Below are 57671 nucleotides of genomic sequence, written 5' to 3'. Positions count from 1 at the left end.
TCTCGGCGTGGCGGCTCTCGTGGGGGTGCTCCTCGTTGCGGTCCTCGTCGGGCCCGCGCACCTCACTGCCGGAGAAGTGTGGTCGTCCGTCCGCCACCACGTCTTTGGCGTCGAGGGTGCGCTCTCACCGCTTCGTGACGCGATCGTCTGGGAGGGGCGCCTTCCCCGCGCGCTCACTGCGGCTGCGGTGGGCGCCGGCCTCGCAGTGTGCGGTGTCGTCATGCAAGCCCTCACGCGCAACCCTCTGGCCGACCCCTATCTCCTGGGCCTGTCGTCGGGCGCCAGCCTCGGGGCCGTGAGCGTCCTTCTGCTCGGGGTGAGCCTGCTGCTCCCGGTCGCAGCCTTTGCCGGCGCAGCACTCGCCCTGGTCGCGTCGCTCACCCTTGCGGGGGCACTCGGCGCCCTCACTCCCACCCGCACCGTCCTCGCAGGCCTCGCCGTGAGCCAGCTGTGTGCCGCGGGAACGAGCCTCGTCATCTTCTGGTCGGCCGAAGGCGACTCGTATCGTGAAGTCCTCACGTGGCTCATGGGTTCGGTCGCGGGTGCGGGATGGTCGGCGGTCGCCATCGCTGGCGTCGCGCTGGTCGTCCTGGGGTTGCCCCTCGCCGCGGCGGGGAACGTCCTCGACGCCATGACCTTCGGTGATCACGCCGCGACCGCACTGGGCATCCCGGTCACGCAGATCCGGTGGGTCCTCCTCGGCGGCGTTGCGCTCCTCACGGGTGCGCTCGTGTCGGTCTCGGGCGCGATCGGCTTCGTCGGGCTCGTCCTGCCGCATGCCGTTCGCGCCGTGGTGGGTTCACGCCACCGGTCAGTTCTTCCCGTGTCAGCGGTTCTCGGCGCCATCGTCCTCGTCCTTGCTGACACGCTCGCGCGGACTGCGTTCGAGCCACGCGAGCTCCCTGTCGGTGTCGTCACCGCCGCGCTCGGTGCGCCCGCGTTTGCCTGGCTGCTTCACCGCACACGAAAGACGCTGTCGTGACCGGAGCAGCGCCCCGCACCACGGGCAGCACCCGTGACGACTCGTACGCTCAGCTGAGCGACGCAGCGGGGCTGGTCGGGCATGACCTTGCGTGGTCGGTGGGCTCCCGTCGCATCGTCGACGACGTGTCCTTCCGCGCGCCAGCAGGGTGCGTGACAGGTCTGCTCGGACCTAACGGCTCAGGGAAGTCCTCCGTCCTGCGACTCGTTGCGGGCGTCACGCGTCCCTCATCCGGAACGGTGACATTCAACGGCCAGGATCTCGCTGGCCTCGGTCGGCGCGCGCGCGCTCGCATCGCGGCGTTCGTCGAGCAAGAGGCGAGCGCCGACCGGAGTCTCACCGTCGCGGACGCGGCCGAGCTCGGCAGAGTCCCGCACCGCGGCTGGTGTGCACCGCCTTCGGCCGACGATCACGACGCCGTCGCCCGCGCTCTCGCGCGAGCGGGCGCAACCGGTCTGGCCCACCGCGATCTCACGACACTCTCGGGCGGTGAGCGGCAGCGCGCGCACGTCGCCCGGGCTCTCGCCCAGGAGGCCGATCTCCTCGTGCTCGACGAGCCGACCAACCACCTCGACATCGCTGCCCAACGCGAGCTCCTCACGCTGCTCACGAGCCTGGCGGGCGAGGGCGCGACCGTTCTCACAGCGCTTCATGACCTCACCCTCGCGGCTGCCTGGTGCGACCACGTCGTCGTCCTCGCTCACGGCCGAGTCGTCGTCGAGGGACGAGTCGAGGACGTCCTCACGCCCGACGTCGTCGCGGAGGTCTGGGGAGTCCGCCCCGACGTCCTCGTCCACCCGCGCACAGGACGGCCGTTGCTCGTCCTGTAACCGGACGTGCGAGGAGGCGGCGCGCCCGTCCTCCGCGGCGCTCCTGCCCCGCAGCGCTCGGCAGGCGGACCCATCCCCGCCCTGCTAGCGTCCCGATGTGCCCACCTCTTCACCATCTCGGACGTTCCGCCTGCTCGTGCCCGTCGTGACGCTCACGCTCCTTGCGGGGTGCACAGGAGGTGGGCAGACCCCCGCGCCCCCGCAGCCGAGCCCGTCAGAGACAACGTCGGGCTCGACGAGTGGTCCGACCTCGGCCGCACCTCGTGAGACATCGCCGTCCACCGAGGCTGCGGTCGCGACGCTCCCCGTCGCTGTGGGCGGTGCGCAGGCGACTGCGACCGTCCGCCCGCTCGTCCGTACGGGCAACCTTGTTGTGGCGACGATCGACTACACGGGCCTGAGCGACGACGGGGGCCTGCCCTCGAAGCTCCTCGGCGGCGGTTATCTCAAGGCCCCGCAGTACTCGGGTGTGCGGCTCGTCGACCTCCGTGCCAACACCGTGCGCCAGGTCGCGACCGATGCGGCGGGCAAGCCCGTCGCCACGTATGCCGACGGGCGCGCAGGGCAAGGCACCTCGCCGCGCATCCAGATCGCCTTCGCCGCACCTGAGGCCGGAGTCACGTCGCTCGGCCTCTTCCTTCCCGGAGCGCCCTACGTCCCGGCGGTTCCGATCATCGAGGGTGACGTCCCTCCCCCCATGCCTGCCGAGGCTCGCGTCCGGCCCTTCGACCTCACGTCGGTTGCTGCGGCTCCCGTCTTTGAGCTCCAGTCGATGACGTCCGAGCTCGAGGACGCGATCGTCACCGAGACGTCGGTCGAGAAGGTCGTCATCAACCTCGGTTCCGACGTCCTGTTCGCCGTCAATGAAGCAACGCTGACGGGCGCCGCCAAGAAGGCGATCGAGCGTGCGGCCGCGACCATCCGGACGCGCGAGCCCGGAACGGTCGCCGTTGTTGGGCACACGGACGACAACGGGTCGACCGCGGACAACCAGCGCCTGTCCGAACGTCGCGCGGCCGCCGTCGCGAAGGCCTTGCGCGCCGCTCTCGCGAGCGACGACTATGCGATCGAGGACTCGGGGCGCGGCGAGTCCGAGCCGCTCGTCCCGAACGACAGCGCCGCCAACCGCACCAAGAACCGACGTGTCGGCCTCACGCTTGAGTCGACCGTGACGACCGAGCGCGAGGTTGCCACAGGAGAGCTGCCCCCGCTTGAGGACGGCCAGACGGCCAGCGGTGCCGACGGGGTGACGTTCGACGGCGCCCGGCAGTTCCGCCTTCGGGCACCTCGCGCCCGCCTCATCGACGGCAACATCGTCGTGGACCTCGAGGTCACAGCAACCGACGACGCAGTGAACTCGTCGTTCATGCTGGGTGGGCTTGGCCCGCGCGTCAATGCGCGCGGAGGCGACTCGACGTTGATCAGCCGCACGGCCGGGGCCGTGCGGCTGCTCGTCGGCGCCGAGCAGGTCCACCCGGCCGACTACCTCGTTGACGGCGCCGCCCCCAAGGACGAGGTGTGGCTCCCGCTCGCGGAGCTCTCGATCCAGAACCGGCTCGACGGTGGCCAGTCACGCACGTTCTCGGTCGTGTACCCCGACTTTGGCGGGGCTTCGAGCCTCACCGAGGTGACGGTGCAGGCCCGGCCGCTGGGGCTTGATCCATTCCGCCTCACGGCCATTCCCGTCGAGAAGGGCTGACCTCCGCCTTTGACGTGCGAGCGCGCGCGCTCCCGTCGGCGAGGCCGCGTGCATATGCCTCCGCTGTGCCTTCGCTGAAGAGGTCGTCCTCCCCCAGCCGCGGCAGGACGCGCGCGCCAGGCCCGTCGTCGTCGGTCGTGAGGTGCGCGAGCCCGCGCACGACCGCGACCGGGCGTCCCGCAACCTTGCCCTTGGCGAGGTCGGCAGCCGCCGCGATCTCGTCGGCGACCGCGCGCACGGTCATGCCCAGCTCTCGTCCTGCCGAGTCACGACGCCCGCGCTCGTCCTCGACGACGCGCACACCGGCCGCACCGATCGCGAGATCGACGAGGCCGTCGCGCCACACGCGCCCCGTCGTGTCGGTGACGAGAACGCCCACGGTGACGCCGAGAAGCGAACGCAGTCCCGCGCGCAGGCGCCGCGCCGAGGCGTCGGGGTCGCGCGGAAGCAGCAGCACAGTGCCCTCGGGAGTGTTCGACGCGTCGACTCCGGCGGCTGCCATGACGAGGCCCAGGTGGTTCTCGACGATGCGCAGCGGGGGCCCGGCTGACCTGGCTCGCTCGGCAACGACGCGCACCGTCTCGGCGGTGATCGCGTCCTCACGGTCGGCAGCGACGACGAAACGCCCCTCCGACTTCGAGACAATCTTGCTCGCGACGACGACGATGTCACCGTCCGCGAGGTCGGGGCACGCGGCCGCGACGAGCGCTGGGAGGTCGTCGCCCGAGCTCACCTCACCGATGCCGTCGGGGGCCGTGACCGAGAAGCCGCTCACCGCACGAGCTTCGGGAGGACGTCACGGGAGAAGACGTCGATCCACTCGCGCTGGTTGCGACCGACGTTGTGGAGGTAGATGCGGTCAAAGCCGAGGTCGACGTACTTCTGGATGTTGGCGCGGTGGACGTCAGGGTCGGACGAGATGACCATGCGGCCCTCGAAGTCTTCGGGGCGCACGAGCTTGGCGATCTGCTCGAACTCGAAGGGCGAGCGGATGTCGGCCTTGGGGAACTTCATGCCCCCGTTGGGCCACTCGGTCATGGCGTTCGTCATGGCCTCGGCGTCGGTCGGAGCCCACGACAGGTGGATCTGGAGGACCTTCGGGAGGGACTCAGGGTCGCGTCCCGACTCGCGCACGCCGTCGTCGAACTTGCCGAAGAGCATCGAGATCTTCTCGAGGGGCGCCCCCACGGTGATGAGGCCGTCGGCGTGCCGTCCCGCGCGCTTCGCGGTGACGGGGCCGGCCGTCGCGACGAGGATCTCAGGGGCGACCTCGGGCATCGTCCACAGGCGCGTCGACTCGAGCTTATAGAACTGGCCCGCGTGCTTCGTGTCCTTGCCCGCGAGCGAGGCGGTGAAGAGCTTCTTGATCATCTCGATCGCCTCGAACATGCGGTTGATGCGCTCGGGTGCCTCAGGCCAGTACTGGCCCGTGATGTGCTCGTTGAGGGCCTCGCCCGAGCCCAGGCCGAGCCAGTGGCGTCCCGGGTACATCGCGGCGAGCGTCGCGCTCGCCTGCGCGACCATCGCCGGGTGCCAGCGGAAGGTCGGCGCCGTGACCCCGGGACCGATGTCGCCGCGTGTGCGCTCGCCGAGCGCCGCGAGCACGTTCCAGACGAACGCGCTGTGGCCCTGCTGAGGAACCCACGGCTGGAAGTGGTCCGCCGCCATGACGCCCGAGAAGCCGTGCTCCTCGGCGTAGGCCGAGAGCTCGACGATCTCGGTCGGGTGGAACTGCTCGAGCATCGCGGCGTAGCCGATCGTGAGGTCCATGTGTCCAGCGTAGGACGCCTGGGGGCACACGTGCCGGACACGTGCGCAGACCACCTCCAAGATCTGGGAGAATCGCTGACCATGAGTGCACCCTCACCTTCCGAACCGACCACCTCCGCCACGACCGCGAACGCCGACGGCGTCATCACCGCCGTCGTGCGCGAGGTACCGGACAAGGTGAGCCTTGACGGTCTCGAAGATCGCTACAATGCCCGCTGGACCGCCGAGGAGACCTACGCGTTCGACCGCACGGCTGAGCGCGCCGACGTCTACTCGATCGACACGCCCCCACCGACCGTCTCGGGGTCGCTCCACGTCGGGCACGTCTTCAGCTACACCCACACCGACGTCATCGCGCGCTTCCAGCGCATGCGCGGCAAGAGCGTCTTCTACCCGATGGGCTGGGACGACAACGGTCTGCCCACCGAGCGTCGCGTCCAGAACTACTACGGTGTGCGCTGCGACCCGTCGCTTCCTTACGTCGAGGGCTACGAGCCTCCGTTCGAGGGCGCCGAGGGCAAGAGCGTCAAGGCGGCCGACCAGCAGCCCATCAGCCGCAAGAACTTCGTCGAGCTGTGCGAGCGGCTCACGGCGGAGGACGAGAAGCAGTTCGAGGCCCTGTGGCGTCATCTCGGCCTCTCGGTCGACTGGACGCGCACGTACCAGACGATCGGCAAGGACGCCCAGGCGGTTGCCCAGACTGCCTTCCTGCGCAACCTTGCGCGGGGCGAGGCCTACACGGCCGAAGCCCCGGGGCTGTGGGACGTCACCTTCCAGACCGCGGTCGCGCAGGCCGAGCTCGAGGCGCGTGACTACCCGGGCCACTTCCACAAGGTGAACTTCCACGCCCCCGACGGCACTCCCGTCCAGATCGAGACGACGCGTCCTGAGCTCCTGCCCGCGTGCGTCGCCCTCATCGCCCACCCCGACGACGAGCGCTACCAGCATCTGTTCGGCACGACCGTGTCGTCGCCGCTGTTCGGCGTCGACGTCCCCGTGCTGCCGCACCCGGCGGCCGAGCCTGACAAGGGCGCGGGCATCGCGATGTGCTGCACGTTCGGCGATCTCACCGATGTCCAGTGGTGGCGCGAGCTGCAGCTTCCGACGCGTTCGGTTCTCGGCCGCGACGGTCGCATCATCCGCGACACCCCCGACTGGCTCGCCACCGACGCGGGTCGCACGATGTTCGCGGAGATGGCGGGCAAGACGACGTTCTCGGCGCGCACCGCGGTCGTCGACGCCCTGCGCGCCTCGGGCGACCTCGATGGCGAACCCACGGCGACGCAGCGCAAGACGAACTTCTTCGAGAAGGGCGACAAGCCCCTCGAGATCGTCACGAGCCGCCAGTGGTACATCCGCAATGGCGGCCGCGACGCCGAGCTCAACGCCGCGCTCCTCGCGCGCGGCAGCGAGCTGGGCTTCCACCCTGACTTCATGCGTGTGCGCTACGAGAACTGGGTGGGTGGCCTCAACGGCGACTGGCTCGTCTCGCGCCAGCGCTTCTTCGGCGTCCCGATCCCGGTCTGGTACCCCGTCGACGAGCACGGCGAGCCCGTGTGGGACTCCCCGATCGTGCCCGACGCGGCCTCGCTCCCGATCGACCCCTCCTCGGACGTTCCCGCAGGCTTCACCGCGGAGCAGCGAGGCGTCGCGGGCGGCTTCGTCGGCGACCCCGACATCATGGACACGTGGGCGACGAGCTCGCTCACCCCGCAGATCGCGGGCGGCTGGCTCTCCGACCCCGACCTCTTCTCGCGGGTGTTCCCCATGAACCTGCGCCCGCAGGGTCAGGACATCATCCGCACCTGGCTCTTCTCGACCGTCGTGCGCTCCCACCTCGAGCACGGCTCGCTGCCGTGGGCCGACGCCGCGATCTCCGGCTGGATCCTCGACCCGGACCGTAAGAAGATGTCGAAGTCCAAGGGCAACGTCGTCACGCCCATGGGCCTGCTCGAGGAGCACGGCTCGGACGCGGTGCGCTACTGGGCGGCGTCGGCTCGCCTCGGCACGGACGCGGCGTTCGAGGTCGGGCAGATGAAGATCGGGCGCCGCCTCGCGATCAAGGTCCTCAACGCGTCGAAGTTCGCGCTGTCGTTCGCGGGCGAGGGCGAGATCCGCCTCGACCCCGCGGCCGTCACGGTCGCGATCGACCGCGCGATGCTCGCGGGGCTCGCCGACGTCGTCGACGCCGCGACCGACGCACTGGCCGCGTACGACCACACGCGCGCTCTCGAGCAGTCCGAGACGTTCTTCTGGACGTTCTGCGACGACTACCTCGAGCTCGTCAAGGATCGCGCCTACGGCGGCGGCGAGGACGAGGTCTCGGCCGAGACCCTCTCGGCGCGCACCGCGCTCGCGCTCGCGCTCGACACGATGCTGCGGCTCTTCGCTCCCGTCCTGCCCTTCGCGACCGACGAGGTGTGGTCGTGGTGGCGCGAGGGTTCGGTTCACACCGCACCGTGGCCCGTCTCGGCGCCGTTGCGTGCGGCCGCGGGGCCCGACGCACACCTCGCTGAGCTCACCGCTGCCGGGAACGCGCTCGCGGCGCTCCGCAAGGTGAAGTCGGAGGCCAAGGTCTCGATGCGGACGCCGATCCTCCGCGCAGAGGTCGCCGTGCCCGAAGCCTCGCTCGCGGCGGTCGAGCAGGCTGTCGGCGACGTGCGCGGCGCCGGACGAGTGACGGGCGAGCTCATCCTCGTGGCCGCGGCCGAGGGGCAGGGTTCCGCAGACGTTCAGGGCGGCATCGTCGTCGTGAGCTCCGAGCTCGGTGAACCCGAGGCCCGGAAGCCGAAGGCCTGACGATGTCCCTCACCGAGTCGGTCTCCCCCGACCTCAGCGACGTCTCGCGAGACGCCTCGATTCCCGACCTGCTCGCCAAACGCGTCACCGAGTCGGGCGACGGGACTCTCATCGAGGTGAAGTCTCACGTCGCCGGGACGTGGCGGCCGGTCACGGCACGTGCGTTCGCGGACGACGTCGCAGCTGTCGCCAAGGGCTTCATCGCCCTCGGCCTCACCGCGGGCGACCGCATCGGCATCATGTCGCGCACGCGGTTCGAGTGGACGCTGCTCGACTTCGCGGCGTGGCAGGCGGGACTCGTGCCCGTGCCGATCTATGAGACGAGCTCGGTCGAACAGGTCCGGTGGATCCTCACGAACGCTGGCGTGCGCGCCATCGTCGTCGAGTCGACGGCGCACGCCTCGGTCATCGAGGACGCGCGCTCCGAGGCACCCGCGCTCGAGCGTGTGCTCGTGCTCGACGATGACGCGGTCGATGAGCTGCGCGCTGCGGGCACGGGCATCGACGACGACGTCCTCGCGGCGCGGACCGACGCGGTCACGGGCGACTCGCTCGCGACGATCATCTTCACCTCCGGGACGACCGGTCGTCCCAAGGGCGTCGAGCTCACGCACCGCAACTTCGTGCACCTGGCACGCAACGGCGTGCGGTCGCTCAGCGAGATCTGCGCCGTTCCCGGTGCCAGGACGCTGCTCTTCCTGCCGCTCGCGCACGTCTTTGCGCGCTACATCCAGGTGATGGCGGTGACGTCCGGGTCCGTCCTCGCGCACGCGCCCGACATCAAGAACCTGCTGCCTGACCTCGGCTCGTTCCGGCCCACGTACCTGCTCGCAGTTCCGCGCGTCTTCGAGAAGGTCTACAACTCGGCCGAGCAGAAGGCGGGCAGCGGCACCAAGCTGAGGATCTTCCGCTGGGCCGCCAAGGTCGCGATCGAGACGTCGCGCGCATGGGACACGTCGGCGGGTCCGTCGGCCGTGCTCAAGGCGCAGCACGCCGCTGCGAACGCACTCGTCTACACGAACCTGCGCGCCGCCCTCGGCGGCCAGTGCACCTTCGCGATCTCGGGCGGTGCTCCGCTCGGGGAACGCCTCACGCACTTCTACCGGGGTGTCGGGCTGACGATCCTCGAGGGCTACGGCCTCACCGAGACGACTGCTCCGAGCGCCGTCAACCGTCCGGACTCGGTATCACCCGGCACGGTGGGCCTGCCCTTCGCGGGGACGCGTGTGCGCATCGCCGACGACGGCGAGGTGCTCGTCGCTGGCGACCACGTCTTCCGCGGCTACCACGACAACCCCGAGGCGACCGCCGAGGCATTCGTGGACGGGTGGTTCCGAACTGGCGACCTCGGTTCGCTCGACGACGCCGGCCGACTCCGCATCACGGGCCGCAAGAAGGAGATCATCGTGACGGCCGGGGGCAAGAATGTTGCCCCTGCCGTTCTCGAGGATCGATTCCGCGGGCACCCGCTCGTGAGCCAGTGCGTCGTCGTGGGCGACCAGCGCCCGTTCATCGCGGCGCTCGTCACGCTCGATCCTGAGATGCTCCCCGGCTGGCTCGCTGCACGCGGCCTTCCTGCGATGGGTGTCACCGAGGCGGGTGCTCACCCCGAGGTTCTTGCGGCCCTGCACCGTGCGGCTGAGCGCGCTAATGAGGCAGTCTCACGCGCCGAGTCGATCCGGAAGATCCACGTCCTTCCGACCGACTTCACCGAGGCGAACGGCTATCTCACGCCGTCGCTCAAGGTGAAGCGCGCCCTTGTCCTCGCGGACTTCTCGGACGAGGTTGACGCGATCTACGCGTGAGGCTCGCCTCGTTCGACGGCCGGTTCGCTCAATGCGGACCGGCCGTCGTCGTCTCCCGATGGCAAGATGGCCCGTAGCACGTGTGGAACCCCTCACAAAGGGCGACGCCAGTTGTCTCACACCCTGATTGCATATGTATGATCGCTGCGGAATAAACATTCACTCTGGACGGACGGACCTCATGCACTCCTCCCTCACGCGCCTCCTGCCGGTCCTCGCGGCCGGAGCCCTCGTCCTCGCGGGCTGCTCCTCCGACGACACCGCCAAGGACGTCGCGCTGCCCGGGGGCGTGAACCTCGTCAAGGGCAACGTCCTCACGGTCTGCACCAACCCCCCGTTCGAGCCGTTCGAGTTCGAGGAAGACGGCAAGATCGTCGGCCTCGACATGGACCTCACGGGTGAGGTCGCCAAGGACCTCGGTGTCACGCAGAACGTCATCAACGTGGGCTTCGACGCGATGGAGTCCGGCTCGGCGCTCAACACCGGCCAGTGCGACATCGTGGCAACGGGCCTCTCGATCAACGACGCGCGCAAGAAGAACGTCGACTTCTCCGCGCCCTACTTCGCCGCCGACCTCGGCGTCCTCGTCAAGGCAGGCTCCGACATCACGTCCGTGGCCGACCTTGAGGGCAAGAAGATCTCGGTCCAGAAGGCCACCGTCGGCGACGAGTGGGTCACCGCACAGAAGCTCACGGGCGTCCAGTTCGACGACCTGGGCCTCCAGGTCCAGGCCGTCAAGACCGGCCAGGTCGATGCGACGATCAACGACTATGCCGTGCTCGGCACGTACGTGGGCGACGGGCTCGAGCTCGTCGCCACGATCCCGACCGACGACACCTACGGCCTCGCCGTGAAGAAGGGCAACAGCGCCCTCCTCGCTGAGGTCAACGCGACCCTCGAGCGCATCAAGACCGACGGCACGTGGACGAAGATCCACACCGACCGCATCGGCGTCGCGCCGGCCGAGGGCTGAGCCACCGATGTCAACGCAGACTCCAGCCGTGCCCGGGACGGCACCGGCCCGGGCACGGCTGAGTCCGCGCCGTCGGCGCCTCGTCGCCCAGATCATCCAGTACGCGATCCTCGTAGTCGTCGTCGTGTTCGTCGCGCTCGCCCTCGACTGGGAGAGCATCCGCACGAACGTCTTCAACCTCGAGGCCGCGAAGAACCTCCTGCCCAAGCTCCCGCGCGCCTTCGCCAACACGCTCCTCTACACGGTCGCCGCATTCGCGGTCGGTATCGCGCTCGGCACGACGCTCGCGCTCATGCGACTGTCATCCGTCGCGCTCTACCGTGTCATCGCAACCGTCTACGTCGAGTTCTTCCGCGGCATCCCCGCCCTGCTCTACGTCCTCACCGTTGCGTACGCACTCCCCTTCGCCCTTGGCTTCCAGATCCCGTCGACGACCGCCAAGGTCGCGATCGCGCTCGGCATGGTCTCGGCTGCCTACATCGCTGAGACCCTTCGCGCCGGCTTGCAGGCCGTCCCGAAGGGCCAGGTCGAGGCCGCCCGGTCGCTCGGCATGAGCCACGCACGCACGATGGTGACGGTCGTCATCCCCCAGGCGTTCCGCATCGTCCTGCCGCCCATGACGAACGAGGTCATCCTCCTCACGAAGGACACGGCGCTCGTGTACGCGATGGGCCTGATGATCGAGGAGTTCGAGCTGACGAAGATCGGCCAGAACTCCCTCTCGAACCCTGACGGAGGCGGTCTGACGGCGCTCTTCGTCGTCGGCGCCTGCTACCTCATCATCACGATTCCGCTCGGCATCTTTGCGCGGCGGCTCGAGGCCAACGGCGCAAGGAGCCGCTCATGACCACGCAACCGACTCCCGGGCCCGTCGTGGCGATCACGGACCTGCACAAGGCGTACGGCGCGCGTGACGTGCTCAAGGGCGTCAGCCTGCAGGTCGCCCAGGGCGAGGTCGTCTGCGTGATCGGCCCGTCCGGCTCCGGCAAGTCGACGCTGCTGCGCTGCGTCAACCAGCTCGAGACGGCGACCGCCGGTCGCATCGACGTTCTCGGCACCGACATCACCGACCCCGACGTCGACATCGACTCCGTGCGCACGCAGGTGGGCATGGTGTTCCAGAGCTTCAACCTCTTCGCGCACCTCACCGTGCTGGAGAACTGCACGGTCGCACAGCGCAAGGTGCTCAAACGCTCCAAGGACGAGGCTGAGCGCATCGCGCTCGCCAACCTCGAGCGTGTCGGTCTCGGCGAGCGCGGGAGCGCCCACCCTCACCAGCTCTCAGGCGGCCAGCAGCAGCGCGTCGCGATCGCGCGCGCACTGTCGATGGACCCGCAGCTCATGCTGTTCGACGAGCCCACCTCGGCACTCGACCCCGAGCTCGTCGGCGACGTGCTCGCCGTCATGCGCGAGCTCGCCGAGGCAGGTATGACGATGATGGTCGTCACTCACGAGATGGCCTTCGCACGCGAGGTCGCCGACCGCGTCGTCTTCATCGACGGTGGCGTCATCGTCGAAGAGGGCACGCCCGACGACGTCATCGGCAACCCGCAGCACCCGCGGACCCGCACCTTCCTCGAGCGAGTCCTCGACCCGACGCGCTCCCACCCAGACGCCGACTAACCTCAGCCCTCACACCGCCACCCGCGGGGACGGTCGCCGCACCGTGCCCGCGGTGGCTGGCTCGAGGCACGCGCTCGCTCAGATGTGCGCTGTCGCCCACGGCCTTCCGCGCCGTCCCCCGGTTCCGGTGTGCCCCGGCGTGCTCGGGTCCCAGCGGAGGATCGCGCCCATGTGATCGACGAGGCTCGCGGTCCCGGGCTCGACGAACGACACGCCCGCGTCCTGCCCGATCGCGGCACGCAGCACGGCGATGACCGCGTCCATCTCGCGCAGGTGCGGCTCCCCCTGCTCGACGAGGACGTCGGGGGTGAGCGAGAGCGCTGACCACGCGTCGCCCGCCCAGAGGACCGGTCCTGATCCGACGGTGCGCTGGACAGTCGTCTCGAGGACGAGCTCGGCGAGGCGGCCGGCACGTGCCGCTGCGACGACCGCGTCGAGCCCGGTGACCGCGCCACGTCCCCGCGCGAGTCCCTCGGTCAGCCGAGCCACCAGGTGCCCACGTCGACGCACCCGGTGCGACTCGAGTGCACCGCGCAGCCGCGCCTCGAAGACGTCGTGGGGTGCGGAGATCTCGCGCGCCCCTCCGGGGACCTCGACGACGAGCGACCGCGCGACCGTTCCGAGTGCGCGCTCGACGAGCCCCACTGCCCGAACGTCTCCCGTGAGCACGACGATCTCTGGACCGTCGGAGGCGACGAGTCGGTCGACGACCGAGGCGACGGCCTGCGCATTGCGTGCCCAGGCGTCATGGGTGCGCCGGTCGTGGTGACCGCCCGAGGCGCCTCCGGGGCGCGTCTGGTCGACGTCGACCCGTTCGCCATCGACTGTGGCACGCCACGCAACATCGCTGCTGCCCCAGCCCGTGCGGGTGAGATCGGCTCCCGTGCGATCCACCGTAACGACGACGTGGTCGACGGCCTCGTCCGAGTAGACGGCGGCGGGGAGAAGGTCTGGCGTCGCCCCACGTGCGACGCGGGAGATCGGAGGCGCGGCGACAAGTGGTCGGTCAACGAGGATTCCGTCGACATCGGTTCCCACGATGAGGCGTCCTTCGACGAGGTCACCGCGCACGGGGACCGCGATGGCCTCATCGAACTGGACGAGAAGCTCTGCAGGTGTTCCAGCGATCTCGAGCGTTCGGCGCAGCGGACGCCAGCGCTCAGCGATATCTCGTTCGCTGCGGCCGCTCACTCGGCGGACATCGAGGTGAACGCTCGTAAAGGGGCTCGGGCGACCAAGCAGTGGGCGGATCCAGTCAACAAGCATGGCAGCCTCGCTTCACGCACGGTGGGCAGGACTGGCAGGTCCTGGCACTTCAAGGGTGAAGCACATTGCCCCAGGAGGCCAGAGGAAGCGACAAGTCCGCGCCGCGCTCGGTCGTTGCGCTGACCGGATGGTGCAGGGCGCGGCAGGTCGTTCAGGAGTAGATGTCGAGTGGCGGGACGTCGCCCTCGCCGCGCGCCGCGATGAGCGCGTGGTGGTGCTTGACCTGCGTGACGATGAAGCTGCGGAAGTCTTCGGCGAGAGCCGGGTCGAGACCTGCGTCGGCCGCGATCTGGCCGAGGCGCGCGATCTGCTCGCGTTCCCGCACGAGGTCCTCGGGAGGTAGTCCGCCGGCGGCCTTGAGCTCACCGACTCGTCGCGTGCACTTGAAACGCTCGGCGAGCAGGTACATGAGGGCGCCGTCGATGTTGTCGATCGAGTGACGCAGCCGGAGCATCTCGGCGGGCACAGCGGGACCTGGCGCGTCGGGCGCGCCGGGAGCTGCGGGCATCACGCGGTCTTCTCGCGTCGGCCCTGCGCGTCGCGGAGCGCGTACGCGGGCGCGCCCGTGCCCAGGACGGCGTCGCCGTCGATGACGACGCGCTCGACGTCCTCGCGGCTGGGGATCTCGAACATCACGGGCTGCAGGACCTCTTCGAGGATTGCGCGCAACCCTCGGGCACCGGTCTTGCGCTCGAGCGCCTTCTCTGCGATCGCGTTGAGCGCCTCGGTCGTGAACTCGAGCTCGACGTCGTCGAGCTCGAACATCTTCTGGTACTGCTTGACGAGCGCGTTGCGCGGCTCGGTGAGGATCGAGACGAGCGCCGACTCGTCGAGCCGGTTGGCCGCGGTGACGACGGGAAGGCGGCCGATGAACTCGGGAATGAGTCCGAACTTCACCAGGTCCTCGGGGCGCACCTCGGCGAAGAGGTCGCCGGGGTCGCCCGACTCCATGGGGGCACCGAATCCGACGCCGCGCTTGCGCGTACGATCCGCGATGATCTCTTCGAGCCCGGCGAACGCGCCCGCGACGATGAAGAGGACGTTGGCGGTGTCGATCTGGATGAACTCCTGGTGCGGGTGCTTGCGGCCACCCTGGGGCGGCACCGAGGCTACCGTGCCTTCGATGATCTTGAGGAGCGCCTGCTGCACGCCTTCGCCGGAGACGTCGCGGGTGATCGAGGCGTTCTCGCCCTTGCGGGCGATCTTGTCGACCTCATCGATGTAGATGATGCCGGTCTCAGCCTTCTTCACGTCGAAGTCGGCGGCCTGAATGAGCTTGAGGAGGATGTTCTCGACGTCCTCACCGACGTAGCCGGCTTCGGTGAGTGCGGTCGCGTCAGCGATTGCGAACGGCACGTTAAGAAGCTTCGCAAGCGTCTGCGCGAGGTACGTCTTGCCGGTTCCGGTCGGACCGATGAGGAGGATGTTCGACTTAGCGATCTCGACCTGGTCGGCGTCGTCCGCGGTCGGCTTGCCCGTCGCGCCCGCCTGGATGCGCTTGTAGTGGTTGTAGACGGCGACGGCGAGGGAGCGCTTGGCGTGGTCCTGGCCGACGACGTACTGGCCGAGGAAGTCAAAGATCGCGGCTGGCTTGGGGAGTTCGACGAGTCCGAGCTCGGCCGCTTCGCCGAGCTCCTCTTCGATGATCTCGTTGCAGAGCTCGATGCACTCGTCGCAAATGTAGACGCTCGGTCCTGCGATGAGCTTCTTGACCTGCTTCTGCGTCTTGCCGCAGAAGGAGCACTTGAGCAGGTCGGCACCGTCTCCGATTCGAGCCACAACCACTCCCCTTCCTCAGTCCGCCACCGCTGGCAGGCTACCTCACCATGGAACACCACCGGAGCGTCGAAGTCTCGCCCGACGCTCCGGCGGCTGCTAGGTCACTGCTCTTCGGTCCCGTACCCTGCGGTCACTGCGCGGGCAGGACGGGCGTCTTGCGGCTCTCCATCACCTGGTCGACGATGCCGTACTCGACGGCCTGCGCCGCGGAGAGGATCTTGTCGCGCTCAATGTCCTTGCGCACCTGGTCGAGGGGCGTGCCGGTGTGCGCGGCGAGCGTCGACTCGAGCCACTCGCGCATGCGAATGAGCTCGTTCGCGTGGATCTCGATGTCGGAGGCCTGCGCGTAGCCGCCGCCCTCCATCGCGGGCTGGTGGATGAGAACGCGTGCGTTCGGAAGGGCGAGGCGCTTGCCGGGCTGCCCTGCCGCCAGCAGAACCGCCGCAGCCGAGGCCGCCTGGCCGAGGCACACGGTCTGGACCTGCGACTTGATGTACTGCATCGTGTCGTAGATGGCGGTCATTGCGGTGAATGAGCCGCCGGGCGAGTTGATGTAGACCGAGATGTCGCGGTCCGGGTCCTGGCTCTCGAGGACGAGAAGCTGGGCCATGACGTCGTCAGCGGACGCGTCGTCAACCTGCACGCCGAGGAAGATGATGCGGTCCTCGAAGAGCTTCGTATACGGGTCCTGGCGCTTGAAGCCGTAGGGCGTGCGCTCCTCGAAGTTCGGCAGGATGTAGCGGCTCTGCGGACCCTGTGGGGCGCGTCCGCCGAAGATGGCGCCCGCGTAGGGTCCAGCGAGGCGCTGGGCGGTTGAGATGTACTGGGACTCGGTGCTCATCGAGGTCTCCTGGTGTCGTGGGGTCCGGTGGGGGCGGGCGGCGCTCAGGCGCCTGTGCCGCCGCCGCCCGGAACGGAGCCGGCGTGCGTGACGACGTGGTCGATGAAGCCGTACTCGAGGGCCTCAGGGGCGGTGAACCAGCGGTCGCGGTCGGCGTCCGAGCTGATCTGCTCGACCGTCTTGCCGGTCTGCTGCGCGGTGAGGTCGGCGAGGACGCGCTTCATGTGGAGGATGAGCTCTGCGTTGATGCGCACGTCGGTTGCGGTGCCTCCGATGCCGCCCGAGGGCTGGTGCATCATGACGCGCGCGTGGGGCGTCGCGAAGCGCTTGCCGGGAGCGCCGGACGAGAGCAGGAACTGTCCCATCGAGGCCGCGAGTCCCATCGCGACGGTTGCGACGTCCGGCTGGATGTACTGCATGGTGTCGTAGATCGCCATGCCCGCCGTGATCGAACCGCCCGGGGAGTTGATGTAGAGGTAGATGTCCTTCTCAGGGTCCTCGGCTGCGAGGAGCATGAGCTGCGCACAGATCGCGTTGGCGTTCTCGTCGCGCACCTCGGATCCGAGCCAGATGATCCGCTCCTTGAGGAGGCGGTTGTAGATGCTGTCGTTGAGGCCGAGTCCGGCTCCCTCACCGCGTGCTGCCACGGGCGTCTGCTCGATCACGTGGGTCTCCCTCGATGGTCCCGTTGATGTATCCGTGTCGACCCTAACGCTCGCGGTCCCCGGTTCCTGCCCGGGTAGGCCCCTGTTTCGCTGACGGCGCACGCGCGGGGGTGACACGAGAGCCGTGCCCCCGCATCTGCGGGGGCACGGCTCTCGTCACACGTGGGTGTGGACTCAGTCCTCGACGGAGTCCGCAGCGGCGGTGGCTGCCTCTTCGAGAACCTCGGCCGCGGCGTCCTCCTCGTCCGAGCCGATGAACTCGGTGAGGTCGACGACGTTGCCGGACGCGTCCTTGACCTCGATGGCGCGCAGCGCGACCGCGAGGGACTTGGAGCGGGCGACCTCGGCGACGATCGAGGGGATCTGACCGTTCGAGTCGATCTGCTTGATGAACTCGTTGGGGTCCATGCCGTACTGGCGAGCCGACTGCAGGAGGAACTCGAGGAGCTCGCCCTGGCCGACCTTGATCTCAAGCTTCTCGGCGAGAGTGTCGAGCAGGATCTGGTTGCGCAGAGCGACCGTGGCCTCCTCGCGCACCTCTTCGCGGTGCTCGTCGTCCTCGAGGCGACCCTCGGACTCGAGGTGGCGGTGGATCTCTGCCTCGACGACGCCCGCGGGTGCGGGGATCTCAACGGCACCGAGGAGGGCCTCGAGCAGGTTGTCACGAGCCTGGACGGCCTGCTGGGAGACCTTGGCCTTGCCAGCCTGCTCGCGCAGGTCGTCGGTGAGCTCACCGATCGTGTCGAACTCGGAGGCCATCTGAGCGAAGTCGTCGTCGGCGTCGGGAAGCTCGCGCTCCTTGACCGAGGTGACCTTGACCGTGATGGTCGCGTCCTGGCCTGCGTGCTCGCCACCGGCGAGCGGCGACGTGAAGATCGCGTCCTCGCCTGCGGACAGGCCGATGAGCGCCTCGTCGAGGCCGTCGAGCATCGTGCCCGACCCGATCTGATAGGACGTGCCCGAGACGTTGTCGATCTCGTTGCCGTCGACGGTCGCACCCATGTCGATGACGACGAAGTCCTTGTCCTGGGCGGGACGGTCGACGCCGACGAGCGAACCGAAACGCTCACGCAGCGCGTCGAGGCGCGCCGTGACGTCCTCGTCCGTGACGGCGACGTCGTCGACCGAGACGGTGAGCGAGGAAAGCTCGGGGAGCTCGATCTCGGGACGGACCTCGACCTCGGCCGTGAAGTGGAGCTCACCCTCGGTCTCGGACGGGTCCGGGACCTTCGTGACCTCGACCGACGGCTGGGCGAGCGGGCGGAGCTTGAGCTCGCGGACTGCCTCGCCGTAGAAGCCGGGCAGGCCATCGTTGATCGCGTGCTCGAGGACTGCGCCACGGCCGACACGCTGGTCGATGATGCGCGGCGGAACCTTGCCCTTGCGGAAGCCCGGGATCGTGACCTCCTTGGCGATGTGCTCGTACGCGTGGTCGATGCTCGGCTTGAGCTCGTCGTACGACACCTCCACCGTGAGCTTGACCTTCGTGGGCTCGAGGGTTTCGACGGCGCTCTTCACTTCGATGAACTCCAGCAAGTCGGGGGGCGAACCGGAAGACCGGAATCGACCAGGTGGGTGCCAGCGCAGCCGACACGGCTGGCGGACGGTCGTGCGCTGAGACGCGCGGGTAACCCTGGAATCCTACTCCACGGGACGCGTGGCGGTGGCCGGAACCCTCAGGCCTGTGGATCATCCCACTCCCCCGTCGGCCCCCAGCAGCGCTGCCGCGCTAGGCTGCCTCATGGCCTCACCGAAGCGGCTCCTTGACGCAACCGCCCGCGAGCTGGCGCAGTACACGCGCTCCGACAAGCTTGCCGCGATCCGCGCGAACGAGGGACGCACCCTCGCCTCCGAGATGATTGCCCCGGCCATGCCGCTCGTCTTCGACGTGAGCAATCCCGAGCTCGCGACGAGCCAAGGAGCCGACCTCCTCATCCTCAACGTGCTCGACGTGCTCGCTCCCGCAGTCCACGCGATCGACGTCGACTCCCCCGACGACGTCATCCGGGCCATCAAGCAACTCACCGGGCGCCTCGTCGCGGTCAACCTTGAACCAGTTGACCCCGAGGCCGATCTCGGTGCGTCAGCGGACTTCGCCGGACCCGCCACGTCTGGACGCCTCGCGACGCCTGCCAACGCACGCCGTGCCGCGGCACTCGGCGTCGACGCGATCGTCCTCACAGGCAATCCGGGGATGGGCGTGACGAACGCGGCGCTCGCCCGCGCCACCGCCGCAACCCGCGAGGCAGTGGGCGCGGACGTCATTCTCATCGTCGGCAAGATGCATGCCTCGGGGAGCGTCGGGGAGGCGGGCTCCGCGATCGTCGACGACGCGGCGATCGAAGCCTTCGTCAATGCGGGAGCCGATGTCGTCCTCCTGCCCGCGCCGGGCACGGTCCCGGGCTGCCACGAAGCGCAGGTCCGCGCCTGGGTCGAGACCGCGCATCGCGCGGGCGCCCTCACCATGACGGCGATCGGCACGTCGCAAGAGGGCGCCGACGTCGACACGATCCGCGCGCTCGCCCTCATGGCGAAGATGACCGGGACGGACATCCACCACCTTGGCGACTGCGGCTTCTACGGGATCACGTTGCCCGAGAACCTCGTCGCCTACTCCATCGCGATTCGCGGTCGCCGCCACACATACCGGCGCATGGCCATGTCGCTGCTTCGGTAGCGCGCGTCATTGTCCGACGAGGGCGCCGAGGCCCTCTCAATGCCGAGAAGTGTCCGCCGACTCGCCCCGCCGCGACCCCCGCGAGCCGAGTCAACCCCCGAAACGGACAGAGCTCCGCTCAGACCCCGGGGGGCTCGACAAGGAGCAGTCTCGCGGGCCCGTCGTCGACGCGGGAAGAGCCACGTCGCACCCAGCCCCTTCTGCCCTCAAGGTTCGAATTGGTCCGAGTGCGATAGACTGGAAGCGCCTGGTCAACCTGCCGGTAAGGCCGTACACGGGTTGTCCCCTCTGGGGTTCAAGAAGGGCAGGAAGTAGACCCCGGTATGCACCAGGCGTTAACGGCGCCCGCCTGTAGGCGGGCGCCGTTACTGCGGAGCCCGAGGCGTTGCTGGCGGGTGTGAATGCGGCTCTGGAGCACAACGACTACCGGGCCGCGAACATTCGTGCCGACTACGGGTACGTCATCTCCAGTCGCAGCACGATGGCCCGGGCGCGGTCAAGATTGGTGGCTCTTCACAATCGAGGGTGTAGCGCGGGTCTGAAGCCGCCGAGGCTTCGTGCGATGTAGTGGGTCAGGTTCCGGAAGCGAAGAACGGTGCCACGCAGGTGCTCGAGCGGTCAAGTCCCCACGGGCGGCTTCGGGGTCCTTTCTGGCGTCCATCGCCATCCGCGTCGCCCGATGCTGGAGCTCAACGCTGTACTTCCTCGGTGCTGCCATGACTCTCATCATCCTTCCCAGTAATGAGAGCCTCCATCAGACCCGGGGCGATTCACCCGCCCCACCCGCTACACCATCGCCCCGCTCGCACCACACGCCTCCGCTCGCGTCCGCCGACGCCACGCACGAAGCGCCGCCAAGGTCGAGCGGTTCAACGCGCAGATCGCAGCACTGGCTCCCTACGCGCTCGTCCCCAACGGACGCCGTCACGCCAAGGGTCACCAGCGGTTCTTCACCCGCACCCACGGCCGCCAGAACGCCACCGCCGCCCAGCGCCGCACCAAGGCCTTCACCCAGGAAACCCTCTCCGTCTCCGGCGCCGTCCTCGGCAAGCACTACCAGCCCCACCGCTGGGGCACCCCCGAATGGAACGCCGCCTACTCCCGGCGCACCGCCGTCGAAGGCGCCTTCGGCGTCCTCAAGGCCCGCGACGGACACGCCATGACCCGCGGCTGGACCCGCGTCATCGGCATCACCGCCAACACGCTCATGGTCGCCGCAGCGATCGTCCAGTACAACATCCAGGTCATCCGCCGCTGGGCCACCACCCACGACCTCGACGACGCCGACCTCTACGACACCCCCGCCGACGTCGATGACGCGCCGCACGGCCCGCGCGTTGCCGCCAACCCCCAGCGACCCGGCGCGCCGCCAGTCGCCTGACACCCGCCGCCCACGGCACCGAACTCCACAGCACCACGCACGCAGCCCGCTGGCCCCTGAGCCTGACGGGCTACCAGTGATTCTCCGCGCGCCCTCGAACTACCCCGAGCGAGCGTCACTGCTCGCCGTCGGCGGCCGGCGCACAGCGCTGCGCCCGCCGACAGCAGTCCGAAACGGACAGAACCCCTCGCCCAGAGCCCCGCAGGGCTCTCGACGAGAGGTTCTGTCACTACAGGCGGTGACGTTGTGTCACCACCCCACTGTGGGGTGGTGACAGAACTATCTGACCTGCAGCGTTGCGGGGCCTCACGACCGGGTCTCACACCGATTCGGCGAAACGTTCACACATCCCGAGCTGGAACACGCCCGCGGTCGAGCATTCCTGCAGGTCAAACCAGGTTGAAGCGCCGTCACCTTGGTCCTGCCGCTCGACGCCCAACCGGACCCCGGCCTACCGCTTCGCCTGCTGCTACTTGAGCCGCTCGGCGTGCTTCGGACAGAGCAGCTCGACCGACGTACGGATGAACTTCACCGCAGTCTCCTTGGGCATCAGGTCGAAGTAGCCCAACGTCACCTCGAGGGAGTCTCCACGCGTGAAGCCATCGCACACGGTAGTTCCGAGCATGAGAACAGCTTCGTCCGTGACTTCTGCGAAGAAGGGGTCGGTTCGCGCAGCGGCGAGGAACTGATCCTTCGGCTCGCCCGTCGGCTTCTCCTGGCGGTCCGCGATGCCACCGAGCGCTACGTCGATGATCGAGTCGTGCTTGTCGCAGAACTCGAACACGGCGTTTGACGCGAGCACCATAGCTGCCTCATCGGAGATCCCGTCGTCGAGCAACGGTGCGACTGCCTCGTCGTATGTTGCGCCGGTGTCGAGGCTGCTACAGACTTGCGCGGCTGACGCGAGCAGCTGCGAGTCGAGTCGCTGGTTCAGCGACTCGCTGGAGCTCCGGACACTGGTCAGAAAGCCCTCTTCCGCATTCGTGTACGACGCCTCGGTGGGGCTCGAAGTTGTTGTAGGCGAGCTGGCAGTCGGGGACGGCGAGCTTGCTGACGGCGCCGGAGCAGTCGTCACCGGTGCCGAAGACGCGCTGTCCACGGCTTCCGTATCGCATCCGGCGAGCACGAGACATACCAAGACAGCAGCGGCACCAACGATCGAACGCATGCGACAAGCGTCCCATGCCGAGGGCTCGCCGAGCCCTGGGGTCCTCCCTTGGCGCGCCGATGCTCCGGCCATGGAACGGCTGGAGACACGCACCCGAAGCGGGTCTCACAGCGGCAAGGGCGGCCATGCGGCCACCGCTGCTCGCGGCGTCGTCGGCGCTACAGACCAGGTGTCACCTATCCGTGCAGCAGTCCAGAGCACTGCAAAGACCTGCGACTTGCCCAGGACGTTTGGAGCGAGGTACGGGCTGACGCCACGCCATGCCGCGCCGGGGCTACGTAACGGCAACGGTCAGCCACGACGTCTGAAGCGCGAGGCCATCATCCGATTGGTCGGGGCCGTGCTTGCCGAGCAGAAGGACGAGTGGGCAGAGGGGCGCCGTTGCCTCGGGCTGGAGGTCCTCGCCCGGCGCCGGCGCACAGTCGCGCCCGACACCAGCGTCGAGGCGGTGCCCGAACCCCGAACCCGGCTCAAGCGGCACGAGTCAGGTCAAGCGCCGGCAACGATCCGGCCGGTCAGTCACTTCTCGGCGAGGTGGGGCCAGCCTTCGGACAGGGCGCGTTCGACAGTCGACGGCTCGACGAGTTGCTCGCCGCTGGGCAGCGTGAGAGGCGACACCGCCGACATGTCCGCAGAAAATCACGGAGGCACCTCGCCTTTGCGCCACGAAGGACCGTGACGTTCGACGAGCAGGCTCTATGGACAGCGCTCATATCGATCACCTCCCACGACTCCAAGAATCGGTTTCTCCCACCAACCTGTGAGCGTTGAGCAGAGTTCACCCGTAAGAGAAGCCGCCTCAACTCGTCGCAGTACGCGACCGTCAGCCATGAGCACCGTCGCGCTATCCCCCTCCTTCGCAAACACGAACGCCGTCCGTTCTACGCCGGAGAATCTGACCGTCTCTGGGGGCACCCAGGGCGTCGGAAGCGACGCAAAAATGAGAAAGATGAGCCCGCCAACAGCCACGCTCACCGTCTCGAACTTCGACGCACCTTCCGCACTCGCCGCCGGCGCAAAGCCTCCCTCGCGTCTTGATTTCTCCGTACGCCTGATCGAGAGTCGTCGCACTACGACGCCGACGATCACCAGTAGCGCAAGGGCAATAATCAGCATTGTCGGCACGATTAATACAAGGAGAAGCGCTGGCCAACTCTCCATAGTCCGCGCAGCCGCACGCTCCACCGGGCTGCGGGTATTCAGTTTGCGCTCGACGACCGGCACGAACTTAATCGCCACTACGCCATAAAGAACAGGCAGTATGCCCAGGAGCGTTCCAGTGAGCACGTCGACAGTCCCACTTGCAGCAAGAATGCCAAAGGCCGTGGTAATGTCCCAGCCCGCCACCGCCAGAAGTTTCAGGCAAATAGCAATCGACGTTAAGGCGCCGACGATCAACCCAACATGCTGCTGCCAGGCTAAACCGAACCACTGGATGGAGTCCGACTTCTCGCTGTTCATGATCCGATGCTCCCACACTCGGCACGAGTCCCCGCCGCCTCGACCGAGATCGGGTCTGCTGCACGAGTGGAGTCCCTCAATTTGGCTCGTCGCCGACGCGGTGGAGGTCAGTCGATGAGGCCGCCAGCGGCGAGCAGGATCCGTAGCCGATAGTTGCCGCGGTTGCGATAGTCGCGGACCTGGCGCCTGAGGAGCTCGATGATGCCGCCGACGGCCTCGGTGCCGCCATTGTTTGCCCTGTTGGCGCCGGAGCAGGCCCCGGACGCCTTGCACCAGCGCCGCGGGGCCCGTCCGCGAAGGGCAACCTCGGGAATCGGGGGCCGAGTCCCTCGACAAGACTTCGATGCGCACAAGTGGAGTTGGTCAGCGCGCGTAGTCAAGAGGTAAGAAGGCGTTCTCACGCTGCCACGCCTCGATCTCGGCGGCTGTCGGCGCGCGCCGGTCGTTCATCCACGCGTCCTTGTAGTCGTCAGTCTGCGTCGTGCCCTCTACGCGAAGGTTCGACGGCGGATTGGTCCGCTCATCGTCACGTCGGGCGACGGGCTCCGGCGACAGGCGTGAGGTCACGACGGCTCGACAGCAGGGCGACGTCCTTGGGACTGTTGCTCCGCCGGAGGCTCTTGAGCACCGCCTGCTGAGTCTCCGGCGTCCAGAAGACCTTCAGGCTCTCCCGCGCCCGGGTCACCGCCGTGTAAAAGATGCTGTGGGTGATGTCATCCTCATTGGCGTCGGTGATGACGACCTTGACGGAGTCGTACTCCAGGCCCTGGGCCTTGTGGATCGAGACAGCGTAGGCGACCTGGAACGGGACCGCGGTGTTGACCGAGTCGTCGTCCTCGTCGCTGGTGTCGTAGTCGTAGACAGTGAAGCGCACGGTCGTGCCCTCTACCCATTCGAGCTCACCACCGACAACGTCGAACTCAGTAAGCGGCCTGTCGAGTTCGACGTCGAACTGGATCTGGCCCAGGTCAACGCCGATGTCCACGATCTTGCCCTTGAGGTTGTTGTAGATGACCGGCCAGAAGCGCTCGGTGTCGTTGAACAACACCGGGTCGCCGACCTTGTAGGTCGAGACGCGCCAGGTGACCGCCGGGTTGGGGTTGCTGCTCTGGAGGAAGCGGTTGACGTTGTTGATCCCGTAGAGGCCGTCGTAGTTGAGGCACAGGATGATCTCGTCGTCGCGCTGCGCCTCGAACAGTGACTTGTCGAGCACCGTCGAGTAGCCGTTGCGGGCGATGACTTCGGCGATGTCCTCCTCGAGGTTGCGCACCTTGTCCCAGAAGCTCAGGAGCGACGCGTTCGTGGTCCGGTAGGGCGTGGTCAGCTCAAAGACCGAGGTGCTCGGAACGAACGAGGGAATGATGCTGAACCAGTTGCCGAACTTGATCGACTCGATCTGGTAGATGTCGCCGACCAGCACCAGCAGTTTGAACGACGTCTTCTCCAGCACCCTGAGCAGGTCGGCATTGCTGACGATGCTGCACTCGTCGATGACCAGGAGGTCGTACTCCAGATCCAGCCCCGTGCGGTAGATCTGGCTGGCGATCGTCCGGAAGGTCGAGTTCTGGGCGGTCACCTTGCGCTCAAGGTTGCCCTTCGCCGGGTTGGTGTGGGCGAGGAACAACTTCGTCTTGTCGTTGAAGTACTGGGCGATGTGGTCGACCATCGTGGACTTGCCCGTGCCGGCGGCACCGTAGATCAAGGCGACCTTCGACTGGCAGAAGAGGCGCTTGAGGGCGTCCCTCTTGACGTCGTCGTCAATGCCACGAGGAGCCCCGTCCAGCCAGCGCTCGACCGCCGCGGTGTAGCCGTCGATCCCGGACGACGCCCTCTCCTGGAGCTTCTCCAGGATAGCGACGGCGTCGTCCTCGTATCCCCGGATGAAGACGTGGCCCTTGTCCTGCACCAGCTGGCGCTCAGCGTGCTTGTAGTAGAGCTTGCCGTTGTAGGTGGCGATCAGGCTGGTGACGTCTCCCAATGCTTCGAGTTCAGCGACGGGCGTGTAGAGCATTCCGTAGCTCTCGACGTTGATCCGCACCCGCCGAGCGAGCAGCTCATGCTCCCGTCCGGTCGAGTCGAGGCTCTCAACGAGGTCCCAGTAGCGGGCGTTGTGGCCGACCGGGGAGCTGCAGAAGGGCATAGTGTCGAACGGGATGCAGCCATACTGCAGGTTGAGGTCGGACAGACGGCCGCACTGCTCCCAGTAGTACTGCGACTTGAGCGCTTCGTTGCGCATCCGAAGCATGAGGTAGCGGAGCATGTTGTGACCCGGGGCGCCGGACCGGATGATCCGGCGAGCCTCGTCGAGCACCGGGAAGATCTGCGGCTTGGTCGCGGTCGCCGTGCCCGCAGCCCGCATCGCTGCGTACTGGGCCCCGGACATGTCCATGAGCTCGAGCAGGCTCCCCGAGCCCACCGTGAGGCCGTTCATGAGGTAGCGGTACTCGGCCATGCCGACGCTGACCTCGAGCGAGACACCCAGGAGCCGCGCGAGGTTGTTGAACTCGCAGGGACGGATCGAGACCTCCCAGGCGGTGATGATCGTGATCGGCATCGTCTGGTCGAGGACGTGGATTGAGTCGTGCTGGAGGGTCAACATGGCCGAGTACTTATCAGTCATGTCAATGTCGGTGAAGGCGATGATGCGGTCGAATTTGCTGACCTTGTTGACGGCCCGGTAGAAGGTCACTTCGTAGTAGATGCGTCCTCCGACGAAGAACGGACGCGTCTTGTGGATGTAGTAGCGATCCCGCGCTCCACTCCCCGACCCCGTCGGACGAAGTGCCTCGATCCGGGAGGCGATCTTCTCGTGGTACTCGTGCAGGGACGGGTCGAGGTCGACGGGGAACGACTCCAGGTTGGTGAGCACCTCGATCCCACAGCGGTCCTTGAGCAGCATGCGGATGCGCAGCAGGTACTCGTAGTACTTGAGCATCAGGCGCTCGGACGCATCCCCGTCCATGGTGTAGTGCGAGGCGCTCGCTTCGAGAAACTTGTGGAACCGGCTCAGGAAGCTGTACTGGCCCTTGCCCTTGATGAAGGCCAGCCCCTGCCCGATCGCGGGGTAGTTGTACTCGGCGTCGGACGAGCCCAACTGGAGACGGACAGCAACGCCCTCGACAAGGTTCCGGAGCTGCGCGAGAACGTTCTGGGACAGAAGATCACGCTGGCTTGTCAGCGAGGCAATGTTCTGGCAGATCGCCTCGTCGGTGCTCCTAATGTGCTCCCCGACAGTGGTCACGACTTTTCCCCTACTCCGCCTGTCGTTCCGTCTCGCACTTGCTACCCTGCTCGCGCTCGCGCTGGCGCCAACCCCGCACGAGGCTGCCATCATGCCCATGAACCGCCGTTCGCAGCGCTCAAGGTGCAGGAACATGTGAAAAAATGCGTAGGGCCCTAAGCGCCGGATCTTTGACACGGGTGTGATTACGCAGCCGTCGGTAGTGTAGCGGTACCGCCGGTCTCGTGGGCGATCGACGATGTGTAGCGGCACCACGGTTAGCGTCACTTGGTGTTGTCGCGGACGAGCCACCTGAAGATCCCCTCCGGCGCGTAAACTCGTCGGTCCAACAGACTGCGTCTCGGAGGCCTCGCGCTTCATCGAGTCGTTGAACGACTCCGCCAGGGCGTTGTCGGCCGGGGAGCCCACGGCACCCATCGGCTGAGTGACGTCGATCTTCTTGCACTACCGGCATAGGCCTTCGAGCAGCCCCGCACGAAGCGCCGCCCCGCACCCAGCGATTATGGCGCCGTCACTATGAACACAGCATTGATGGTGTCGTTGGCCAGAGTCCCGGAGTAGCTTTGCAAGACGCTCACTCGGGACCGCTGCACGGATTACTCAGAACGCGCTCAGCTCACCCTCGACATCGGCACGATAGCGTTCTTCGCGGATCCGATATCGCGCTGCCGACGACCAACGAATGAGAACACGAACGGACCGCTCCTCCAGCACCTCCCAAAGGACACCGATCTGTCACGTTGGAGCGCGGACGATCTCGCCGCCGTCTCCAACGCGGCAACAGCAAGGCAAGACACCTGATCGGCTGGAAGACGCCCGCGGAGGCGTTCGCGGAGGATTTCGCCGAACTTCGTCCGTCGATCGAACTACCCAGTGTTGCGACGACAGGTTGAATCCGCCCCACGTCGCGACCCCCGCGACGCTCGGCGAGCTGGACCTTCGTGCTGCCCGACCGCCCCGGGACCTTTCTCACAAACACCATTCAAGGGCCCTACCGTGAAACCGCGGTGTGTCACTTGATGCCGACGTGGCACCCTCACATGCGTAAACGCGATGCCGAACCCAGATCCTGGCTCAAGTGGCACGAGTCAGGTCAGAGGGCACCTCGAGGAATCCGACCAGCTCCACCGCATCTGGCCTCCGCGAGGCGAACGTCGCGAACTGAGCGAAGGTGAATCGTAGGAATGGAAGCAGCGGAGTCCGCGGCGCAAGTGGTGGCGCGAGCTGGCGACAGCTCCGGACACCACCAGTTGGAAGCGGAACGTACCGCAATCGTCACGCTCTATTAGGCTGGCACGTCACCGCGGCAGCAGTCGTTGAAGTCCAGGGTCAACGACAAAATGATCCGTCGCCCTACTTGTGTCTCTTGCTGATGCGAAGCGACGCGCCTTCAGCATCAGCCTTAGTGACGATTCCGCGCTGTTCGAGCGACTTAAGAAGCGCGCGGTTCGCGGCTGTATCCGGGATGGTCGGTCGGTCACGTCCCACGTGCGTTAACTGGGCGTATGCGCCGCCAATCGCGTGCAGCATCGTGAACAGCCGGGAGTCATCGACTACCCCCAAATGTGGCTCGAGTAGTGCGAGCGCGGTTGCGGCGACGACACGATCCGCGGGCAGTTGCACGACGACATCGAGCGGGAGTCCACGCCCATTCGCAACTGCGAACCGGGCGAGCTGACCTCGGCCAGACGCATCACTGGCACTCGCGTAGTCGGCGGCTTCATCCAACGTCTTGAGCTTGACCGCCTTGCCAATGCTCGTGCTCGCGAGCAATGATGCAAGATCTTCCCCGACGAGCTCTGGGGTCATGAACGACTTGAACTGGCGTGAGACACGAATCAGCTCCTCGCGCCACTTCCAGTCGACCCGGCCAAGGTGTACGTATGTCCCCGCATCGTCAGCAATTAGATGGCTCTCAAGAAGTAGAGGAAACAACATGCTGTTGGAGGGGGCAATCGCAGTGGCGTCGAGCGCCTCACTCAACTTGAGGCTAACGACAAGCGGCACGCGGATCGTGGAGTGAATGTGTGTGCTTGCGGCGAGGATCGCCAGCGCAACGCGATCCTTGTCCGCATCCGCGGCGTCGTCAACGGCGCTAATCGCGCGAGCTTCTATGAGGAGTTCGGCCAAGTCGGCATCGATCGAATCGCTCGCACCGAGGTACGTGATGACGTTTCCGAACGTCGCCGGGAAGCGGCCACATCTTGCGAGCACTGGCCACGATGCTTCGGCCACGTCCGCCAGATTGAGGACGCGAGTCTCCGCGTTCGCTCCCACGATGATGCCCTCAAGGCGATCTGCGTCGTGTTCGAGGACGTCCTCGATGATCGCGGCAAAGCCATCCGATGACTCGACCGTGGTGGAATTCCCCTCGACCACCTTGAGGTAGTCCTCGAGATTGTCGAGCAGATACTCGTAGACCTTCTCATCAAGAGCGCGGATCGAATCGAGCGCGAGGTCAGCATCCTTGCCGAGCGCGGCGAGGAGGTTCGACTTCGAGATGACGTAGCCATTCCGGGAAACGAACGCCCTGCGAACGGCCTCGGTGAGGGCGTTGAGATCAACTATCTTGATCCCCGCCATGAGGAAGAGAATCGAGATGCTCGCGGCCGTCTTGGGGTCTACGGCATCCTTGGTCAACGCAGGAAGGGATCTGTAGTGCTCCGCGAGGTAGTGGGCGGTCGCGTCGTCGGTTGAATATTTTGTGCCGTGCGCGAGACTCGCGAGAGCGTCGCTCACGAGTTGGAGACGCGTGGCATCATCGAGCTCCGCCTCCGATACGAGGTACGGCAGGACTCCGGTCGACTTGCGCAAGAGACGCCCCAGGAAGCGGGCTCTCTCCTGCCCTGCGTTGAGGTACGCCTGGAGAAAATCGCGAGCCGAGTCTCCGAGCCGCGCGACCGATGTAACCATGATGTCGGCGGTCTCGACATCGGTCTGGAGCAGCCGATCAAGAATGGCGATGTTGTAGAGCGCAGGATCACCGAGCGCACCCGTTCCACACTCGCGCACCACCGAATCGACATCCTCGCCTGACAGCTGGAAATCGACATCGATCAGGCCCTGTTCGACGTGGTGGATGATGAAGTTCGTTGCTGCCGGCCCCACTCGGTCGCCGTGGAACGTCGATGTGTAGAGAGTGAAGTTCTTGTTGATGTAGCCCTCGCGGATCAGTTCGTACGCGAGGCCGCGAGTCAGAAGCTTCTCAGCGACCGCCGCGAGCGACTGCTCCTCCTCCTCGTACTTCACGAGAAACTCCGGCCGCTTCATGACGCCACCCATGTCGGCGCTCCGCAGGAACGTGAGCTGCTCAACCAGGGTAGCCAGCGTGTCGTTGAGGGCGTCTTCGTCGGCCTGCTCCCACGCCGCCGCATCGATCGAATCCCCGAGCGCCTCAGCCAGGTCCTCCCGCGTGAAGCTCATCGTCTGGTTGTAGTAGCCGTTTCGCCAGGTGAGGGCCGCGCCCTCTGAACTTGCGAGTTCCAGCCAGAACGCCGGCTGCTTTAGATCCGAGGCAGATCGTGTAGTTGACCCGAGTGCATACTGCGGGCTGTGCTCCGGGTACCCGGCTGCACGTGCGGTTCGAGCTATGTGCGCCAGGAGCGACAACCCGAGCCGTTCGCTCCGTTCTGCGGACTTGCCGTCGCGAGTGAGCGCAGAACGCGTGGCGCGGATCTCGCGCTCAACTCGTCGAATGTTCGCGCTCACGAGCTTGCGATGTGCGGCGTACAGCTTGTCCAGCTTGCTGCTTCCGAGGCGGATGTTCTCGAAGTCGCTGAGGTGGGTGCTCTTGTAGAGCATCATCGCAAAGAGGTCAGTCTCACTGAGGTCAAGCTCCTTTCCGTCACCGGAGAAGATCCTGTCGCGAAACACGACGAACTCATTGCGGACGTTCTTTAGCAGCCGCATGTCTGGCACGAAGCGTCCCGCACGGTCCACGAGGTCGGGGGAAACTGTGTGCTCAAGCCCGTCAAGCAGCTTGCTGGCGAGGTTGCGAGCACTCCGATGGGTGATGAACGGCACGACCGGGATGACGAGATCGAAGAACTTCGTGCGATTGGCGCGAACCGACTCAGCCTCAGCGGGATCGGTGATGTCCTCGAGCGCGACGTCGTTCCTGCCCTCGGACTCCAGCCCTATGCGGTCGAAGATGCTGTCCTTGATTGCGTAGACGAAGCGAATGGTCCGACGCGACCGATCAATCTCAGGCGCTGCGTTAAGGAGGGTATTCAGCGAGCGGAGCGTCTCAAAAATATGTGAGTCGTTGAAGCGATCAATGTCTTCGAAGACGACCACGTCGTAGGTCGAGGTCTCGAAGAAGTACACGATCTCGTCCAGGTATTGATCGAAGTACGACACTGACTTCTCGTCCAGAGTGACGGCGGCAGGGCCCGCAGAGAAGGTCTTGATATGCACACGACCGTGCAGCAGGAACTTAACTCCGAAGGCGGCTCCGGTCGCCAGGACAAGGATCAGAGGATAGACCCAGAGTGCGAGATCAACGAGTGGTTTGAGCGTCGCCGTGATGATCACGCCCCATCCCGCAAGCAGAAAGATGACTGTCATCGCGAGGCCGACAATTCCAGCGAGCGCGAGGTCGCGCTTCCACTCGAACCGCTCGATGCGGCGAAACCTCGATCCCGGTGTGCGGTTGGGATCCTCGCGGTAGAGAAGTTGCTTGACAATCTCTTGCTGAATGCGGTTCGTCGGAGTCGTTGCTTGCACGGGCACCGATCCATCGAGGGCCGAGGCCTCGATTGGTGCGAGGGTCGACAGCGACAGTTCGACAACTCGCCCGTTCTCAAGTTCCGAAAGGCGCTTCAGGATGCTACTCTTGCCGACTCCGTAGTTGCCAGAGAGCGCGATGTTCTTGATCTCAGCGTTCGCCAGCGCCTTCGTGAGCGCCGCAACATACGGCCCGTGCTCGGGCGCCAGGTAGCCCGGAGTGAGCGCCAACAGGTTCCACGTCGACGATGATTCCTGGAACTCGACGGCGCCGGATGCGGCAGCGGGATTCGTCATCGCAAGTCCTCCTGAGCCTCGCCAATCAACAAGCCAGCCTTGTCGGTCGTGTAGATGTAGTCGACCGGCCCGACCGGTGCGGCTTCGAAGTGGTGCTCGGCGAAGCGGATGCGCAACGCCTCGTCCCAGTCGGTGTTGTCGAGGTTGCAGGTGACCTTGGTCTCGCAGACGAGGTACAGCCACCGAGTGCCGTTCTCGTCGTAGACGATAGCCGAGCCCGGCGAGCACTCACCGACAGATGCGCGGACGCGGAAGCGGCGCGGCCGCTTGGTGAAGAGCTTGATGTGATCACGGTTGGTCTCAACCTGCGCGACGAGAGCGGGCTCGACGTGGCTGTGGTGTTCGACGTGGTCGTAGAGGTTGACGCCGCCCTCGGGCGCGGCGATGGCGCCATTCTTGGGGTCCGGGTTACCAGGTAGCGGCTGTGGCGGGTTCTTGGACACACCTTCGAAGAAGACGACCCCAGCATCCCCCAGCCGGGTTCGTCGATGGGCTCGTAGCTGATGCCGCGCACCATCTGCTCGATGGTCACGATACGGACGGCGTTCGCCATGATGCGTGCCCAGCGGTCAGGATCATCAAGGACGTGCCGGGCGTAGTCACGTTCGGGGTACTTTACGATGTCGCGCAAGACCCCAGCCAGGGTCGGGCGGGTGGGTTGGAGCGGGAACTTGCCGTACTGGAGCTGATCCTCGATAGGCTGCGTGACGTCAGGCAGCCGCTGTCTCACGATGACGATGCGCTCACTACGCGGCTCGGCCACCGCAGAGTCCGCCGTGATGACGTGCACCTCGTAGCCGTAGACGAGATCAGCGGGCTGCACAACGTTGGCGCGGCGCTCGATGAACTCGAGGTCGGCCAGGCGCTCGGATGCGGCGACCACGATACGGAGTGCGCCCGGTTCCACCGTGACTCGGCAACGCGCCTTGAAGCGCATCCGCCCCCAAAGCTCGGCGACCTCGGGGCTCTCGAACAAGGCTGGGCGCCTGCGGCCGATGACCACCTTGTCGGCGTTGTCAATCTCGGGGCCAGCCTCGCGGGAGCAACCACCAGAGGTGATGTACGCCACGTTCAGGCCTTCGCGGAACTCGGTGAACGACTCGTCCACGATGAGAGTCAGCCGGTGGACCGCCGAGTCCATTACGCGGTGGGCGTTCTGGTCAAGGGGCAGACGCAGGCCGCCCGATCTGCTGGACGGGACTGCTGCACGGATAGGTGACACCTGGCCTGTGGTGCCTGCGGGCGCTGCTGGAAGGATGCGTCCCGTGCCCAGACCTCACCCCAAGGAGTTCCGCGACGACGTCGTGGCCATCGCCCGCCAGGGCGAGACCCCGATCAAGCAGGTCGCGAAGGACTTCGGCATCAGCGAGTCGTGCCTGCGCAACTGGCTGCACCAGGCCGATGTCGAGGACGGCGCCAAGCCCGGCGTGACGAAGAGCGAGTCGACCGAGCTGCGCGAAGCCCGCAAGCGTGTGCGGCTGCTGGAGCGGGAGAACGAGGTCCTGCGCCGCGCGGCGGCCTACTTCGCGCAGGCGCACCTGCCGGGAAAATGAGCTACCCGCTCGTCCGAGAGCTCGCCGATGACGGGATCCCCGTCGCGGTGACGTGCCGGGTGCTCAACCTCGCCACAGCGCCGTACTACGGGTGGCTCGCCAACCCTGTGAGCCACCGTGAGTTGGAGCAGGCCTACCGCGCGAACGCCCTGTTCAACGCCCACCGAGATGACCCGGAGTTCGGCTACCGGCTGCTCGGGGACGAAGCCCGCGCGGCCGGCCATCACGCGTGCGACCGCACGATGTGGCGACTCGTGCGCGACGGGCGCTGGTGGTCCGTGTTCGGCAAGAAGCGCGGCAAGAACAGCAAGAAGCCCGGCCCGCCCGCGCACGACGACCTCGTGAATCGGGAGTTCACCGCCTCGGCGCCGAACGAACTGTGGCTGACCGACATCACCGAGCACCCCACGAGCGAGGGCAAGGTCTACCTCTGCGCGATCAAGGACGTCTACTCCAACCGGATCGTGGGCTACTCCATCAGCGACCGCATGAAGTCCTCCCTGGCCGTCGACGCCCTGAATTCCGCGGTCGCCAGACGCGCCGTCGAGGGCCGCGAGGTAGCCGGCTGCATCGTGCACAGCGACAGAGGCAGCCAGTTTCGAAGCCGCAGATTCCTGGCAGCGCTGCGGCGCCACGATCTGCGCGGATCCATGGGCCAGGTCGCCTCCGCGGGCGACAACGTGGCCATGGAGTCGTTCTTCGCGCTGCTGCAGAAGAACGTCCTGGGCCGGCGCCGCTGGACCACCCGCGAGCAGCTGCGCATCCGGATCATCACTTGGATCGAACGGACCTACCACCGCCGCCGCCGCCGCCAGGCCCGTCTCGGACGCTTGACCCCCATCGAATACGAAGCCATCATCATCACTCAGGTCGCACTCGCCGCCTGAGAACCGCTGTCACCTATCCGTGCAGCAGACCCGTCTGCGTCTGACCGTGTAAGCCGCAGGCCCCGCACTCGTGTGCGGGGCTCTGCGGTGCGTGAAGCGTCAGTCTGCGACGAGGATGAGCCAGGACTCAGGGCCGCCAATGGCGTTCTTGACGTAGGACTTGGCGTCCTTGAGGGCCTGCTCCTTGTCGGAGTAGACCGGGCAGTTGTCGGCGAAGCCCTTCGTGAGCTCCCAGACGTCGTAGACATCGGGCGCGTACGCGCAGCGGTCGATGCCTCGGTTCCGGTGGAGGACGATTGCGTACTTGCCCGTGCGCTTCGTGATCTCGGCGGAGAGCTCTGAGGCGGCCGCGAGACCAGCCATGCTGCTCTCCAGCGTGGCCTTCGGCTTGAAGATCGTCGTGTCCTTGAGGCGCTCGACGTCCTTGGCGACGGCCTTCGGGAGAGGCTCCTTGGCCTTGACAGCCACGATCGTGCCGTCGGGCAGCTCGTAGCCCTTCGTGCCGATCGGTAGCGTCTCAGCCTCAGCCTTGGTGAGCTTGTCACCGGCCTTGACCTCGACGGGAGCCGAGGTGGTGGCCGTGTCCGTCGGAGCGGCCGAGCCGGTGGCGTTGGGGGTCGGGGCGTTGTCGCCGGGCTGGGTCGTGGTGTTGACGCCAGTGGCGTCCGGGGTCTGGGGTGTGGCGGTGTCCGTGGTGCAGCCGGCGAGGACGCTGGCGGCGGTCAGGAGGGTCACCATGCCCACCGTGATCTTGCTGTGCTTCATGGGGGTGTTCCTCCGTGTTTCGTTGCGGGCCCGACCATCGGGTACCGCTGATGGTCGCGAGCCGTGAGCGCGCTGGGTCACACCGTGCTCGCTGGGGAGCGTGGTGCAACGTTCTCCCTTGCCCTATCGGGTGACCGGGTGAAGAAGTGAAGGCGACGGCTCGAGCTGCGACTCGCTCGGCCCCTGGACACGCGCGCTCGACTGCTGACAGTCCGCCGCGTGATTCCCTCCTTCTCGACGAGCGACGAGCTCGACCTCTCCCCTGGCCTCCCCGTGCTCAAGTGGGTGGGAGGCAAGCGCCGACTGCTGCCTCGCATCACACCGCACTTCGCGGGACGGTCGAACGTGGTTGAGCCGTTCCTCGGCGGTGGGGCGCTCGCGTTCCACCTCTCGGGGACACACCCAGGGCTTCGTGTCCTCGGCAACGACTTCCTCGCCCCTGTCGTGGAGATCTACGAAGCCGTCCGCACCGACGTCCAGGCGTTCATCGCCGAGGTGGACTCATACGCGGTGCCGTACCTGGCGCTGGAGGGCAAGGCAGCGCGCAGGGCGTTCTACTGCGAGGTCCGCGAGAAGTACGTGGGCCAGGCGATCGACGGGCCGGCACCGCTGTTCTTCATGCTGTGGTGTGCCTACTCGGGGCTGTACCGGACGGGGAAGAACTCTGGCGGGCGGTTCAACACGTCGCATGGGTTCGGTACGGAGAAGCCGGGCTTCTACCATCCTGAGCGGGTCAGGCGTGCTGGGGAGTTGATGCGGGCGTGGGAGTTGATGAGCGGTGACTTGGGACTGCTGCACGAATAGGTGACGTTCATCCGGCTCGATCGCCATCAAGAATGGCGCTGGTATGATCGCGCGAGGTTCAAAATGAGGGGCCTGATCAGAGGAGCGGTGGCCGTGGTTGACGAAGTGAAGTATGAGAAGACATCCGTCTCGAAGTTTCGCCACAACAGGAACGCCGCCGTCGCGGAGATGGAAGGGCGCGGCTGGGAACTCATCGACGAGGACGAGGGTCGACTAAAGGTAACATTGCACTTCCAACGACAGAAGAAGCCCGTCAACAGGCTTCTCGTGGGTGGCCTTGCGGCGGTCATGGTGACGCTGTTTGCAATGATTGGCATTCTTGCCACGCTGGAAGACGACGATGAGAAGCCTGCGGCGAGTCCAACCACCACTGCGGCGAGTCCAACCACCGCCGCGGCAGATGATGCAACTGACGCGGTCAGTAGCGAACCGTCAACCGAAGCATCAGACGAGGCTGTGACAAAGCCCGCTGAGCCTGAGGCCACTGAGCCTTCAGCAACCGAGATTCTAACGCTGGAAAACGACAAGACCTTCGCGGCGATTCTTGCAGAACCCGAGAACTGTAGTAGCGCGATCGCGGGCTGGGTTGAGGAGCACGAAGGAGCGGTCATTCAGTTCGATGGCAGCATCGGTGCAATGGGTAAACACGGGGACTATGACACCCGGTACGACATCTTGGTGCTTCCTGGCGACGACGGATCCCAGACTGGCATTGGGCCGTCGTTCCAGTTCCGGGACGTCAACATGTCCGACCTGCACCTCGCCGGTGACGTACCGGAGGCAATAGGTGTCGATGACAAGCTCGCCGTCACCGCTGAGGTTGTCGGCGAGATCTACCCGAGCCGGGACAACTGGAACTGCCTCGTCTACCTCGACCCAATCTCCACTGAGGTTCGCTGACGCTCGGAGCCGTCTTGTGCGGTTGACCCCGATCGTGTTCGAGACCATCATGACCACTCAGGTCGCACTCGCAGCCTGAACCTGACTGTTTCGCCCCGGGTCTGATGGAGGCTCTCATTACTGGGAAGGATGATGAGAGTCATGGCAGCACCGAGGAAGTACAGCGTTGAGCTCCAGCATCGGGCGACGCGGATGGCGATGGACGCCAGGAAGGACCCCGCAGCCGCTCGTGGGGCGATCAAGCGGGTCGCCGATCAGCTGGGGGTTCACCCCGAAGCGTTGCGGACCTGGGTCCGGCAGGCCGAGATCGACGGCGGCGTCCGACCGGGCACCACGACCGATGACGCGATCCGGCTGGCCGAGCTCGAGCGTGAGGTCCGCGAACTGCGCCGGGCGAACGAGATCTTGAAGACGAGCGCAGCTTTTTTCGCGGCCGCGGAGCTCGACCGCAAGATCAAGTAGAGGTGCCCACCGCGGTGCTGGTCGACTACATCAACCGGCACCGCGACCGGTTCGGGGTCGAGCCGATCTGCACCGTCCTCAAGGACGCCGGCGTGCAGATCGCCCCGAGCACCTACTACGCCGCCAAGAAGCGCCCGCCCTCGGCACGTGCCCTGCGGGACGCCGAGTTGATCGTCGACATCAAGACTGCGCACAAGGCCAACCTCGGGGTCTACGGCGCCCGCAAGATCCACGCTGAGCTCAACCGTGAGGGGCTCACGGTTGCCAGGTGCACCGTCGAGCGGCTGATGCGGGCCGAGGGCCTGCGCGGCATCGGTCGGGAGAAGACCCGCAAAACCACCATCGGCGACGACACCGAGACCGAGCGACCCGAGGATCTCGTAGACCGTAAGTTCGTCGCGACCGCGCCGAACCAGCTGTGGGTGGCCGATCTGACGTATGTCAGAACGCACGCGGGGTGGACCTATGTCGCGTTCGTCCTGGACGTCTTCAGCCGGATGATCGTCGGCTGGCAGGTGTCCACGTCGCTGCGCACCGATCTGGCGCTCGACGCCCTCGACATGGGCCTGTGGGCACGGCAACGCGCCGGCCAAGACGTCACCGGCCTGATCCACCACAGCGACAGAGGAGTCCAATATCGAGCGGTTCGCTATACCGAGCGGCTCGCCGAGGCCGAGGCCGTCGCGTCCGTCGGGTCGAAGGGCGACAGCTACGACAACGCCATGGCTGAGGCGCTGAACTCGCTGTTCAAGGCCGAGTGCATCCGCAACCCGGTCATGCGGCCCCAAGGCGGCTGGAAGAACGTCGGTGACGTCGAGATCGCCGTTGCCGAATACGTCGACTGGTTCAACCATCGACGGCTTCACGGCGAGATCGGACTCGTCCCACCAGCCGAGTTCGAGACCCACCACTGGGCATCCCAGCCCACGAAGCACTACCGTCAGAACCCGGTCCTCTCCGAGGTCGGATCCAACTAACCGAGCCTCTACGAAACCCGGGGCGAAACAGACTGTCACCTGTTCGTGCAGCAGTCCCCGTCCGCTGTTTCCCGGACCGGCCTGTTTCCCGTCATAGGAAACAGGCCGATCCGGGAAACACTCTTCGCGTACTGCGACTGCTCGGTCGCGACCTGCCGCTGCAAACCGCAGGTGCGTCGCCGGCGCGCGGGCCCGACGAGAACACGACAGGACACCCGAAGAGCACGGCCAGGACGTGCCGCGCCAAGGGACTTGGAAATCGAGGAGCACTTCAACAGCACCACCGCCGATCGCCGGGTGTCACCCGTCTATGCAGCGCGCCTCCCCCCGGCGCTCTCTGCCGCGAGCAGCGTGGTTGGCGCCCGCTGGCCGCGTCGCCGGCGGGCACGAACGCCGGGTCGAACTCTCGGACACTTATGTCTCGTGGAGCTCGGTGGCCATCGCGTCGTCGTCGCCGGGCACCAGCAGGACTTGGTCGCCGGGACGGATGTCGCGGACGTCGGATCCTGCGGGAAGGCGCACAGATCGCGCGCAAATCCGGACCTGGACGTTCAGGGGGTAGGTCCTGCCGCCCAGTGTGACTATGACAGGCCGGATCTGCCCCAGTGCCATCTCCCCGCGCACGACTGCGGTCAGCGATGCCTTGAAGCGTTCGAACTCATCGCTGCCTGTCGGAGCGGGGACTGCGAGCCTTGTCCAGCGGTCTAAGAGCGTCTCGCCGCCGACGACGGAGACCACGCGCCGCAGAGCGTCGATCTCCCCGACTCTTACGTTTCCCATCGGCGGCATCACCAGCGGCACATCCGACACCGCGCTCAGAGATGCGAGAAGCTCGGAGACGGGGAGCACCGCACCGGCGAGATCGGCGGGGAACGTCGCCGCCCACGGCACCATGCTCTCGCCCTCGGGTGACCGCAGCCGCAACGTGCCCTGGTCTGCGAGTGCCGCGAGTGCGCCGGCCTCAGCGGCGACAGGCGCGACTGCAAGGCCGGCCGCGTCCAGCGACGTCACCTTGATCTCGGCTTGGTGCCCTTCCTCGGCCCGTATCTCGACGCGGAGCGTCCTTTGCGGTGTCTCGAGTACACCCCGTATGCCGCCCTCGAAACCGGATGTCCACTCGATGGTTTCCAGTACCCAGCAGAAGGTGACGGCACCGTTGGCGTCCTCGCCCTGCAGCATCAGACTCGGCCAGGTCTGCTCCACCGGGAGTATCGAGCTCAGCACGTCCCGGGGCCCGTGCGCGAAGGGACCGCCTCGGACTTCAACGATCGACTCCGCATCCTGCAGTGGGGTGCCGAACTTCACCCAGTCCTGGAGGGCGGCATGCTCCTCTGTTCCCGGGACTACCGTCACCGACATCTTCACGGAGATTGGATCCATTACGTGCGCGTCCGCGTTCCGGGGGACCACTGACTCGTACGCCCACTGTCCGCCACCGCGCGGCCACACCCGGTGCATGACGCCTGCGTCTCCGGGCGCTGGCCACGGGATGGAGCCGTCCACGGTGGTGCGTGTGCCGCTGTCGATCCGGTAGTACCGGTCCAGGCTGTCGCGGATGACGTTGAGCGCCTCCTGTTGAACGCCGACGGCGTCGAGAGCCGTCACCGTATCGGCGGTCGCTACCGACGTGCGCGCCAGCATCGCCTTCGCTGCGACGTTCCTTTCGAGGACGCTCACTCCGTGGATGGCGAAGTCGAGCTGCTCAGCAAAGCCGTCCATGCCTTGCAGGTACTCCGCTCCCTGCCACTGACATGGGAAGGCTGCCCCGGCTGTCAGTGCACGGAACTCGGTCGTCCACTTCTCGGTCGGCGTCCATGGCGTCACGAGCCAGTAGCGCAGCACTGGCTTGATGGCGGTTCCCGGACGTTGGCTACCGTCCGGCGCAAGTCCGTACGTCTCGCAGAACCGGCGCCACGAGTTGCGGACCTTTCCGAACTCCGAGGACGTCATCCCTGCCGCGTACTTCTTGACCTGCCAGATCTCGTCGCCGTCAGGAGTCTCCCGGATGACGTCGACGCCGCCGTCGCCGCGGCCCGGGGTCACGCGACGGGCCGCTCCCTTGAAATGTGCTATCAGCACCGTCGCGCACAGGTCCTCAACTGCGTCTCCGGAGGCACCCCGTGCCCATCCCACCAGAAAGTTCATGTCACCAGGCTACTGACCAGGTGCGATCTCAACACGCATACTCGTGCAGTGCAAGGCACTGCGTACACAGGGGGGCAGAGTATGCCCATGTACGGCGAAAAGCCTGACACGCCTACCATCACAAGCCAAGCACCGCCAAGGAGGCCTCGGCCATCACCACCCAGGACCACCGAGTGGCACCCGCGAGTGGATGTCCACCTCCGCCTGTCACACCGCCATTGAAAGGACCTTCCAAGAGCCCAAGTCCCGTTCAGGGAAGAGCATGACTCGCGGCTGGATCCGAACGGTCCCGAACGCCGGGACACACCAAGACCTCTATGTAGACCCGGGTGGTCAACGCCGCTCCATCGGCATGATCCCATCCGCGTTCCCGCTCAGGCGACCCCATCGACCCCAGAAAGCGGCCTTAGCAGGTGTTGGCAACCAATGCAGAGTTGGTGGCCCGCACGCTGCACTGCGGAAATGTATGGCTATGCGCGTCCGTCCAGCGGATCGACAGCGAGTTCACGGGGGTCAAACCTCAGGTTCCACGGGAGACAGGGCCCGACGCCAAAGAGGATCCACCCACGCCCATTTCGCCACACCAGGGTCAGTACCTCCATTTTCATCTCCCCCTTCTGTCCTGGTAGCCGGTCAAGCATGCGCACATATGCAACGCGAGGAGTCGGATACCACACATGAGAGGCAACGTTCCACTCGCGAAGCATTACTCTGAAGGCGGAAAGCTCGCCAGCGGAAGCCTTGGACCATCCACCCGCCTCTTCAACGAGCTTGCTCCGAAACTCGGAATCACTGAGGTCCGCTTCGTTGGCAAGTTGCACGAACGAGAAGATGGTGCCCATCGGATTGTAGGGATTATCGGACGGTCCGGCCTGCGCAAGCGCTGCATCGGAAGCCTCGACGGGGGCTACGCGCGCGCGACGCCTGCCAACCTTCACGAGTCGGCCATCGAAACCCCTCTCCCAGCGCCTGCCCTCATGATCCCTAAACTCGACCTTTGCTACGAGCCCCCTGAAGGATTCGTGCGCATAGTCACCGAAGCCGAGGAATCCCATTGTTACGTCGTAGGTGAACTCCCGTTTCGGAGGGAGCACGGGGATCGATCTTGGCGCAGCGAGTGGTCCGAGCTGGATCGTCCCACCTCGAGACTCGACCCCACAGAGCGCCTCGACCTTGAACACGGGTTCGTCGGCCTCATTCGCGACGTGAAGCACGACGGAACGTCGGTAATATTCACCGGAAGGGCTCGATGTGTAGACGTGCTCCAACCAAGCTGAGATAAGTGATGCCACTTTTCGGCGCGAAAGTCGCCGACGTCGAATCGACAGAAATATGCCGACAGTCAACTGTGCAACAGCCACCCCGAGCGCTACAACCACCGCCGCGACGGTGCCGATTGCCGTCCACATCTCATAGTCAATCCCACCCCCATTGCCGTCAACGACGGGAGCGACCTGAAGACTCCACCGCTCTATCATTGTCAATTCCACCCCTCTGGCACATGCTGAGCTATACGAGAACTTCTTTGGCTCGACGAACTTATTGACTTCGCACGCACTTCGGCTCGACGCACGCATATTCCAGCGGATTACGCCCCGCAATGCTCATAGAGCTCGGCGATGATATCGTGAGCGTCGCCATGAACCGCGACGCCGATGTCCCCTTCGACGCAGCACAGCCGACTTCGGCATCCCCAAGATCCTCCTGCAGAGTTGGCGGGCGTGCCGATCGCGAAGGGTCTCCAATCTGCTCAAGCCTATCGACGACATCGCAGTGGCCACTGGAACGGCAAGCGACGCGACGCAGGCCCAAGTCGGCCGAAAGAGCATCCGAACCCCTCGCGTGGATCTGTCCCTACTGCCTCGCCGGGCCATTCGCCGATGCAGAGGGGAGCCACATACGCCGGGCCGACATGGCGTCCCTGACAACGATTCCCGTGGGCCTTGCATCCGGGCTACATCAGGTCGAAGAAGCGGTCGAAGAAGGCGGTGAGCTTGTCGATGACCGTCTGCTTCTTCGCGCCGTGGCTCGGACCGGATCCGCGGGCGAAGCGTGAGACTGCCGGCAGGATGCGCGTGATCGCCGTCCCGGTCGACCTGACTGCACCGTCGCGGAAGGCCGCGTCGATGAACTCTCGGGTGGGCTCGGGCTTGAGGTTCTCCTCGGCGATGATCCGCTCCAGCTCAGCCTCACGCCTCGCCGTCACGTACTCACGCCACTCGTCGGCAACCTCCCCCGTGAGCGATACCCGGTCGACGAACTCCTCGATGAGTTCCTTCTTGTTCCGCAACGACGGCGAGGACGCGATGGCACGGTCGATCGTCGCCTTGATCTCCTTATCGTCGCCATTGCCCTTGGCCGCGCGGTACTGCTCGACGAGCATGAGGATGTAGTCGACGTTGATCTCGACCTGCTTGATGAGCTCGATCTCGAACACCACGTCGTCGTTGATCGCCTCCCGGTCGCCCGCGTCCTGCGTGCGGAAGGATGCGAACAGCTCCAGGTACACGGACTGGTAGTCCTGCCGGTCCCTCTCGGAGAGCACATCCTGACCCTCGAAGTCATCGAAGGAAACCAGGATGTTGCGCAGCCGCAGCAGCTCACCGAACAGCTTGATGAACGCCTTCTGAGCCGCCTCCCCGAGGATCAGCTCACCCAGGGGGAACGTCTCGCGCAGCTCGGTGACCTTCTGCGCGTATTGGCCGGCGTACTCCGCGTAGGGGGCCAGCAGCACGATCCCGGTGGCGTCCTTGTTGCCGAACAGAGCGATCGCGTCGTTCGTCTCCTCCTCGAGGTCGCGGAAGGAGACGATGTTGCCGTAGGTCTTCACCGAGTTGAGGATCCGGTTGGTGCGCGAGTACGCCTGGATGAGGCCGTGCGCACGCAGGTTCTTGTCCACCCACAGCGTGTTCATCGTGGTCGCGTCGAAGCCGGTGAGGAACATGTTGACGACGATGACCAGGTCGATCTCGCGGTTCTTCAACCGCAAGGACAGGTCCTTGTAGTAGCTCTGGAACTTGTCCGCGGACGTGTCGAACGAGGTGCCGAACATGTCGTTGTAATCCTGGATCGCGTCCTCCAGGAAGTCCCGGCTCAACTTGTCCAGACCGGCGGTCTCGAACTCCTCCTCGCTCAGCAGCCCTACAGCAGCCTCGTCGTCGGCCTCGTTTGGCGCGTAGGAGTAGATGAGCCCGACCTTGAGCCGCTTGGCGTCGGTGACGCCGAGCTCGTCCTGCACGCGGCCGAACATGTTGTAGTAGATCTTCGCTGCTTCGATCGAGGAGGTGGCAAACAGCGAGTTGAAGCCCGCCAGGCGCCGGTCCTTGAGCTCGTAGGTCTGGTTGCGGCGCGTCTTCTGATCGAAGTGCTCCAGGGTGTACTCCACGACCCGTCGCACGCGCCGCGGGTCGAGCAACGCGCGCTCGGTGTCGATCGACGCGACCTGCTTGTCCGCGACCGCCCCGACCTTGATGGTGTTGACGTAGTCGATGCGGAACGGCAGCACGTTCTTGTCGTTGATCGCATCCACGATCGTGTAGGTGTGCAGCCTGTCGCCGAATGCCTGCGCCGTGGTCCGCAGGGTCGGGTTGCCGCCTGTGGAAGCGTTCGCGGCGAAGATCGGGGTGCCGGTGAACCCAAACAGGTGGTAGCGCTTGAACGCCTTGGTGATCGCGGTGTGCATGTCACCGAACTGGGAGCGGTGGCACTCGTCGAAGATGATCACCACATGCTCGCTGTAGATCGCGTGGCCGGAGTTCTTCGCCACGAACGTCGACAGCTTCTGGATCGTGGTGATGATGATCCGCGCACCAGGATCTTCCAGCTGGCGCTTGAGCACTGCCGTGGAGGTGTTGGAGTTCGCCGCTCCCTTCTGGAACCGGTCGTACTCGCGCATCGTCTGGTAGTCCAGATCCTTGCGGTCCACCACGAACAGCACCTTGTCCACATCCCCGAGCCGCGAAGCAAGCTGCGCGGTCTTGAACGACGTGAGGGTCTTTCCCGAGCCGGTCGTGTGCCACACGTACCCGCCCGCCGACACGGTGCCGTAACGCTTCTGGTTCGAGGACGTCTCGATGCGCGTGAGGATCTGCTCCGTCGCCGCGATCTGGTAGGGCCGCATGACCAGCAGCATCTGATCGGCTGTGAGCACGCAGTACTTGGTCAGGACGTTGAGCAGGGAGTGCTTGGCGAAGAACGTCTTGGTGAACCCGACGAGGTCAGTGATCGGCCGGTTGCCGGCGTCCGTCCACCAGGACGTGAACTCGAACGAGTTGCTCGTCCGCTTCGCAGGCCTCCGGTGCCTGGCCTGCTCATCCAGGTGCGAGACGCGGACGGTGTTGGAGTAGTACTTCGTCAGCGTGCCGTTGGAGATGACGAAGAGCTGCACGTACTCGAACAGGCCAGACCCCGACCAGAACGAGTCGCGCTGGTAGCGCTTGATCTGGTTGAACGCCTCACGGATGTCCACGCCGCGTCGCTTGAGCTCCACGTGCACGAGCGGCAGCCCGTTGACCAGGATCGTCACGTCATAGCGATTGGCGCGCTGGACGGGCCGCCCGCCGTCGGTCGACGCCACGCCGGGGACCTCGTACTGGTTGACGACCTGCAGGCGATTGTTGTGGATGTGGACCTTGTCGATGAGCGCGATGTTCTTCGTCGACCCGTCCTCACGCCTGAACGCCTCGACGTGGTTCTCCTGTATGCGGACCGTCTTCTCCCGCACCGAGTCGTTCGCCGAAGCGATCACCGTGGTGAAGAACCGCTGCCACTCCCCGTCGGTGAACTCGATGCGGTTGAGCGCCTCAAGCTGCGTGCGCAGGTTCGCGACCAGGTCCTGCTCCGTGGCGATCGGCAGGTACTCGTAGGCCTGCTCTCTCAGCAGCCGGACCAGTTCCGCCTCCAGCTCCGCCTCAGACTGATACCGCGTCGTTTCAGCAAGGTCGGCCTCGAACTCTGCGACGACCGTCGACTCCGACGACAACGCAATCGGTTCAAACCTCGAGGCCCCACCGGCGGTCGGCACCGTCTCACTCACGCCTGGGCCTCCTCGAACGAGAGCAGTCGATCCCGGTAGTACGCGTACTGCGCCCGCCGCGCCTCGATTTCGGCTGGCAAGCCCGACGACAGGTCGTTGACCAGCGCGTCGAATGAGTTGAGCACTGCGACAATCCGGCGCTGCTCGTCAGGCGGCGGCACCGGAATGACGATCTTGCCGAGGTTCGCGCTCGCCACTCGCTTCACCTTCCCCCGGGCCACGTGCTTCTCCTTCTGCGCCTGGAAGTCCCCAGTCTGCATGACGTAGGCCACGTAAGTCGGGTCAGCGTCGGACCTGAACGCGAATGAGTCGTCGTGGATGGCAACCTCGACATCTCCCAGCCAAGCAACTGCCTTCGCAACGTCCTCCACGGTCTCACCGACGCCAGCAACCACAACGTCGCCAGGATGCGCGAAGCGCAATGACCCGCGGATCTCCTCGCGAACATGCGAGAGCGTCTTCGATGCGTAGACCCCGTAATGCGTGTAGATCTCACCATAGTGAATGCTCGGGATTCCCGCGGGCACGACGTCGTCCTTGGTAAAACGCCGCCCGCGGGTGAATGTCCCGAGCTCGCCCATGGGGATCCACCTGACGTTCTCCATCTTGGTGAACGAAAGAAGCTCGTCTCGGTAGTGGACGTACTGGGTCCTGCGGGCCTCCAGCTCCGCCTCCAGCTCCGCCTCCAGCTCCGCCTCCAGCTCCGTGAAGATATCTAATATTCTCACGATTTCCCGCTGGATTTCAAGTGGCGGAACAGGTATCCGAATCTTCTCCATGCCTTTGATGGGAAGCTCGAGTACCTTCGTTCCCGAGACGTGCTTCTTCTTCTGCGTTCGGAAAGAGTCAGTCTGGAAGAAGTACGCTACATACTTGGGCTCAAGAGTATGTGAAAACCTGCTTGTGTGACCACCGTACGCGACCTCACTCTCACCAAGCCATACGACTGCCTTCCCGACGTCCTCGAAGTTCTCACTCGTCGTCGCAACAAGCAGGTCACCCGGTTTGGCTTTTCGCAGCTTCTCGCCCAGCTCATTCGAGACGAACGACTTCACCACCGTCGTAGCGAGCCCGTAATACGTGTAGATCTGTCCGTAGTGAATGCAGGGAAAGCCGTCGTCGCCATCGATGAAGTCCTTCTTCTGCAGGCCGTTGCCGCGCACGAAGGTGCCGACCTCACCGAGCGTCTTGTGCTCGACACCGCGTGGCGCGTACTTCCGGATGAGGTCGTCGATGCGGCTCATGCGTGCGCGCCTTCGAGGTCCGCGACGATCGCGTCGATCTGAGTGCGAAGCGCCGCCTGGCGCTCGACGATGCCAGCGATCCGGGCGTTGAGCTCGACAATGTCGACGGCCTCGCGGGTGTCCTCCGCCTCGACCCAGGACGACACCGAGAGGTTATAGTCGCCCTCCGCGATCGCCTCGTTCGACACTCGCGTCGCGAAGTGCGCGACGTCCTCGCGCGTGGTGAACGCCTCCAAGACCGTGGCCTGGTTCGCCTCGGTGAGCTTGTTCTTGTTGCCGCTGCGCACAAACTCAGCGGACGCGTCAATGAACAGTACGTCGTTGTCGGTCTTGGACTTCTTGAGAACGATTATGCAGGTGGCGATCGTCGTGCCGAAGAACAGGTCCGGGGGAAGCTGGATCACCGTGTCGACGTAGTTGTTGTCGATGAGGTACTTGCGGATCTTCTGCTCCGCCCCGCTTCGATAGAGCACGCCGGGGAACTCGACGATCGCGGCGGTCCCGTTGACGGCCAGCCACGACAGCATGTGCATCGTGAACGCCAGGTCGGCCTTCGACTTCGGCGCCAGCACACCGGCCGGAGCGTAGCGAGGGTCGTTGATGAGCAGTGGGTTGGCGTCGCCCTCCCACTTGATCGAGTACGGCGGGTTGGACACGATCGCCTCGAACGGCTCCTCGTCCCAGTGCGCCGGGTCAGGGTCGATCAGGGTGTCGCCGTGCGCGATGTCGAACTTCTCGAAGTTCACGTCGTGCAGGAACATGTTGATCCGGCACAGGTTGTAGGTGGTGAGGTTGATCTCCTGGCCGTAGTACCCCTGCCGCACACCGTCCTTGCCCAGTACCTTGCGGAACTTCAGCAGCAGCGATCCCGACCCGCACGCCGGGTCGTAGACCTTGTTGACGCTCGTCTTGCCGACCACAGTGATGCGGGCGAGCAGCTCGGAGACTTCCTGCGGCGTGTAGTACTCCCCGCCGGACTTTCCTGCGGACGAGGCGTACATCTGCATGAGGTACTCGTACGCGTCACCGAACGCGTCGATCTTGTTCTCCGAGAACGCCCCGCCACCCAGGTTGAGGTCGCCGATCGCGTCGAGCAGCTTGACCAGCTTCTCGTTGCGCTTGGCGACCGTCGGCCCGAGCTTGTTGGAGTTGACATCCACGTCATCGAACAAGCCCTTGAGGTCATCCTCCGCGTCCGTGCCGACCGCGGAGGCCTCGATGTTCCGGAAGACGCGCTCGAGCGTCTCGTTGAGGTTCACATCCCGCGGCGCACGCTCACGGACGTTCGCGAACAGCTCGCTCGGAAGAATGAAGAAGCCCTTCTCCGAGACGATCTCGCGCACCATGTCCGGGTCGCTGACGTCGGCATTGGGTGCCAGCGCGTAGTCGAAGCCCTCGTTGCCGGAATCGTGCTCGTGGGCGTTGAGGTAGGCGGTGAGGTTCTCGGAGATGTACCGGTAGAAGAGAAACCCCAGCACGTACTGCTTGAAATCCCAGCCGTCCACCGACCCGCGCAGGTCGTTCGCGATCCGCCAGATGGTCTTATGCAGCTCAGCCCGCTGAGACTCACGGTTCATTCTCAGGCTCTCCCGTCGTGCGCCGCCCTCGGCGCGTCCACCACATCGCTTACGGCGCCGATCAGCTCGGTGGGCACCGCCTGCGCTGACCATAGCGGCGGGGGTGGACATCGCGGCGGACGCTCGCCGGGGGCGACCCGCTACTCACGACGAAGGCCGCCGAGCACCAGTACCCGACGCCCCAGACCGCGACCTCACCGTCGTCGCGTCTCGCGCTCGATCGCCCGCATGAGCGGCGTCGTCGCCAACCACTCCTCCGCGTCCAGATCCGCGATGCTCGCGCCACCCAGCTCTACCGCCAGCACCTCCCCCATCCCCGCGCCTTCCACGGCGCCGGTGAGGAGGTCGGCCATCGCGAGCATGTGCAACCACATCGCCTTGTCACGTAGCAGGTCCACGACCGCGTGGAGGTGCTCGACGCTCATCGCCGACAGCTCCAGCACCGCGCCCTGGCGCGTCACCCAGAACCGACCCTGATCCAGCACCCGCCGGTCCAAGCGCCCCGGCACTACGTGCGCCATCCACGGGGGCGCGCCCTGCTCTCGTCCTGTCATACGCGCATCGTGCCCGCCGGCCCTCAGCGACCAGTGCTCCGGGGCACGCGCGCTGCCCGGGACGTCGCCATCCCTCATAACGTCACAGCGCCTCCCCCGGCGCTGGCAGCGGGGTGGGTCTGGGCCTCGCGGCCCAGACCCACCCCGGTGTCTTACCGCTGCGCCGAAGCGCAGTACCTGCATCCAGGCATTCGAGCCTCGGGTCCGCCGTGGATCCTGCCTGCGTCGGCGAGGATCCAGTCGGTGAGCCAGCGCGTGCTCATGTGAGGCCAGCGCTCGGTGAGCGCCTGCTCGAGGATCGACAGCTCTCCAAGGAGCTTTGCCGAGGGCATGCCGTGAGACATGCGGTCGGCCCACTCAGCTCCCACCGACGAGCGCAGCGCGAGAAGCTCTGCACGTCGACGGGCCTGCATCTTCGTGCCCCTGCGGGGCATCGTGGTGGTGGACATGGTCCTCCTGGATTGGACACCCCTGTAGCGGTGCGCCACAGGTGGTGCGGAGCGTCGCAACGCTCACTCCCGGACAGTCGCGGCGCTCGAGCACGTCACAAGGGCCCACCGGCATCGACGTCAACTGTCACGACATTGCGCGCGCACACGCGCGCTCGACGGTCTGCGCCATGACGCCCAACGCACAGGTCATCGCGACGCTCGCCGCCTACGTCCCCCGTGGACTGCCCGCCGACGCCTGGACGCTTGCTGCCGCTCCCGTGCGGTCCCTCGCCGCGCGCACCGCCCCGCACGACCCCGCGCGCGCCAGGGGCGTCGCCTGGGCGCTGTGCATCCTGCTCGCCGGCCCCTACGGCTGGGACCGCCAAGCCGCACCCGACCTGCGCGCACTGCTCACCCCCGCGGCCATCCAGACCGTCCTGGACGTGCACGTCGCCGGCGGTGGCCGCTCCGCCGACCATCTTGCGCGCTACCTCACCCAGGCACGCCGCGCCGCCCACGCCCTGCCCGCCCGCTCCCGCCGGACGCACCGCGTGCCCGTGATCACGCGCACCTCCACCTGCGAGACCTCCGTCGTGAACGTCGCTCGTGCCCTCGCGTCAGCCGGACGGCCCGTGACGCGCTGGACGCTCGGCGCTGTTGCTGCCGAGGCCGCCGCGAGCACTGCACGGGGACGCGCGGCGCGCACCCTGGAGCTCACCTACACCGCCCGTATCCTGCAGGCGACCGATGAGCGAAGCACGGAGGCGGTTCACGCCACACCCACCCACGCCACGAGACACACCCCGCCCGCTCGCACCTCCATGCGAGCCGAACGCGCCGCCCGCAAGGCCGAGCGCGACACCCTTCGACGCGCCACCTCCGGGCCGGTCCTCGCCCCCGAGCCCGACCCCGCGCTCCTGCCTACCGACGTCCGCGACGCCCTCGCCGACTACTACCCCCGCGGCGTCCCGGGCCGCCTCTGGGCCGAGCTGCGCCCCCTGACGATGCGCCTCGTCATCGGCTCCTACCCCGCCACGGTCAACATCGCCCGCACGCGTGCAACAGCGGCCGTGGGCTATCTGCGCTGGCTGCACGCCCAGCCCACCGGACCGGCCAACCCCGGCCCGCTGAGCGCCACCGACCTCGTCGACCTCGACCTCCTCGAGGCCTACATCACCCACCGCCGCCGCACCTCCGGCGCGACCATGGCCTCGATCAACTCCACGCGCTCAGCGCTGCGCGCCCTCGTCGGCGCTCTCGACGCCCAGCCCCTGGCCATCCCCGCCTCCTACACCCCGCTGCGCGGCCCCTACAGCCCCGCACAGTGCGAAGACCTCCTCGAGCTCGTCGCCAACCAGCCCAGCCGCGCGCGCCAGCGCACCGGCGCCCTCGTCGTCGGCCTCGCCCTCGGCGCAGGCCTGGCCGCACGCGACCTGCGCTACGTGCGCGCCTGCGACATCGTCGAACGCGACACCGACACCCTCTTCCCCTACCTCACCGTCACCGTCCCGGCGGGTCCCGCCCCGCGCACCGTCATCATCCGCGACGCCTACGCCCCGGCAGTGCGCACCGGCCTCGCACTGCACGAGGGCGCCGCCACCGACCTGCTCATCGGGCGGCTCGAAGGACGCAAGAACGTCATCACCCTGCGCCTGACGACAGCCGACGGCACCCCCGTCAAGCTCGACATCGCCCGGCTGCGCACCACGTGGCTCTTCGCAATGATCCACGTCGCCATCCCCCTGCCCCGCCTCCTGGCCGACGCAGGCCTGACCACCGCCGCCACCCTGGCAGACCTCCTCCCCTACGCCCGTCCCGCAGAGCCCGACGCCGCGCTGACACGCACCGCACCCGACATCACCCCGACCACCTCCGAGCGCGCCGCGCGCAGCACGGAGGTGACCCGATGAGCCTGCGCAGCGTCGAGACAGAGTTCGACCGTGCCCTGAGCGTCGTGCGACGCTCACAGATCGCCCCGCACCTCGAAGACGCCATCCGCTCCACCTCCGCCGGCCGTCCCAGGCGCCTCAGCGTCGAGATGCTCCTCGCGGCGCTTCTTGTCGCACCCAACCAGCGGTTCAGGAGCGGCACCCTCGTCACCGTCCACCGCATCCTCACCGACGAGCTCAGCGCCTCACGCCTGCGACGCTCCGACCTCATGTGGGACGAGCACGGACAGGCCAAGACCCTCACCATCCGCCAGGTCCGGTACCTGTTCAAGCAGATCGTGCGCGCCATGGACTTCTCGCCCCACACCACCAAGAACCTCGACGTCCTTGGCCTCTTCGACGCCGCCGACACGACTCACGAGTGGCTCAACGCGCTCGTGCGAGCCTCGCTGCCCGACTCGCTGCCCGTCGCCGAGATGCATGCCATCGACGCCTCAGCCATTCCCGCCTGGAGCCGCGGCAAAGAACGAGCCACCGACGCCCAGCGGGCCGCTGGCCAGCCCGCGACCGCGTCGGTCGACCCCGACGCCGACTGGGGCTACCGCACCGTCACCACCGACTCCGCCAGCGAGGACTTCTTCGGCTACCACCTCAACGCCGCCGTCACCTCCTACACCCCCGGCAGCCCCTGGCAGTCCATCAAGGCGATCGCAGCCTTCGACCTCGTCGCGGCCAACGCAGGGCTCACCGAGTCGACCATCAACCTTCTCGACGACGCACTCCTGCCCTACGCCCCGGGCACCACGATCCTCGTCGACCGCGGCTACTCCAACTGGGTTGCCCCCGCCTGGGCCGACCAGCTCCACGCCCGAGGCGTCACCCAGTACCTCACCATGTACCCGAATGACCTCAAAATCCGCGAAGACCCCGGTACCGGCGTCATCATGTTTGCCGGCTGGCCCTACTCCCCCTGGACCCCCCGAGACCTGTTCCAGATCACCGCCCCCCGCAACTTCTCCCTCGCACCGCTGGCTCCCAACGCCGCTGAGAGCACACGCCGACGTCACAAGCTCGCCCTTGAGCCCATCGAAGAGTTCCACGCCAAGATCGCCGCACTGGCCCCCTACGCGCTCAAGCCCAACGGCCGACGCAAGGCCAACGGTGACCAGCGCTTCCTCACCCGCACCTACGGGCGCGAGAACGCCAACGCCGCGCAGCGCCGCACCGCCGCGTTCAGGCAGGAGACCGTGACGATCTCCAGCGCGGTCCTCGCCAAGCTCCACCAGCCCCACCGTTGGGGCACCCCAGAGTGGATCGCCGCCTTCTCCCGGCGCACGGCCGTCGAGGGAGCCTTCGGCGTCCTCAAGAACCGCGACGGCCACGCCATGACCCGCGGCTGGACCCGCGCCATCGGCATCACCGCCAACGCACTCATGGTCACCGCAGCGATCGTCCAGTACAACATCCAGGTCATCCGCCGCTGGGCAGCAAAGAACGCTCTTGACGACGCCGCCCTCTACGACGCTCCGCCGCACGAGTCCCGCGTTCAGCCCGCACCTCGCGAGGCCAACAGCCCCCAGCGCCCGGGAGCACCGCCCCGCGGCTGAGACCGCCGCTACCGGCACCGAACCTCACAGCACCAACCACGCAGCCCGCAGGCCCCAGAGCCTGACGGGCTACCGGCGATTCTCCGCACCGCACCAGACGGCGACACGCGAGCAACGCGAGCCGCCCTCGAACGCTCCGGCACGGCACACCGTCGCCCGAGCGCCGCTCAAAACGGACAGAACCCCTCACCCAGAGCCCCGCAGGGCTCTCGACGAGAGGTTCTGTCACTACGACCGGTGAAGATATGTCACCAGTCCACTGTCGGGGTGACAGGATTTGAACCTGCGACCTTCCGGTCCCAAACCGGACGCGCTACCAACCTGCGCCACACCCCGCGGCCACGCATGACGTGGTCCGTCGAGAATCATAGAGGGTTCCTGTGAGCCTCGGTGCCACCGTCCAGCTCACGGCCTGCTAATCTATCCGTCGGCCCCGTTACGGCGAGGCTTCGCGGATGTAGCTCAATGGTAGAGCCTCAGTCTTCCAAACTGATTACGCGGGTTCGATTCCCGTCATCCGCTCCACTGCGCACCGGGTGCACCGCCACGTGGCCAGCCTCACGGAATGGCCGCCGGACGCCGCGCGTTCCCCAGGTATGACCGCCACGTTCGATGTCCCTGGGAGTGGTGCGTCCGCGACCGATCGTGGCCTGCGCGACGTCGTCGTCGTGGGCGCTGGCCAGGCCGGTCTCTCCGCTTCTTTCCACCTTCGACGCCTCGGCGTCGCGCACATCGTCCTGGACGCGGGTGAGGGCCCCGGTGGCGCGTGGCGGCACCGCTGGCCGTCGCTCACCTTTGGCGGGGCGCACGGGATCGCCGACCTCCCCGGACTGCCTCTGGGTGTCCCCGACCCGAGCGAGCCTGCGAGCGCTGTCGTCGAGCGTTACTACGGTGCGTACGAGCAGACCTTCGACCTTCCCGTCGTTCGGCCCGTCCGCGTCACCGCGGTGACGTCAGGGCCGCAGCCCGACGGTCCCCTCACTGTCGAGACCGACGCGGGCACGTGGCGTGCGCGCACGCTCGTCAACGCAACCGGGACGTGGGACCGTCCTCACTGGCCGTACGTTCCCGGCCGTGAGACGTTCCAAGGGCGCCAGATGCACACCCGGGACTTCTGGACGGTCGAGGAGATGCGCGATCACGACGTCGTCGTCGTGGGTGGCGGAACATCGGCGGTCCAGCTGCTGCTCGAGCTGGACGGGGTCGCGCGCTCGTCGACGTGGGCAACCCGGCAGCCACCCCGGTGGACAGCCACACCTTTCGACCCCGCGTGGGGTCGCGACGTCGAGCGCAGCGTGCGCGAGCGCACGCTCGCGGGGCTGCCGACGCTCTCGGTCGTCGCCGCGACGGGCCTCCCGCTCACCCCGACGTACCGTCGCGGGATCGAACGCGGAACGCTCGTCTCGCGCGGCATGTTCACGCGCGTCGTGCCCGACGGAGTCGTGTTCGACAATCCCGACGGCACCTCGCGCACCGTCCGAGCAGACACGATCGTGTGGGCAACCGGCTTCAGGCCCGCGATCGGCCACCTCACTCCGCTGCGGCTCCGTGAGCACGGCGGCGGCATCCGCACAGACGGCACGGTCGTCGACCGCGACCCCCGCATCTTCCTTGTGGGTTACGGGGCCTCCGCCTCAACTCTCGGCGCAACCCGCGCCGGACGGCGAGCGGCACTCGCCGCCGTCCGGCGTCTTGCGGGCTAGCGCAGCTGCGCTTCTGTGAACGCGTCCGACGGCCGCGCCGCGGGCGAGCCCGGCACGTCCGACGAACCTGCATCCGCGAGGTCGTTCGTCACGCCCAGAGCTTGCGTCCGCTCGAGGCTCGCCGCCTGCGTCGTCCGCCACCATGTGGCGATCCGACGACGCTGCCAGACGACAACACCTGCGAGCGCGAGCACGAGGAGCCCGACGACCGCGTTGCGCACGAGCCCCGCAACCGTCGTGCCCGTGACGTCCGCCGTGACGTAGGACGCGTGACCGCCCTCGTCGACCCACGTGATGGTCCGGCCGTCAGCCTTCGCTTCAGCGCCCCAGACGGTCCCTCCGACCTCGGCCTTCGCGCCGAAGGGCAAAGTGACCTTGACGTGCATGCCCTCGGTGGGTGCCGTCGAGAGTCGCTCGCCAAGGTCGAGCGAGAAGCGCAGGCCGAGGTCGATCGCGAACAGCGACCCCTCGTCGCGAGCCGAGTAGTCGATGCCCGAATAGGCGTCGAGCCGCTCCTCGAGCTCCTCGGCCGTGTCACCCTCGATCGTCACCGTGACGCGCGTCGTCGTACCGTCGTCGGTGCGGGCGAGCGTGCCTGCACCGTCGTCGGGCCGCAACGCGGACTCGATCGCCGCGCCGTCACCCGCCGCAGTCGTGGGGAGCGCGAACACGAACGTCGCGGACCCAGCACCCGAGCGTGCGACGTCGAGCGTCGCATCGACGCGCGTGACGGTGAGCGGAACCTCGTAGACCGACGGCTTGCCCTCGCTGTCGCTGCGGACGTACGCGAGGCCGTCGATCTCGTCGAGGACCCAGTGGTCACCGGCCTGCGCCCACTCGGCCGGCACGACGTGCTGCGCGCGCAGCCCGCTGAGGTTCGGCGAGCAGGTCGTCCCGCAGGTCATCGTGTCGACGACCTCGACGACCTGGCCCTTGGGTCCCTGGCTCTCGGTCCACGACCACACGCTCCCGGTCGTCCCCAAGAGCTTGTCCGTGCCCGCCGCGATCGCGGCAGCGTCACCCGAGAACGTCACGGTCCACTGGTGGTCGCCGTCCTCGTCGGACGGTTCAACCGTGGCCCCGGCCGGGGCCAGGGCCGCAAGCGCTGCGTCAAGCCCCGCGGCGTCGGCTGCGTACGTCTCGGCAGGCACGCTGAGGACGGCGACGCGTGAGAAGCCGACCTCGGCCTGCGACGTCGTCACCTCGACCCGGCGCACACCGTGGTCCTCCATCTCGGAGACGCGCAGGTACGAGCCGGTCTCGTGCTCCGTCTCCCCCACCTTCGCGACCGTCGTTCCGTTCTCGACGGCGGCGTCGGCGGCATCCTGCTCGACGAGCTTGTCAGCGAGCAGACCCTTGCCGACCCATCCGAGCAGGTCGGCGGACGTGAAGTTCTCGCGCAGCGAGGTCCCGCGCAAGAACGCGGTCGCGGAGATCGTGTGCTCAATCTCCGGCACGATGTCGGACCCCGACGCCGTGAGAAGCTCCGTGACCTTCGTCGTGTAGTCGGTGACGTCCGTGAACGCGAGCGTCATCGTCGCGACGTAGCCGTCGTCCGTCTTCGTCACCTCCGACATCGTCAGCGGCGCAGGCAGGTGGGCCCGGACCGACTTCTCGATGGCCTTGACACCGCCCTTGACGTCCTCGACGTCAGCCTCGGAGAGCGTGAGCCGCATGACGCGCTCACCCGACCCGTTGTTCCCGAGCACGAGAGTCGTGTCGATCCGCGCGCCACAGGCCGAAAGGACGACGAGTGCCGCGACCGCGAGCAAGGCCGCGAGCGACCGTCGGCGCGTCGACGCCTGGCGTCCCGCCCTCACGTGAGCGAACCCACGATGACGACGTTGATGAGGATCGCAGCGATGACCATGAGCGCGATCGCCGCGAGAGTGAGCATCGCGTGCGGCACGAGCAGGCTCTTACGTGCCTCAGGAGCGAGACGGTTGAGGCCCACATAGATGAGGCCCTCGCTCACGATCGTGTACGGGACCCAGAAGACGAGCGCGACGAACGACAGGACCGCAGCGATCCCGGCGCCCGGCAGAAGATTGAGGACAGCGAAGACCGCGAGCGGGATCGTCGCGACGCTCCACGCCGTCGCCCCGAGGTCCGCGGTCGTGCCGAACGGGACGACGACGCCACGCAGCCGCAGCGTCCACCCGAGCGCAAGCGCACGGATGACGCCGATCACGACGACCCCGAAGGTCACCGCCAGCACCATCCCGAGCAGAGCGCCGAACGGCACATCGAGGGAGGCCGAACCGAAGCCACGCGACGCTCCTCGTGACAGGCCACCGAGCAGCGCGTCGAAGATCCCCGCAGTCGTCTTCACGGCCTTGGCCATCGACGTCGCCGCGATGATGCCGAGCAACAGGCCCGTCGCGACCTGCACCGAGAGCCACCACACCCAGCCGTTGCCCGCACGGTCACGCACCGTGGCTCCGAGGCGGAGGGCACCGACGCTGTCGCCGCGCCACACCGTGAGCGGCACGTCACGCAGCGCGAGAAGCGCCTCACGGAACCCGGACGCGCCCACGGGCGGCAGGGTCCCCGCGGGTGCGGCGCCATGCTCAGGCAGACCAGGAGCCGGGGGTGCCGACGCGAAGGTGGGATCGGTGGACGCGGCGGGCGCGGCGGGCGCGGCGGGCGCGACGTCGGGAGCCGGGGGCGCCGACGTGAACGCGGGCGCGGCGGGCGGTCCGGGCACGGCAGGCGGCGTGGGAGCCGGTGCCGGTGCGGGAGCCGGTGCTCCGGCAGGCTGCGAACCACTACCCCCGGGCACGGGTGGCGGGCCGGCAGGGGTGGGCGGGACAGAGCTGTCGGATGTCATACGTTCCTCCGTGGCGCGAAATCGTGCACGTGGCGAACCGCGGGGCCAACCTCGGTTGCAAGCGACGCACCTGGGGGACCCAGGATCGCCGGGCATACCCTAGCGAACCCGTATCGCCCGCGCACAATGCGTCGCCCCTGCTGGACGGCGTTGCTGCCGGTGTTCCGCACGGCTATCGTTGGTCGTGGCCGCCGGTCGGCGTCCGCCCCTGCGCGACCATGCTCGCGCCCAAGCCCGGGAGGTCGACGTGCTGCGCACCGCCACCGCCTCCCGTGCCCGCCGCACCGTTGCGGCCGACGCCTGCGCGCGTCCCTGCTGTCCCTGTC

Annotated in this window: 42 protein-coding genes, 2 tRNA genes, 1 pseudogene and 1 other annotated feature (1 of these 46 running past the window's edge); of the genes and pseudogenes, 19 read left to right on the top strand and 26 right to left on the bottom strand. The window is 66.7% G+C overall.

The window, feature by feature from the left end:
* From ACTVCO_RS07855 to ACTVCO_RS07845, 3 genes are all read left to right on the top strand, one after another.
* Positions 1-982, top strand: the 3' portion of a protein-coding gene (locus ACTVCO_RS07855) for a putative F420-0 ABC transporter permease subunit (RefSeq protein WP_443727930.1). 50 nt of this gene lie to the left of the window's left edge; the window shows 982 of its 1032 coding nt (coding positions 51-1032); its start codon lies off the left edge, out of view; the stop codon is at positions 980-982.
* Positions 979-1812 (top strand): ABC transporter ATP-binding protein, encoded by an 834-nt coding sequence (locus ACTVCO_RS07850; RefSeq protein ID WP_443727836.1) that lies wholly within the window; start codon positions 979-981, stop codon positions 1810-1812. Before ACTVCO_RS07855 ends, ACTVCO_RS07850 begins: the two co-directional genes overlap by 4 nt.
* A gap of 97 nt (positions 1813-1909) precedes the next feature.
* Positions 1910-3511, top strand: a complete 1602-nt coding sequence (locus tag ACTVCO_RS07845; RefSeq protein WP_443727835.1) for an OmpA family protein — start codon at positions 1910-1912, stop codon at positions 3509-3511.
* Here the strand turns inward: ACTVCO_RS07845 and cofE are convergent.
* Both cofE and ACTVCO_RS07835 read right to left on the bottom strand, forming a co-directional pair.
* The gene (gene cofE / locus ACTVCO_RS07840) at positions 3483-4286 is read right to left on the bottom strand and encodes a coenzyme F420-0:L-glutamate ligase (protein WP_443727834.1); all 804 of its coding nucleotides are present in this window, start codon (positions 4284-4286) and stop codon (positions 3483-3485) included. The genes ACTVCO_RS07845 and cofE overlap by 29 nt on opposite strands.
* On the bottom strand, positions 4283-5281 hold the full coding sequence (locus ACTVCO_RS07835; protein WP_443727833.1) for a TIGR03557 family F420-dependent LLM class oxidoreductase: 999 nt from the start codon (positions 5279-5281) through the stop codon (positions 4283-4285). The genes cofE and ACTVCO_RS07835 overlap by 4 nt, the downstream gene beginning before the upstream one ends.
* An 81-nt stretch (positions 5282-5362) precedes the next feature.
* Between ACTVCO_RS07835 and valS the strand changes: the two genes are divergently transcribed.
* From valS to ACTVCO_RS07810, 5 genes are all read left to right on the top strand, one after another.
* Complete coding sequence (valS, locus tag ACTVCO_RS07830) at positions 5363-8080, top strand: valine--tRNA ligase (protein ID WP_443727832.1); 2718 nt, start codon at positions 5363-5365, stop codon at positions 8078-8080.
* 2 nt (positions 8081-8082) lie between these two features.
* On the top strand, positions 8083-9885 hold the full coding sequence (locus ACTVCO_RS07825) for an AMP-dependent synthetase/ligase (RefSeq protein WP_443727831.1): 1803 nt from the start codon (positions 8083-8085) through the stop codon (positions 9883-9885).
* A gap of 181 nt (positions 9886-10066) precedes the next feature.
* The gene (locus tag ACTVCO_RS07820) at positions 10067-10858 is read left to right on the top strand and encodes a transporter substrate-binding domain-containing protein (protein ID WP_443727830.1); all 792 of its coding nucleotides are present in this window, start codon (positions 10067-10069) and stop codon (positions 10856-10858) included.
* 7 nt (positions 10859-10865) lie between these two features.
* Positions 10866-11705, top strand: a complete 840-nt coding sequence (locus ACTVCO_RS07815; RefSeq protein WP_443727829.1) for an amino acid ABC transporter permease — start codon at positions 10866-10868, stop codon at positions 11703-11705.
* Positions 11702-12481 carry an amino acid ABC transporter ATP-binding protein gene (locus ACTVCO_RS07810; RefSeq protein WP_443727828.1) on the top strand — a complete coding sequence of 260 codons (780 nt, stop codon included), beginning with the start codon at positions 11702-11704 and terminating at the stop codon, positions 12479-12481. The genes ACTVCO_RS07815 and ACTVCO_RS07810 overlap by 4 nt, the downstream gene beginning before the upstream one ends.
* 78 nt (positions 12482-12559) lie before the next feature.
* On the opposite strand, the gene ACTVCO_RS07805 is transcribed toward ACTVCO_RS07810, so the two are convergent.
* The 6 genes from ACTVCO_RS07805 to tig all read right to left on the bottom strand — a co-directional run bounded on the left by ACTVCO_RS07805 (position 12560) and on the right by tig (position 18550).
* Positions 12560-13672 (bottom strand): baeRF2 domain-containing protein, encoded by a 1113-nt coding sequence (locus tag ACTVCO_RS07805; RefSeq protein ID WP_443727827.1) that lies wholly within the window; start codon positions 13670-13672, stop codon positions 12560-12562.
* A gap of 226 nt (positions 13673-13898) precedes the next feature.
* Positions 13899-14255: a chorismate mutase gene (locus ACTVCO_RS07800; RefSeq protein ID WP_443727826.1), complete on the bottom strand. Its 357-nt coding sequence runs from the start codon at positions 14253-14255 to the stop codon at positions 13899-13901.
* The gene (gene clpX / locus ACTVCO_RS07795) at positions 14255-15526 is read right to left on the bottom strand and encodes an ATP-dependent Clp protease ATP-binding subunit ClpX (protein ID WP_443727825.1); all 1272 of its coding nucleotides are present in this window, start codon (positions 15524-15526) and stop codon (positions 14255-14257) included. The genes ACTVCO_RS07800 and clpX overlap by 1 nt, the downstream gene beginning before the upstream one ends.
* Before the next feature lie 130 nt (positions 15527-15656).
* A complete protein-coding gene (locus ACTVCO_RS07790) occupies positions 15657-16367 on the bottom strand; it encodes an ATP-dependent Clp protease proteolytic subunit (protein ID WP_443727824.1) in 711 nt (236 codons plus the stop codon).
* A 44-nt stretch (positions 16368-16411) separates the two neighbouring features.
* Positions 16412-17032 (bottom strand): ATP-dependent Clp protease proteolytic subunit, encoded by a 621-nt coding sequence (locus ACTVCO_RS07785; protein ID WP_443727823.1) that lies wholly within the window; start codon positions 17030-17032, stop codon positions 16412-16414.
* 174 nt (positions 17033-17206) lie between these two features.
* Positions 17207-18550 carry a trigger factor gene (tig, locus tag ACTVCO_RS07780; protein ID WP_443727822.1) on the bottom strand — a complete coding sequence of 448 codons (1344 nt, stop codon included), beginning with the start codon at positions 18548-18550 and terminating at the stop codon, positions 17207-17209.
* A gap of 223 nt (positions 18551-18773) precedes the next feature.
* Between tig and ACTVCO_RS07775 the strand changes: the two genes are divergently transcribed.
* Together ACTVCO_RS07775 and ACTVCO_RS07770 are read left to right on the top strand one after the other, a co-directional pair.
* Positions 18774-19709 carry a DUF7916 family protein gene (locus ACTVCO_RS07775; protein WP_443727821.1) on the top strand — a complete coding sequence of 312 codons (936 nt, stop codon included), beginning with the start codon at positions 18774-18776 and terminating at the stop codon, positions 19707-19709.
* A gap of 1159 nt (positions 19710-20868) precedes the next feature.
* Positions 20869-21090, top strand: coding sequence for a hypothetical protein (locus ACTVCO_RS07770; protein ID WP_443727820.1), 222 nt, complete (start codon positions 20869-20871; stop codon positions 21088-21090).
* Positions 21091-21559: 469 nt separating this feature from the next.
* On the opposite strand, the gene ACTVCO_RS07765 is transcribed toward ACTVCO_RS07770, so the two are convergent.
* The 7 genes and pseudogenes from ACTVCO_RS07765 to ACTVCO_RS07735 form a co-directional block, all read right to left on the bottom strand.
* The gene (locus ACTVCO_RS07765) at positions 21560-22258 is read right to left on the bottom strand and encodes a DUF732 domain-containing protein (protein WP_443727819.1); all 699 of its coding nucleotides are present in this window, start codon (positions 22256-22258) and stop codon (positions 21560-21562) included.
* 696 nt (positions 22259-22954) lie between these two features.
* On the bottom strand, positions 22955-23719 hold the full coding sequence (locus ACTVCO_RS07760) for a hypothetical protein (protein WP_443727818.1): 765 nt from the start codon (positions 23717-23719) through the stop codon (positions 22955-22957).
* A 363-nt stretch (positions 23720-24082) separates the two neighbouring features.
* Positions 24083-24286 (bottom strand): hypothetical protein, encoded by a 204-nt coding sequence (locus ACTVCO_RS07755; protein ID WP_443727817.1) that lies wholly within the window; start codon positions 24284-24286, stop codon positions 24083-24085.
* Positions 24246-27095, bottom strand: a complete 2850-nt coding sequence (locus ACTVCO_RS07750) for an ATP-dependent DNA helicase (protein WP_443727816.1) — start codon at positions 27093-27095, stop codon at positions 24246-24248. The genes ACTVCO_RS07755 and ACTVCO_RS07750 overlap by 41 nt, the downstream gene beginning before the upstream one ends.
* A gap of 50 nt (positions 27096-27145) precedes the next feature.
* Positions 27146-27427 (bottom strand): annotated as a pseudogene (locus tag ACTVCO_RS07745) (integrase core domain-containing protein); the annotation flags it as partial.
* 886 nt (positions 27428-28313) lie between these two features.
* A complete protein-coding gene (locus tag ACTVCO_RS07740; protein ID WP_443727815.1) occupies positions 28314-31982 on the bottom strand; it encodes a YobI family P-loop NTPase in 3669 nt (1222 codons plus the stop codon).
* On the bottom strand, positions 31979-32425 hold the full coding sequence (locus ACTVCO_RS07735) for a restriction endonuclease (RefSeq protein WP_443727814.1): 447 nt from the start codon (positions 32423-32425) through the stop codon (positions 31979-31981). Before ACTVCO_RS07735 ends, ACTVCO_RS07740 begins: the two co-directional genes overlap by 4 nt.
* A 143-nt stretch (positions 32426-32568) precedes the next feature.
* Between ACTVCO_RS07735 and ACTVCO_RS07730 the strand changes: the two genes are divergently transcribed.
* The gene (locus ACTVCO_RS07730) at positions 32569-33201 is read left to right on the top strand and encodes a hypothetical protein (protein ID WP_443727813.1); all 633 of its coding nucleotides are present in this window, start codon (positions 32569-32571) and stop codon (positions 33199-33201) included.
* A gap of 46 nt (positions 33202-33247) precedes the next feature.
* Positions 33248-34422 (top strand): IS3 family transposase gene (locus tag ACTVCO_RS07725; protein WP_443727812.1). Its coding sequence is split into 2 segments (ribosomal slippage): positions 33248-33526 and positions 33529-34422, totalling 1173 coding nucleotides; the frame shifts between segments, so codons are not numbered across the junction.
* A 99-nt stretch (positions 34423-34521) separates the two neighbouring features.
* On the opposite strand, the gene ACTVCO_RS07720 is transcribed toward ACTVCO_RS07725, so the two are convergent.
* A complete protein-coding gene (locus ACTVCO_RS07720; protein WP_443727811.1) occupies positions 34522-35187 on the bottom strand; it encodes a hypothetical protein in 666 nt (221 codons plus the stop codon).
* Positions 35188-35406: 219 nt separating this feature from the next.
* On the opposite strand from ACTVCO_RS07720, the gene ACTVCO_RS07715 reads away from it, so the two are divergent.
* From ACTVCO_RS07715 to ACTVCO_RS07705, 3 genes are all read left to right on the top strand, one after another.
* Positions 35407-35991, top strand: a complete 585-nt coding sequence (locus ACTVCO_RS07715) for a DNA adenine methylase (RefSeq protein ID WP_443727810.1) — start codon at positions 35407-35409, stop codon at positions 35989-35991.
* A 63-nt stretch (positions 35992-36054) separates the two neighbouring features.
* The gene (locus ACTVCO_RS07710; protein WP_443727809.1) at positions 36055-36891 is read left to right on the top strand and encodes a DUF4839 domain-containing protein; all 837 of its coding nucleotides are present in this window, start codon (positions 36055-36057) and stop codon (positions 36889-36891) included.
* A 141-nt stretch (positions 36892-37032) separates the two neighbouring features.
* A protein-coding gene (locus tag ACTVCO_RS07705; protein ID WP_443727808.1) for an IS3 family transposase occupies positions 37033-38330 on the top strand; the annotation gives its coding sequence in 2 pieces (ribosomal slippage) (positions 37033-37327 and positions 37327-38330; 1299 coding nt in all).
* Positions 37311-37460 (top strand) — a sequence feature (AL1L pseudoknot). It overlaps the preceding gene by 150 nt.
* 414 nt (positions 38331-38744) lie before the next feature.
* On the opposite strand, the gene ACTVCO_RS07700 is transcribed toward ACTVCO_RS07705, so the two are convergent.
* The 7 genes from ACTVCO_RS07700 to ACTVCO_RS07670 form a co-directional block, all read right to left on the bottom strand.
* Complete coding sequence (locus tag ACTVCO_RS07700; RefSeq protein WP_443727807.1) at positions 38745-40475, bottom strand: hypothetical protein; 1731 nt, start codon at positions 40473-40475, stop codon at positions 38745-38747.
* A 470-nt stretch (positions 40476-40945) separates the two neighbouring features.
* Positions 40946-41965, bottom strand: coding sequence for a hypothetical protein (locus ACTVCO_RS07695; protein ID WP_443727806.1), 1020 nt, complete (start codon positions 41963-41965; stop codon positions 40946-40948).
* 464 nt (positions 41966-42429) lie between these two features.
* Positions 42430-45510: a type I restriction endonuclease subunit R gene (locus ACTVCO_RS07690; RefSeq protein ID WP_443727805.1), complete on the bottom strand. Its 3081-nt coding sequence runs from the start codon at positions 45508-45510 to the stop codon at positions 42430-42432.
* Entirely contained in the window at positions 45507-46754 is a 1248-nt protein-coding gene (locus tag ACTVCO_RS07685) for a restriction endonuclease subunit S (RefSeq protein WP_443727804.1), read from the bottom strand. Before ACTVCO_RS07685 ends, ACTVCO_RS07690 begins: the two co-directional genes overlap by 4 nt.
* Positions 46751-48331, bottom strand: coding sequence for a type I restriction-modification system subunit M (locus ACTVCO_RS07680; protein ID WP_443727803.1), 1581 nt, complete (start codon positions 48329-48331; stop codon positions 46751-46753). Before ACTVCO_RS07680 ends, ACTVCO_RS07685 begins: the two co-directional genes overlap by 4 nt.
* Before the next feature lie 194 nt (positions 48332-48525).
* Positions 48526-48885: a hypothetical protein gene (locus ACTVCO_RS07675; protein WP_443727802.1), complete on the bottom strand. Its 360-nt coding sequence runs from the start codon at positions 48883-48885 to the stop codon at positions 48526-48528.
* 152 nt (positions 48886-49037) lie between these two features.
* The gene (locus tag ACTVCO_RS07670; protein WP_443727801.1) at positions 49038-49334 is read right to left on the bottom strand and encodes a hypothetical protein; all 297 of its coding nucleotides are present in this window, start codon (positions 49332-49334) and stop codon (positions 49038-49040) included.
* Positions 49335-49504: 170 nt separating this feature from the next.
* Between ACTVCO_RS07670 and ACTVCO_RS07665 the strand changes: the two genes are divergently transcribed.
* Both ACTVCO_RS07665 and ACTVCO_RS07660 read left to right on the top strand, forming a co-directional pair.
* Positions 49505-51226 carry a hypothetical protein gene (locus ACTVCO_RS07665; RefSeq protein ID WP_443727800.1) on the top strand — a complete coding sequence of 574 codons (1722 nt, stop codon included), beginning with the start codon at positions 49505-49507 and terminating at the stop codon, positions 51224-51226.
* On the top strand, positions 51223-52812 hold the full coding sequence (locus tag ACTVCO_RS07660; protein ID WP_443727799.1) for a hypothetical protein: 1590 nt from the start codon (positions 51223-51225) through the stop codon (positions 52810-52812). Before ACTVCO_RS07665 ends, ACTVCO_RS07660 begins: the two co-directional genes overlap by 4 nt.
* Positions 52813-53074: 262 nt before the next feature.
* Here the strand turns inward: ACTVCO_RS07660 and ACTVCO_RS07655 are convergent.
* Positions 53075-53148 (bottom strand) — tRNA-Pro (locus ACTVCO_RS07655).
* A gap of 115 nt (positions 53149-53263) precedes the next feature.
* Between ACTVCO_RS07655 and ACTVCO_RS07650 the strand changes: the two genes are divergently transcribed.
* Both ACTVCO_RS07650 and ACTVCO_RS07645 read left to right on the top strand, forming a co-directional pair.
* Positions 53264-53337, top strand: a tRNA-Gly gene (locus ACTVCO_RS07650).
* 71 nt (positions 53338-53408) lie between these two features.
* Positions 53409-54515, top strand: a complete 1107-nt coding sequence (locus ACTVCO_RS07645) for an NAD(P)-binding domain-containing protein (RefSeq protein ID WP_443727798.1) — start codon at positions 53409-53411, stop codon at positions 54513-54515.
* Here the strand turns inward: ACTVCO_RS07645 and ACTVCO_RS07640 are convergent.
* Both ACTVCO_RS07640 and ACTVCO_RS07635 read right to left on the bottom strand, forming a co-directional pair.
* Positions 54512-56335: an LppM family (lipo)protein gene (locus ACTVCO_RS07640; RefSeq protein ID WP_443727797.1), complete on the bottom strand. Its 1824-nt coding sequence runs from the start codon at positions 56333-56335 to the stop codon at positions 54512-54514. The two genes, ACTVCO_RS07645 and ACTVCO_RS07640, sit on opposite strands and share 4 nt — an antisense overlap.
* Entirely contained in the window at positions 56332-57222 is an 891-nt protein-coding gene (locus tag ACTVCO_RS07635) for a hypothetical protein (RefSeq protein WP_443727796.1), read from the bottom strand. The genes ACTVCO_RS07640 and ACTVCO_RS07635 overlap by 4 nt, the downstream gene beginning before the upstream one ends.
* Positions 57223-57671: the final 449 nt, after the last annotated feature.

Origin of the sequence: Sanguibacter sp. A247 (genome assembly GCF_052324925.1) — a bacterium.
Lineage (GTDB): Bacteria > Actinomycetota > Actinomycetes > Actinomycetales > Cellulomonadaceae > Flavimobilis.
The sequence above is the reverse complement of the archived record's forward strand: the minus strand, read 5'-3'. Positions and strand labels throughout refer to the sequence as shown.

Bases quoted from the DNA above. Each gene is read 5' to 3' on its own strand.
- ACTVCO_RS07800 (WP_443727826.1), bottom strand. From the start codon at position 14,255: ATGCCCGCAGCTCCCGGCGCGCCCGACGCGCCAGGTCCCGCTGTGCCC.
- ACTVCO_RS07710 (WP_443727809.1), top strand. From the start codon at position 36,055: ATGAGGGGCCTGATCAGAGGAGCGGTGGCCGTGGTTGACGAAGTGAAG.
- ACTVCO_RS07815 (WP_443727829.1), top strand. From the start codon at position 10,866: ATGTCAACGCAGACTCCAGCCGTGCCCGGGACGGCACCGGCCCGGGCA.
- ACTVCO_RS07765 (WP_443727819.1), bottom strand. From the start codon at position 22,258: ATGCGTTCGATCGTTGGTGCCGCTGCTGTCTTGGTATGTCTCGTGCTC.
- ACTVCO_RS07675 (WP_443727802.1), bottom strand. From the start codon at position 48,885: ATGACAGGACGAGAGCAGGGCGCGCCCCCGTGGATGGCGCACGTAGTG.
- ACTVCO_RS07680 (WP_443727803.1), bottom strand. From the start codon at position 48,331: ATGAACCGTGAGTCTCAGCGGGCTGAGCTGCATAAGACCATCTGGCGG.
- ACTVCO_RS07720 (WP_443727811.1), bottom strand. From the start codon at position 35,187: ATGAAGCACAGCAAGATCACGGTGGGCATGGTGACCCTCCTGACCGCC.
- ACTVCO_RS07835 (WP_443727833.1), bottom strand. From the start codon at position 5,281: ATGGACCTCACGATCGGCTACGCCGCGATGCTCGAGCAGTTCCACCCG.
- ACTVCO_RS07790 (WP_443727824.1), bottom strand. From the start codon at position 16,367: ATGAGCACCGAGTCCCAGTACATCTCAACCGCCCAGCGCCTCGCTGGA.
- ACTVCO_RS07660 (WP_443727799.1), top strand. From the start codon at position 51,223: ATGAGCCTGCGCAGCGTCGAGACAGAGTTCGACCGTGCCCTGAGCGTC.
- ACTVCO_RS07775 (WP_443727821.1), top strand. From the start codon at position 18,774: ATGGCCTCACCGAAGCGGCTCCTTGACGCAACCGCCCGCGAGCTGGCG.
- ACTVCO_RS07810 (WP_443727828.1), top strand. From the start codon at position 11,702: ATGACCACGCAACCGACTCCCGGGCCCGTCGTGGCGATCACGGACCTG.
- ACTVCO_RS07750 (WP_443727816.1), bottom strand. From the start codon at position 27,095: ATGTTCCTGCACCTTGAGCGCTGCGAACGGCGGTTCATGGGCATGATG.
- ACTVCO_RS07700 (WP_443727807.1), bottom strand. From the start codon at position 40,475: ATGAACTTTCTGGTGGGATGGGCACGGGGTGCCTCCGGAGACGCAGTT.
- valS (WP_443727832.1), top strand. From the start codon at position 5,363: ATGAGTGCACCCTCACCTTCCGAACCGACCACCTCCGCCACGACCGCG.
- ACTVCO_RS07740 (WP_443727815.1), bottom strand. From the start codon at position 31,982: ATGACGAATCCCGCTGCCGCATCCGGCGCCGTCGAGTTCCAGGAATCA.
- ACTVCO_RS07770 (WP_443727820.1), top strand. From the start codon at position 20,869: ATGACCCGCGGCTGGACCCGCGTCATCGGCATCACCGCCAACACGCTC.
- ACTVCO_RS07665 (WP_443727800.1), top strand. From the start codon at position 49,505: ATGACGCCCAACGCACAGGTCATCGCGACGCTCGCCGCCTACGTCCCC.
- ACTVCO_RS07825 (WP_443727831.1), top strand. From the start codon at position 8,083: ATGTCCCTCACCGAGTCGGTCTCCCCCGACCTCAGCGACGTCTCGCGA.
- ACTVCO_RS07685 (WP_443727804.1), bottom strand. From the start codon at position 46,754: ATGAGCCGCATCGACGACCTCATCCGGAAGTACGCGCCACGCGGTGTC.
- ACTVCO_RS07645 (WP_443727798.1), top strand. From the start codon at position 53,409: ATGACCGCCACGTTCGATGTCCCTGGGAGTGGTGCGTCCGCGACCGAT.
- ACTVCO_RS07760 (WP_443727818.1), bottom strand. From the start codon at position 23,719: ATGAACAGCGAGAAGTCGGACTCCATCCAGTGGTTCGGTTTAGCCTGG.
- ACTVCO_RS07820 (WP_443727830.1), top strand. From the start codon at position 10,067: ATGCACTCCTCCCTCACGCGCCTCCTGCCGGTCCTCGCGGCCGGAGCC.
- ACTVCO_RS07670 (WP_443727801.1), bottom strand. From the start codon at position 49,334: ATGTCCACCACCACGATGCCCCGCAGGGGCACGAAGATGCAGGCCCGT.